This is a genomic window from Micromonospora sp. CNZ286 (genome assembly GCF_014207755.1).
Genome location: NZ_JACHIZ010000001.1, coordinates 5,881,681 through 5,939,351 on the forward strand (window position 1 = coordinate 5,881,681; position 57,671 = coordinate 5,939,351).

General features: G+C 73.3%; 51 protein-coding genes (2 of these 51 only partly in view). 26 read left to right on the forward strand and 25 right to left on the reverse strand.

Annotated elements, in window-relative coordinates; translation table 11 throughout:
* The 3 genes in view from FHX31_RS26060 to FHX31_RS26070 are tightly spaced (each overlapping or abutting the next) and all read left to right on the forward strand, a layout consistent with a single transcriptional unit that may run on beyond the window.
* A protein-coding gene (locus FHX31_RS26060; RefSeq protein ID WP_030270693.1) for a MarR family winged helix-turn-helix transcriptional regulator crosses the window boundary here: on the forward strand, positions 1-71 show its end. Its footprint begins 451 nt before the window's first position; only the last 71 of its 522 coding nucleotides appear in the window; the start codon falls outside the window, past its left edge; the stop codon is at positions 69-71.
* Positions 65-1,798, forward strand: coding sequence for an ABC transporter ATP-binding protein (locus FHX31_RS26065; RefSeq protein ID WP_013284026.1), 1,734 nt, complete (start codon positions 65-67; stop codon positions 1,796-1,798). Before FHX31_RS26060 ends, FHX31_RS26065 begins: the two co-directional genes overlap by 7 nt.
* The gene (locus FHX31_RS26070) at positions 1,795-3,873 is read left to right on the forward strand and encodes an ABC transporter ATP-binding protein (protein ID WP_184977359.1); all 2,079 of its coding nucleotides are present in this window, start codon (positions 1,795-1,797) and stop codon (positions 3,871-3,873) included. The genes FHX31_RS26065 and FHX31_RS26070 overlap by 4 nt, the downstream gene beginning before the upstream one ends.
* Positions 3,874-3,943: 70 nt before the next feature.
* On the opposite strand, the gene thrS is transcribed toward FHX31_RS26070, so the two are convergent.
* Positions 3,944-5,158 carry a threonine--tRNA ligase gene (gene thrS / locus FHX31_RS26075; RefSeq protein WP_091330214.1) on the reverse strand — a complete coding sequence of 405 codons (1,215 nt, stop codon included), beginning with the start codon at positions 5,156-5,158 and terminating at the stop codon, positions 3,944-3,946.
* A 502-nt stretch (positions 5,159-5,660) separates the two neighbouring features.
* Here thrS and FHX31_RS26080 point away from each other — a divergent pair.
* The 3 genes from FHX31_RS26080 (at position 5,661) to FHX31_RS26090 (ending at position 7,264) form a co-directional block, all read left to right on the forward strand.
* Positions 5,661-6,284, forward strand: coding sequence for a DedA family protein (locus FHX31_RS26080; RefSeq protein WP_013473989.1), 624 nt, complete (start codon positions 5,661-5,663; stop codon positions 6,282-6,284).
* Positions 6,285-6,322: 38 nt separating this feature from the next.
* Positions 6,323-6,505 (forward strand): hypothetical protein, encoded by a 183-nt coding sequence (locus tag FHX31_RS26085; protein WP_141722566.1) that lies wholly within the window; start codon positions 6,323-6,325, stop codon positions 6,503-6,505.
* Between the two features lie 96 nt (positions 6,506-6,601).
* Positions 6,602-7,264, forward strand: coding sequence for a DUF998 domain-containing protein (locus FHX31_RS26090; protein WP_013473988.1), 663 nt, complete (start codon positions 6,602-6,604; stop codon positions 7,262-7,264).
* A gap of 24 nt (positions 7,265-7,288) precedes the next feature.
* Here the strand turns inward: FHX31_RS26090 and FHX31_RS26095 are convergent, their stop codons facing one another.
* Positions 7,289-8,692: an NAD(P)H-quinone dehydrogenase gene (locus FHX31_RS26095; RefSeq protein ID WP_013284021.1), complete on the reverse strand. Its 1,404-nt coding sequence runs from the start codon at positions 8,690-8,692 to the stop codon at positions 7,289-7,291.
* Between the two features lie 106 nt (positions 8,693-8,798).
* On the opposite strand from FHX31_RS26095, the gene FHX31_RS26100 reads away from it, so the two are divergent.
* Positions 8,799-9,254, forward strand: a complete 456-nt coding sequence (locus FHX31_RS26100; protein WP_013284020.1) for a gamma-glutamylcyclotransferase — start codon at positions 8,799-8,801, stop codon at positions 9,252-9,254.
* Between the two features lie 74 nt (positions 9,255-9,328).
* On the opposite strand, the gene FHX31_RS26105 is transcribed toward FHX31_RS26100, so the two are convergent.
* Genes FHX31_RS26105 through FHX31_RS26120 form a run of 4 tightly spaced genes read right to left on the reverse strand, consistent with a single transcriptional unit; the run spans position 9,329 to position 12,676 of the window.
* Positions 9,329-10,291: a GNAT family N-acetyltransferase gene (locus FHX31_RS26105; protein ID WP_013473987.1), complete on the reverse strand. Its 963-nt coding sequence runs from the start codon at positions 10,289-10,291 to the stop codon at positions 9,329-9,331.
* A 42-nt stretch (positions 10,292-10,333) separates the two neighbouring features.
* A complete protein-coding gene (locus FHX31_RS26110) occupies positions 10,334-11,074 on the reverse strand; it encodes an SCO6745 family protein (protein WP_184977360.1) in 741 nt (246 codons plus the stop codon).
* Between the two features lie 43 nt (positions 11,075-11,117).
* Entirely contained in the window at positions 11,118-12,044 is a 927-nt protein-coding gene (locus FHX31_RS26115; RefSeq protein WP_013284017.1) for a hypothetical protein, read from the reverse strand.
* Between the two features lie 2 nt (positions 12,045-12,046).
* Positions 12,047-12,676 carry an MBL fold metallo-hydrolase gene (locus FHX31_RS26120; RefSeq protein ID WP_013473986.1) on the reverse strand — a complete coding sequence of 210 codons (630 nt, stop codon included), beginning with the start codon at positions 12,674-12,676 and terminating at the stop codon, positions 12,047-12,049.
* 124 nt (positions 12,677-12,800) lie between these two features.
* Between FHX31_RS26120 and FHX31_RS26125 the strand changes: the two genes are divergently transcribed.
* A complete protein-coding gene (locus FHX31_RS26125) occupies positions 12,801-13,796 on the forward strand; it encodes a DUF4349 domain-containing protein (protein WP_184977361.1) in 996 nt (331 codons plus the stop codon).
* Here FHX31_RS26125 and FHX31_RS26130 read toward each other — a convergent pair.
* Positions 13,753-15,012 (reverse strand): amidohydrolase, encoded by a 1,260-nt coding sequence (locus tag FHX31_RS26130; RefSeq protein WP_123109765.1) that lies wholly within the window; start codon positions 15,010-15,012, stop codon positions 13,753-13,755. The genes FHX31_RS26125 and FHX31_RS26130 overlap by 44 nt on opposite strands.
* Before the next feature lie 473 nt (positions 15,013-15,485).
* Positions 15,486-17,069 carry an acyl-CoA mutase large subunit family protein gene (locus tag FHX31_RS26135; protein WP_013473985.1) on the reverse strand — a complete coding sequence of 528 codons (1,584 nt, stop codon included), beginning with the start codon at positions 17,067-17,069 and terminating at the stop codon, positions 15,486-15,488.
* A gap of 203 nt (positions 17,070-17,272) precedes the next feature.
* Here FHX31_RS26135 and FHX31_RS26140 point away from each other — a divergent pair, with 203 nt between their 5' ends.
* Positions 17,273-19,291, forward strand: a complete 2,019-nt coding sequence (locus FHX31_RS26140) for a serine/threonine-protein kinase (protein ID WP_114919440.1) — start codon at positions 17,273-17,275, stop codon at positions 19,289-19,291.
* Between the two features lie 49 nt (positions 19,292-19,340).
* The gene (locus FHX31_RS26145) at positions 19,341-21,005 is read left to right on the forward strand and encodes a phospho-sugar mutase (RefSeq protein ID WP_091330216.1); all 1,665 of its coding nucleotides are present in this window, start codon (positions 19,341-19,343) and stop codon (positions 21,003-21,005) included.
* Between the two features lie 88 nt (positions 21,006-21,093).
* On the opposite strand, the gene FHX31_RS26150 is transcribed toward FHX31_RS26145, so the two are convergent.
* Positions 21,094-21,768 carry a GOLPH3/VPS74 family protein gene (locus FHX31_RS26150; RefSeq protein ID WP_013473982.1) on the reverse strand — a complete coding sequence of 225 codons (675 nt, stop codon included), beginning with the start codon at positions 21,766-21,768 and terminating at the stop codon, positions 21,094-21,096.
* 193 nt (positions 21,769-21,961) lie between these two features.
* Positions 21,962-22,594: a uracil phosphoribosyltransferase gene (gene upp / locus FHX31_RS26155; protein ID WP_013284009.1), complete on the reverse strand. Its 633-nt coding sequence runs from the start codon at positions 22,592-22,594 to the stop codon at positions 21,962-21,964.
* A gap of 136 nt (positions 22,595-22,730) precedes the next feature.
* Here upp and deoC point away from each other — a divergent pair, with 136 nt between their 5' ends.
* The 10 genes from deoC to FHX31_RS26205 all read left to right on the forward strand — a co-directional run bounded on the left by deoC (position 22,731) and on the right by FHX31_RS26205 (position 34,886).
* Positions 22,731-23,690 carry a deoxyribose-phosphate aldolase gene (deoC, locus tag FHX31_RS26160; RefSeq protein ID WP_047893661.1) on the forward strand — a complete coding sequence of 320 codons (960 nt, stop codon included), beginning with the start codon at positions 22,731-22,733 and terminating at the stop codon, positions 23,688-23,690.
* A 5-nt stretch (positions 23,691-23,695) separates the two neighbouring features.
* Positions 23,696-25,126, forward strand: a complete 1,431-nt coding sequence (locus tag FHX31_RS26165; RefSeq protein WP_145754411.1) for an aldehyde dehydrogenase family protein — start codon at positions 23,696-23,698, stop codon at positions 25,124-25,126.
* Positions 25,119-25,943 carry an aldehyde dehydrogenase family protein gene (locus tag FHX31_RS26170; RefSeq protein ID WP_184977362.1) on the forward strand — a complete coding sequence of 275 codons (825 nt, stop codon included), beginning with the start codon at positions 25,119-25,121 and terminating at the stop codon, positions 25,941-25,943. Before FHX31_RS26165 ends, FHX31_RS26170 begins: the two co-directional genes overlap by 8 nt.
* An 885-nt stretch (positions 25,944-26,828) precedes the next feature.
* Positions 26,829-27,305, forward strand: coding sequence for a BlaI/MecI/CopY family transcriptional regulator (locus tag FHX31_RS26175; RefSeq protein WP_071096839.1), 477 nt, complete (start codon positions 26,829-26,831; stop codon positions 27,303-27,305).
* Positions 27,306-27,315: 10 nt separating this feature from the next.
* Positions 27,316-28,221, forward strand: a complete 906-nt coding sequence (locus tag FHX31_RS26180; protein WP_030270547.1) for a M56 family metallopeptidase — start codon at positions 27,316-27,318, stop codon at positions 28,219-28,221.
* 103 nt (positions 28,222-28,324) lie between these two features.
* Positions 28,325-29,572, forward strand: a complete 1,248-nt coding sequence (locus tag FHX31_RS26185) for a cytochrome ubiquinol oxidase subunit I (RefSeq protein ID WP_151016262.1) — start codon at positions 28,325-28,327, stop codon at positions 29,570-29,572.
* Between the two features lie 11 nt (positions 29,573-29,583).
* Positions 29,584-30,591, forward strand: coding sequence for a cytochrome d ubiquinol oxidase subunit II (locus FHX31_RS26190; RefSeq protein WP_184977363.1), 1,008 nt, complete (start codon positions 29,584-29,586; stop codon positions 30,589-30,591).
* Positions 30,588-32,267, forward strand: coding sequence for a thiol reductant ABC exporter subunit CydD (gene cydD, locus FHX31_RS26195; RefSeq protein WP_184977364.1), 1,680 nt, complete (start codon positions 30,588-30,590; stop codon positions 32,265-32,267). The genes FHX31_RS26190 and cydD overlap by 4 nt, the downstream gene beginning before the upstream one ends.
* 34 nt (positions 32,268-32,301) lie before the next feature.
* Entirely contained in the window at positions 32,302-34,140 is a 1,839-nt protein-coding gene (gene cydC / locus FHX31_RS26200; protein ID WP_184977365.1) for a thiol reductant ABC exporter subunit CydC, read from the forward strand.
* A gap of 62 nt (positions 34,141-34,202) precedes the next feature.
* Complete coding sequence (locus FHX31_RS26205) at positions 34,203-34,886, forward strand: permease prefix domain 1-containing protein (protein ID WP_013283999.1); 684 nt, start codon at positions 34,203-34,205, stop codon at positions 34,884-34,886.
* Between the two features lie 69 nt (positions 34,887-34,955).
* Here the strand turns inward: FHX31_RS26205 and FHX31_RS26210 are convergent, their stop codons facing one another.
* A complete protein-coding gene (locus tag FHX31_RS26210) occupies positions 34,956-35,297 on the reverse strand; it encodes a PadR family transcriptional regulator (RefSeq protein WP_013473973.1) in 342 nt (113 codons plus the stop codon).
* Between the two features lie 145 nt (positions 35,298-35,442).
* Here FHX31_RS26210 and FHX31_RS26215 point away from each other — a divergent pair, with 145 nt between their 5' ends.
* From FHX31_RS26215 to FHX31_RS26225, 3 genes are all read left to right on the forward strand, one after another.
* The gene (locus tag FHX31_RS26215) at positions 35,443-36,393 is read left to right on the forward strand and encodes a DNA primase (RefSeq protein WP_184977366.1); all 951 of its coding nucleotides are present in this window, start codon (positions 35,443-35,445) and stop codon (positions 36,391-36,393) included.
* Positions 36,394-36,433: 40 nt separating this feature from the next.
* Positions 36,434-38,845 carry a hypothetical protein gene (locus FHX31_RS26220; RefSeq protein ID WP_013283996.1) on the forward strand — a complete coding sequence of 804 codons (2,412 nt, stop codon included), beginning with the start codon at positions 36,434-36,436 and terminating at the stop codon, positions 38,843-38,845.
* Between the two features lie 121 nt (positions 38,846-38,966).
* The gene (locus FHX31_RS26225) at positions 38,967-40,187 is read left to right on the forward strand and encodes an ABC transporter substrate-binding protein (RefSeq protein ID WP_047892648.1); all 1,221 of its coding nucleotides are present in this window, start codon (positions 38,967-38,969) and stop codon (positions 40,185-40,187) included.
* 124 nt (positions 40,188-40,311) lie between these two features.
* Here FHX31_RS26225 and FHX31_RS26230 read toward each other — a convergent pair whose 3' ends face one another.
* The 4 genes from FHX31_RS26230 to FHX31_RS26245 form a co-directional block, all read right to left on the reverse strand.
* Entirely contained in the window at positions 40,312-40,905 is a 594-nt protein-coding gene (locus FHX31_RS26230) for a GTP-binding protein (RefSeq protein WP_013283994.1), read from the reverse strand.
* 1 nt (position 40,906) lies between these two features.
* Complete coding sequence (locus FHX31_RS26235; protein ID WP_013473970.1) at positions 40,907-41,287, reverse strand: DUF742 domain-containing protein; 381 nt, start codon at positions 41,285-41,287, stop codon at positions 40,907-40,909.
* Between the two features lie 100 nt (positions 41,288-41,387).
* Entirely contained in the window at positions 41,388-41,792 is a 405-nt protein-coding gene (locus FHX31_RS26240; RefSeq protein ID WP_013283992.1) for a roadblock/LC7 domain-containing protein, read from the reverse strand.
* Positions 41,789-45,433 carry a sensor histidine kinase gene (locus FHX31_RS26245; RefSeq protein ID WP_013283991.1) on the reverse strand — a complete coding sequence of 1,215 codons (3,645 nt, stop codon included), beginning with the start codon at positions 45,431-45,433 and terminating at the stop codon, positions 41,789-41,791. The genes FHX31_RS26240 and FHX31_RS26245 overlap by 4 nt, the downstream gene beginning before the upstream one ends.
* 427 nt (positions 45,434-45,860) lie before the next feature.
* On the opposite strand from FHX31_RS26245, the gene FHX31_RS32870 reads away from it, so the two are divergent.
* Positions 45,861-46,232, forward strand: a complete 372-nt coding sequence (locus tag FHX31_RS32870) for a hypothetical protein (protein ID WP_232236649.1) — start codon at positions 45,861-45,863, stop codon at positions 46,230-46,232.
* Here FHX31_RS32870 and FHX31_RS26255 read toward each other — a convergent pair whose 3' ends face one another.
* The 4 genes from FHX31_RS26255 to yczE are packed head-to-tail and all read right to left on the reverse strand — an operon-like array spanning position 46,233 to position 48,962.
* Positions 46,233-47,309, reverse strand: a complete 1,077-nt coding sequence (locus FHX31_RS26255; protein WP_013473969.1) for an adenosine deaminase — start codon at positions 47,307-47,309, stop codon at positions 46,233-46,235.
* 50 nt (positions 47,310-47,359) lie between these two features.
* Entirely contained in the window at positions 47,360-47,782 is a 423-nt protein-coding gene (locus tag FHX31_RS26260) for a PPOX class F420-dependent oxidoreductase (protein ID WP_145754432.1), read from the reverse strand.
* On the reverse strand, positions 47,779-48,354 hold the full coding sequence (locus FHX31_RS26265; RefSeq protein WP_184977367.1) for an NADPH-dependent FMN reductase: 576 nt from the start codon (positions 48,352-48,354) through the stop codon (positions 47,779-47,781). Before FHX31_RS26265 ends, FHX31_RS26260 begins: the two co-directional genes overlap by 4 nt.
* Positions 48,342-48,962 (reverse strand): membrane protein YczE, encoded by a 621-nt coding sequence (yczE, locus tag FHX31_RS26270; RefSeq protein WP_184977368.1) that lies wholly within the window; start codon positions 48,960-48,962, stop codon positions 48,342-48,344. Before yczE ends, FHX31_RS26265 begins: the two co-directional genes overlap by 13 nt.
* A gap of 57 nt (positions 48,963-49,019) precedes the next feature.
* Between yczE and FHX31_RS26275 the strand changes: the two genes are divergently transcribed.
* Both FHX31_RS26275 and FHX31_RS26280 read left to right on the forward strand, forming a co-directional pair.
* A complete protein-coding gene (locus FHX31_RS26275; RefSeq protein ID WP_091330225.1) occupies positions 49,020-49,505 on the forward strand; it encodes a MarR family winged helix-turn-helix transcriptional regulator in 486 nt (161 codons plus the stop codon).
* A gap of 3 nt (positions 49,506-49,508) precedes the next feature.
* Entirely contained in the window at positions 49,509-50,360 is an 852-nt protein-coding gene (locus FHX31_RS26280) for a putative RNA methyltransferase (protein ID WP_184977369.1), read from the forward strand.
* Positions 50,361-50,366: 6 nt separating this feature from the next.
* Here the strand turns inward: FHX31_RS26280 and FHX31_RS26285 are convergent, their stop codons facing one another.
* The 6 genes from FHX31_RS26285 to FHX31_RS26310 form a co-directional block, all read right to left on the reverse strand.
* The gene (locus tag FHX31_RS26285) at positions 50,367-51,047 is read right to left on the reverse strand and encodes a DUF4272 domain-containing protein (RefSeq protein WP_013283983.1); all 681 of its coding nucleotides are present in this window, start codon (positions 51,045-51,047) and stop codon (positions 50,367-50,369) included.
* Positions 51,048-51,148: 101 nt separating this feature from the next.
* Positions 51,149-52,429 (reverse strand): thymidine phosphorylase, encoded by a 1,281-nt coding sequence (locus FHX31_RS26290; protein WP_013473963.1) that lies wholly within the window; start codon positions 52,427-52,429, stop codon positions 51,149-51,151.
* Positions 52,430-52,584: 155 nt separating this feature from the next.
* Positions 52,585-53,286 (reverse strand): cytidine deaminase, encoded by a 702-nt coding sequence (locus FHX31_RS26295; protein WP_013283981.1) that lies wholly within the window; start codon positions 53,284-53,286, stop codon positions 52,585-52,587.
* 104 nt (positions 53,287-53,390) lie between these two features.
* A complete protein-coding gene (locus FHX31_RS26300; RefSeq protein ID WP_013283980.1) occupies positions 53,391-54,671 on the reverse strand; it encodes an ABC transporter permease in 1,281 nt (426 codons plus the stop codon).
* Positions 54,672-54,673: 2 nt separating this feature from the next.
* Complete coding sequence (locus FHX31_RS26305; RefSeq protein WP_369752228.1) at positions 54,674-55,861, reverse strand: ABC transporter permease; 1,188 nt, start codon at positions 55,859-55,861, stop codon at positions 54,674-54,676.
* Positions 55,862-56,034: 173 nt separating this feature from the next.
* Positions 56,035-57,671 carry the 3' portion of an ABC transporter ATP-binding protein gene (locus tag FHX31_RS26310; RefSeq protein WP_013283978.1) on the reverse strand. Its footprint extends 19 nt past the window's final position, so 1,637 of the gene's 1,656 nt are visible here — the last part of the coding sequence; its start codon lies beyond the right edge, outside the window — the gene reads right to left on this strand; it ends in the stop codon at positions 56,035-56,037.

The window sequence follows — 57,671 nt, forward strand, 5'->3', positions numbered from 1 at the left end:
GGGACCTCCGTCGGTTGAACCGGGACAGCGAGTCCGACACCGAGCCGCCAACGGGGAGCCATCCGTGTTGATCCGCCTGCTCCGCTCACATCTGCACCCGTACCGACGATGGCTGGCCGCCGTGGTGGCCTTCCAGTTCGTCGGCACCATCGCCTCGCTCTACCTGCCCAGCCTGAACGCCGACATCATCGACCGGGGCGTCGCCGTCGGCGACACCGACCAGATCCTGCGTACGGGCGGGTGGATGCTGGTGGTCAGCCTGCTCCAGATCGCCTGTTCGATCGCCGCCGTCTACTTCGGCGCGAAGACCGCGATGGCGTTCGGCCGCGACGTACGCGGCTCGATCTTCCGCCGCGTCAACAGCTTCTCCGCCCGCGAGGTCGCCCGGTTCGGAGCGCCGTCCCTGATCACCCGCAACACCAACGACGTCCAGCAGGTGCAGATGCTGGTGCTGCTGAGCTGCACCATGCTGGTGGCCGCGCCGATCATGAGCGTCGGCGGCGTGGTGATGGCGCTGCGCGAGGACGTCGGGCTCTCCTGGCTGATGCTGGTCTGCGTACCGGTGCTCGCAGTCGCGCTGGGCCTGATCATCCGCCGGATGGTGCCGGGCTTCCGGCTCATGCAGACCCGGATCGACACCGTCAACCGGGTGCTCCGCGAGCAGATCACCGGCATCCGGGTGGTCCGGGCGTTCGTCCGTGAGCCGTACGAGACCGACCGGTTCCGGGTCGCGAACACCGACCTGACCACCACCGCGCTGCGGATCGGACGGCTCCAGGCGCTGATCTTCCCGATCGTGATGCTGGTGCTGAACGTCTCCAGCGTCGCGGTGCTCTGGTTCGGCGCAGCACGGGTCGACTCCGGTCAGATCCAGGTCGGCGCGCTCACCGCGTTCCTGCAATACCTGATGCAGATCCTGATGGCGGTCATGATGGCCACCTTCATGCTGATGATGGTGCCCCGGGCGGCGGTCTGCGCCGAGCGCATCGAGGAGGTGCTGGACACCGACTCGTCGGTGGTGCCGGCAACCGACCCGGTCACCGAGGTCACCGGCCGCGGCGAGCTGGAACTACGCGGCGCCGGATTCCAGTACCCGGGCGCCAGCGCGCCGGTGCTGCACGACATCTCGTTCCGCGCCGAACCTGGCCGGACCACAGCGATCATCGGTTCCACAGGCGCCGGCAAGACCACGCTGCTCACGCTCATCCCCCGGCTGGTCGACCCGACCGCCGGCGCGGTCCTGGTGGACGGCGTGGACGTACGGGACCTGGCCCCGGACGAGCTGTGGCGGCGGATCGGGCTGGTGCCCCAGCGGCCGTACCTGTTCACCGGCACCGTCGCCAGCAACCTGCGCTACGGCAACCCGGACGCCACCGACGCGGACCTGTGGGCCGCGCTGGAGATCGCCCAGGCGCGTGACTTCGTCACCGAGATGCCGGGCGGGCTGGAGGCGCCGATCGCGCAGGGCGGCACCAACGTCTCCGGCGGCCAGCGGCAACGCCTGGCCATCGCCCGCGCGCTCGTCCGCAAGCCGGAGATCTATCTCTTCGACGACTCCTTCTCCGCGCTCGACCTCGGCACGGACGCCCGGCTGCGGGCCGCCCTCAAGCCGGTCACCGCGGACGCGGCGGTGGTGATCGTGGCCCAGCGGGTCTCCACGATCATCGACGCCGACCAGATCATCGTGCTCGAGGACGGGGGTGTCGTCGGGATGGGACGACATGAGGAACTGCTGGAGAGCTGCCCCACGTACGCCGAGATCGTCGCGTCGCAGCAGACGGCGGAGGTGGCCGCGTGAGCGCGCCGACCGGGGGGAACAGCGGGACGCCACCGGTTCCGCAGCAGAAGAACGAGCCGACGCGGCTGCCGCCGGCCGGACGGCGCCCCGCTGGCGGCCCGCCGCACATGAGCATGGGCATGCCGGCCGAGAAGGCGATGAACTTCGGGCCGTCGGCACGCCGGCTGCTGGCACGGCTGCGGCCGTACCGGCTTCAGCTCACCGGCGTGCTCGCGCTGGCCCTGGCCAGCGTCGGGCTCAGCGTCATCGGGCCGAAGGTGCTCGGCCACGCCACCGACATCATCTTCAGCGGGGTGATCGGGCGGCAGCTTCCGCCCGGCACCACCACCGAGGCGGCGGCGGAGGCGGCCCGCGCCGAGGGCAACGGCAACTTCGCCGACATGCTGGCCCGGATGGACGTGATCCCGGGCACCGGCATCGACTTCGACGCGCTGGGCCGGGTACTGGCGTTCGCCGTCGTGCTCTACGTCGGCGCGAGCATGCTCCAGTGGGCGCAGGGCTGGGTGCTCAACGGCGTGGTGCAGCGCACCGTGCTGACGCTGCGCGCCGACGTGGAGGAGAAGCTCAACCGGCTGCCGCTGCCCTACTTCGACAAGCAGCCCCGCGGTGAGCTGCTGAGCCGCGTCACGAACGACATCGACAACGTGTCGCAGACGCTCCAGCAGACGCTGAGCCAGTTGCTCACGTCGCTGCTCACCGTCGTCGGCGTACTCGGGATGATGTTCTGGATCTCGCCGCTGCTGGCTGTCGTCGCGCTCGTCGCGGTGCCGATGTCGGTGGTGGTCACCAGCCTGATCGCCAAGCGGTCGCAGGGCAAGTTCATCGCCCAGTGGAAGCACACCGGCGAGCTGAACGGCCAGATCGAGGAGGCGTACACCGGGCACGAGCTGGTCAAGGTCTTCGGCCGGCAGAAGGAGGTCGAGGCCGCCTTCCACGCCAAGAACGAGGAGCTGTTCCGGGCCGGCTTCGGCGCGCAGTTCGTCTCCGGGCTGATCATGCCGGCGATGTTCTTCATCGGGAACCTCAGCTACGTCGCGATCGCCGTGGTCGGCGGCCTGCGGGTGGCGTCGGGCTCGATGAGCCTCGGTGACGTGCAGGCGTTCATCCAGTACTCGCGGCAGTTCACCCAGCCGCTCACCCAGGTCGCGTCGATGGCCAACCTGCTGCAGTCCGGGGTCGCCTCGGCCGAGCGGGTCTTCGCCGTGCTCGACGCCGACGAGCAGAGCCCCGACCCGGCCGAGCCGGCCCGGGTCGCCGACCCGCACGGGCGGGTCGAGTTCGAGCACGTCTCCTTCCGGTACGACCCGGAGAAGCCGCTCATCGACGACCTGTCGCTGGTCGCCGAGCCGGGTCACACGGTCGCCATCGTCGGTCCCACCGGCGCCGGCAAGACCACACTGGTCAACCTGGTCATGCGGTTCTACGAGCTGGACGCCGGGCGGATCACGCTGGACGGGGTGGACATCTCCACGATGCGCCGCGACGACCTGCGCGGCCGGATCGGCATGGTGCTCCAGGACACCTGGCTGTTCGGCGGGACCATCCGGGACAACATCGCCTACGGCCGGCCGGACGCCACCGAGGAGGAGATCCTCGCCGCCGCCCGGGCGACCTTCGTGGACCGGTTCGTCCGCAGCCTGCCGGACGGCTACGACACGGTGATCGACGAGGAGGGCAGCAACGTCAGCGCCGGGGAGAAGCAGCTCATCACCATCGCTCGGGCGTTCCTGGCCGAGCCGTCGCTGCTGATCCTGGACGAGGCGACCAGCTCGGTGGACACCCGGACCGAGGTGCTGCTCCAGCGCGCCATGGCGGCACTGCGCTCGGACCGGACGAGCTTCGTCATCGCGCACCGGCTCTCCACCATCCGCGACGCCGACCTGATCCTGATGATGGAGCAGGGCCGGATCGTCGAGCAGGGCACCCACGACCAGCTCGTCGCCGCCGGTGGCGCGTACGCCCGGCTCTACCGGGCGCAGTTCAGCGGCGCGGTCATCGAGGACGAGGTGCCCGCGCCCGCCCCGGCTAGCCCGCCCGGGATGCGTGCCGGCGCCGGCACGCCGGTCGGGAACTGACGTGGACCCGGCCACAGGTCCGGCACCGGTCCCCGTCCGGGTGCCTCACCGGCACCCGGACGGGCCGGGGTCAGGCCGGGAGCAGCGCCGCCGACCGGCTCGCGACCACCGCGCCGATCAGGCCCAGCGCCTCGGCGGCGGGCATCGGGTCGAGCACCCGGCCGTCGCGCAGGCGCAGCGAGACCGAACCGTCGGCCGCCTCCCGGGGGCCGAGGACCCCGGTGTACGGGACGCGGCGGCGGGACGCGTCCCGGATCCGGGCGCCGAGCGAACCGGCGTGGTCCACCTCGGCCCGCAGCCCGGCCGCCTCGGCCCGGCGGGCCAGCCCGACGGCCGCGTCGGCCTGCGCCGCGTCCACCGGGAGGAGCAGCAACTGCACCGGGGCGTACCAGGCGGGGAACGCGCCCTCGTGCACCTCGATCAGGTACGCGAACAGCCGCTCCATGCTGCCGACCAGGCTGCGGTGCACCATCACCGGCCGTTTCCGGCGGCCGTCCGAGTCGGTGTACGACAGGTCGAACCGCTCCGGCTTGTCGAAGTCGAGCTGGACGGTGGAGATGGTCGACTCCCGGCCGGCCGCGTCCACGATCTGAATGTCGATCTTCGGGCCGTAGAACGCGGCCTCCCCCGGCGCCTCGACGACGTCCACCCCGTCGAGCGCCGCGCGGAGCAGTTCCTCGGCCCGCGCCCAGCCGGCGTCGTCGCCCACGTACCGCTGACCCGGCCCGCGCAGCGACAACCGCAACCCGGCGGGACGGACGCCGAGCGCGGCGTGCGCCTCTCCGATCAGCCGCAGGATCTCGCGGACCTCGTCACCGACCTGCTCCAGGGCGCAGAAGTTGTGCGCGTCGTTGAGCGAGATGGCGCGCACCCGGGACAGCCCGCCGAGCACCCCGGAACGCTCCGCCCGGTACATGCCGCCCAGCTCGGCGACCCGCAGCGGCAGCTCCCGGTAGGAGCGGCCGCGGGCGCGGAACACCAGCGCGTGGTGCGGGCAGAGCGCCGGGCGCAGCACGAACTCGTCGTCGGCGCTCAGCCGCATCGGCGGGAACATGTCGTCGGCGAAGTAGCCCAGGTGCCCGGACAGCTCGAACAGCTCCCGCTTACCGAGCGGCGGCGAGTAGACGTGCCGGTAGCCGGCCCGGCGTTCCAGCTCCCGGACGTACTCCTCGACGGCGTGCCGGGCGGCGGCGCCGGCCGGCAGCCAGATCGGCAGCCCGGCGCCCGCGAGCGGGTCGGAGACGAACAGCTCCAGGTCCCGGCCGAGCCTGCGGTGGTCGATCATGTCGCTCTCCTTGATCGGGTACGACCCGGAGGCGAGCAGGCCCGGAACGCCGCGAGGCCCCGGAGCGGATCGCCCCGGGGCCTCGTCGACGGAAACGTCAGTGCGGCGCGCCGGGAACACCCGGCGTCGTGGTCACTACCGCGCTGCGCATGCCCGAACGATAGGCACGCGGGTATCGACGGCGCATCTGAGTTTCGGAGAGTGGGTGCGGGTCGCCGGCACGGGACCTGCCGGCGACCCGCGGCGGCCCGGGCATCGGGAACGGGGGACCCGACGGCTCCGGTGCCGCGTCCGACCAACGGTACGCCGGGAATCGACGACGCGCCGCCCCGCCCCGGCGCGTATGCCCCGGTGACCCGTCACTCGCGGGCGGGCCGCCTCGTTTCACATCTACGGCCTGCCGGTGTCGGCTGTCACCGTGCGGTGGGGCCGGTGGTGGTGACGCCGGGCACGGCGTCAGGCTCGATCCGGTCGAACGGAGAACTCCGGCGAGGTGGCGGTCGTGGCCGAACTCATCTCTGACGTCGCGTCGCCCATGTGGGCGTACGCGCTGCTGCTGATCCTGCTGATCGCCGACGCCTTCGTCCCGGTGGTGCCGACCCAGCTCGTCATGATCACCAGTGGGGCGCTGACGGTGTACGGCGGGCTCAGCCTGCCGCTCACCATCGCGGTCGGCGCTGCCGGTGTGTTCATCGGTGACCTGGCCTGCTACCTGATCGGCCGCAGCACGCCGACCCGCCGCGCGGCACGCGCCACGCCACCCGGACGGGCACGCCGCGCCGTCACCCGGGTCACCCGTGGGCTGCGCGAACCGGGGCCAATGGTGATCCTGCTCTGCCGTTTCGTACCCGGCGGCCGGATGGCGGCCTGCTTCTCGGCCGGGCGCAGCCGCTACCCGTACCGCCTGTTCCTGCCGTACGAGGCGGCGGCGGCGCTCGCCTGGTCCAGCTACGGCACGCTCGTCGGCCACCTGGGCGGTACGGCGCTGACCCACTCGGCGTGGCGGCTGCTGCTGATCGGTGGGGTGGCCGCTGCGGGGTTCGCGCTGGCCGGGTGGGCGATGACCTGGATCAGCAGCACCCGGCAGACCCGCGCCGAGGCCACCGCCGACTCCGCCGGCAGCTGACCCCCGAGCACCTGATCGACGTAAAGGAAGCACAGGCCATGAGCGACGCGGCGAGATGGCACGACGTCAAGGCCAGGGCCCGGCGAATCGATCCTTCGTGGGACGACGCCGAGCGCGCGGCTCGGCGCAGACATCTCAGGGAGCAGATGCTGGCATCGATCGCCGCCGCGCAACCGGCGGGAGACCGGGCGGACGATCCACCTCGACCCGACCTCACCTGACGCGGTTCTCGGGGGGCCGGTAGGGGACGACCCGGGGAGCGAACTGGGTGGTGGTCCCGGATCCGTCTGGGGCGGTTCCGGCGACAGGCTGGCCGTATGCCTGGAACGCGGAGCAGCGGCCTGCTGGCCCTCGGCGGGATCGTCCTGGCGGCGGTGCTCGCGATGGTCGGTCATCTCGAGGTGAGCGACGACCTGGATCCCTGGTCGCTGACCGTCAGCGACTTCGCCGTCTCCGACCGGGGCGGCGTCATCGACACCGCGATGGCGGTGCTCGCGGCGGCCAGCCTGGTCCTGCTGCCGTCGCTGCGCCGGGCCGGTGCGGGCCGCGTGCCGCTCGCGCTGCTGACCGCCTGGTCGGCCGGGCTGCTGGCCGCCGCCGTGGTGCCCACGAACGAGCCGGGCACGCCCATGGACACCGCTGCGTACGTGCACCGGTACGCCTCGGTGCTGTCGTTCCTGGCCCTGCCGGTGGCCGGCTGGCTGCTCGCCCGTCACCCGGTCGCCGGAGCCGCCGCCTGGCTGCGCGGACTGACCGTGGCCAGCCTGGTGCTGGCGGGCGCGATGATCTGGTCCGCCTACCCGGGCGACCGCGCGCTGCTCGGCCTGATCGAGCGCCTCCTCATCCTCACCGAGACAGCCGTCATAACCACCCTGGCCCTGCACGCCACCCTGAGCCCCAGGACCAGCGCCGTCGATCATGCAGTTGCGACCCCGCACGGACCGGGCATACCGGTCGGATCGGGGGCCACAACTCCATGATCGACGAATGCCTGCGAACGGCTGCTACTCCAGCTCGTGGAGCATGAGCTGGCGGGCGGCCTCGGTGATGGAGCCGGACAGGCTCGGGTAGATGGTGATGGTGTGCGCCAGCTCGTTGACGGTGAGGTTGTTCTCCACCGCCATCGTGATCGGCAGGATCAGCTCGCTGGCCTTCGGCGCCACCACCACGCCGCCGATCACCTGGCCGCTCGCCGGCCGGCAGAACAGCTTGACGAAGCCGTCGGCCAGGTCGTCCATCTTCGCCCGGGCGTTGCCGGACAGCGGCAGCATCACCTGGCGGGCCGGGGTCTTGCCGGCGTCCACCTCGTCCTGGGAGACGCCGACGGTGGCCAGCTCCGGGTCGGTGAAGACGTTCGCCGCGACGGTACGCAGCCGCAGCGGCCGGACCGCCTCGCCCAGCGCGTGCCACATGGCGATCCGGCCCTGCATGGCCGCGACGCTCGCGAGCGGCAGCACGCCGGTGCAGTCGCCCGCCGCGTAGATGCCCGGCACGTTGGTACGCGAGACCCGGTCGACAGTCACGTAACCGCCCCGGGCCAGCTCCACGCCGTACTCGGCCAGGCCCAGGTCAGCGGTGTTCGGGATCGAGCCGACAGCGATCAGCGCGTGCGATCCGGTGACCTGGCGGCCGTCGGAGAGCACCACCTCCACCCCGTCGCCGACACGGCGGACCGCCTCGGCGCGGGAGTTGTTCAGGATGCTCATGCCCCGGTTGCGGAACACCCGCTCGATCGCCGACGCGGCGTCGGCGTCCTCGTGCGGCATGACCCGGTCCCGGCTGGACACGAGCGTGACCTTGACGCCCATGGCGAGGTACGCGCTGGCGAACTCGGCACCGGTCACACCGGAACCGACCACGATCAGGTGCTCGGGCAGCTCGGGCAGGTCGTACACCTGGCGCCAGGTCAGGATGCGCTCGCCGTCCGGTACGGCGGTGGGCAACTGGCGGGGGGTCGCGCCGGTCGCGACGAGCACCGTCGACGCGGCGATGGAGTATTCGGCGCCACCGTCGGCCGGGGTGACGATCACCCGGTGGGTGTGGCCGAGCGTGTCCTCGCCGAGCCGGGCGGTGCCGGCGACGAACTCGACGCCGGCCTTGACGAGCTTGGTGTGGATGTCGGCGGACTGGGCCAGCGCGAGCCGCTTGACCCGCTCGTGCACCGCCCGCGCGTCGACGGTGACCGCCTCCAGGCCGTCGGAGTGCACCCCGAACTCCTCGGTGTCCCGGTAGCCGGTGACCACCTCGGAGCTGGCGATGAACGTCTTGGAGGGCACGCAGTCGGAGAGCACGCAGGCGCCGCCGGCGCCCTCCGCCTCGACCACTGTGACATCGGCGTCCAGCTGTGCGGCGACCAGAGCCGCCTCGTACCCGGCCGGCCCGCCGCCGATGATCACGATCTGGCTCACAGAGCCATCCCTTCGTCGAAGCTCACAGTGACTTTCTTCTCCCCGTCCCGTCCGACACGCACTGTCGTATTCTCCCCCACCCGTCGGCCGGGCTATCGTCGTCGCCGTGCGTCTCTACGCTGCTTACGGCTCGAACCTGGACCCCGCCCGCATGCGCGCCTACTGCCCGCATTCGCCGATGGTGGGCACCGGCTGGCTTGAGGGGTGGCGGCTCACCTTCGCCGGCGAGGACGTCATCGGGTGGGAGGGCTCGGTCAGCACCGTGGTCGAGTCCCCCGGTGACCGGGTGTTCGTGGCGCTCTACGACATCCACCCGTACGACGCCGCGCAGCTCGACGAGATCGAGGGCGTGACGGCCGAGACGTACCGCAGGCTGACCGTCCGCGTCTCGACGCTCGACGGCGACGTGACCGCATGGGTCTACGTGTTCGACGGGTACGAGGGCGGGCTGCCCACGGCGTGGTACCTCTCGGAGATCGCGAACGCCGCGGAGAAGGCGGGCGCGCCGGACGACTACGTCACCGAGCTGCGGTCCCGCCCCACCGGCACCGCGTCCGCGTAGCGCGTCTCCCACACCGACAGTCTGCGCCGCGCGGCCCTACGGGCGCTCGGCGACCCCGGTACGCGGGTGCCGGGTCACACCCGCGAGGCGGGCACACTCCGCTCGTACATGTCGGTCCAGCGCTCCTCCACCAGCCCGACGGAGCGGTAGAGCGTGACCGGCGCGGTCGGGTTGGCCAGGTCGACGCCCAGCCCGGCCCCGGCGCGGCCCTTCGCCGCGTAGACCGCGAAGGCCCGGCGCAGCAGCGCCGCACCCACCCCGCGACGCCGGTACGCGGGCAGCACCGACAGCGTCCGCACCCACCCGAGGTCCTGGTCGAGCGCCTGGTCGGAGGACTGGAGCGCACCGGCCGGCTCGCCGTCGACCTCGGCCAGGAACCACTCGTCCCAGACCTTGCCGTACGACGGCAGCAGCTCCCGCCACTGCTCGAAGTCGAGCGGGTCGTGGTCCGGGGTGTCCCGGAACGCGGTGTCGTAGATCCGGTGGAACAGCCGCAGGTCGCTCTCGTCGTCGGCGCGCAGCGGCCGCACCGTCACCCCGGGCGGGGGCGCCGGCTCGGCGGGCAGGTCGGCGAACGAGCGACTCATCCGGATGTAGCGCTTGATCCGGGTGAACCCGGCCTCGGTCAGCTCACCGGCCCAGCGGGTCTCCGGCGCGTACACCCCGGTGCGCGCGGTCAGCGCGGGCAGGCCGCGCTCGGCGGCCCGCTCGGCGACGCGTTCCAGCAGCCGGGCAAGCAGCGGCGCGCGCAGGTCGGCGCCGCGGTCGGGGTCGACGAGGACGTCCACCCACTCCCGGCCCACGCCGCTCGGGTTGGCCAGGATCGACCAGGCCACCGCCGTACCGTCCGGGTCGGTGACCAGCCAGGAGTCCCGGTCCGGGTCGACGAACGGCGCGGTCAGCGCGGACCGCACGTCCTCGTCGTCGAAGTCCGGGTAGCCCACGGCGAAGGTGTCGGAGGCGTGCACCACCGCGAGGATCGCGGGCACGTCGTCGAGGGTCGGGCGGCGGGCCGACCAGCCGGCGGGGAGCGTCACGGGCCAGATCCTGGCAGCCGGACCGGCCGGATCGCCTCCCATTTATCCGCCGCGGGCGCGTAGCCGCGCGGCGCCGAGCAGACCCAGCAGCTCAGCGCCCTCGGCCGCGTCCAGCGCGCGGAACGCCGCCGACGCCAGCCGGTCGGTCACCGCCTCGGCCCACAGCCGGCGCCGCACCAGCGGCCCGACCGGCGGGTACGGGGGCACCCAGCCGCACGCCGCAGCGCCCGCCTCGCCCTCCGGCCCGGCCAGCACCGCCTCCAGCGGCGTCAGCCCGGCCGCGCGCACCGCCAGCAGGTACGCCCCGGCGAAGTGCTCGCGCAGCAGCAGCATGCCGACAGCCGCCCGCGCACCCGGGGACGGATCGGGCACGGGCATGGCCCGCCAGGCGGCGAACAGTGGCATGCCGCTGCCGTCCGCCGCGTCGACCGCCCGGCCCAGCAGCGCGGCGAGCCGCGACGACTCGTCGCCGTCGCCCAGCCGGGCGGTGCCCCACCGGCAGCACTCGGCCAGGTTGGCGGCGGCCACCTCCAGCGGCGGGACGGTCCGCGCGGCGGCGTCCCAGCCGTCCGTGACCGCCTCCGGCGCGATGAAGCCGAGCGCCGCGGCCACCGTCTCGGCGCGGACGTCGCCGAGCGCACCGGCCCGCCCGGTGATGTAGAAGGCCCATCCGGAGATGCCCAGCAGCCGCGCCCGGCGCAGCGTGGACGGGCAGCGGGCGAACGCCTCCCCGAGTTCGAGCACCAGCGGTTTGCAGGCGGCGGCGAGCTGTTCCGGAGTCATCGGCCGCCCGTCACCGTCACTCCACCGAAGCCATTCATCACGCTCAGTCTGCCGCGTGGTCACCGGTGTCGGCATCCCCCTCTTCGGCGTCGAGCGCCTCCAACACGGCCTCCACCTCGCCGGCGCGGCGCCGGGCCGCTGTGACCGCCCGTTCCGCGCCCCGGCGGGCCAGCCGGGCCCGGCTCAGCTCCTGCTCGGCGACGGCCCGGCGACGCTCCAGCTCGGCCAGCTCGGTCTCGATCCGGTCCAGCGTCGCGGCGCCGTCCCGCTCGGCCGCGTCGGCCGTCGCCAGCTCCTTCTCGGCCCGGTCCAGGTCCGCGCGGGCCCGGGTCAGCTCCCGGGTCGCGGTCCGCCGCCGCCCGGCCCGTTCGGCCCGCGCCGCCCGCTCGTCGCGGGCCCGGCGCGCGTCGGCCCGCTCGGCCGCCCGATCCGGTACGACAGGCGCCTCCTCGCCCCCTGTCACGAGCCGGAGCTGGGGGCGGGGCACCTCGCCGAACCCGGCGTAGTGGCTGGCCCGCAGCAGGCGTCCGGCGCGTACCTGCTCGGCCACCTCGGTGTCCGACAGCGCGGCGTTGAGTGTCGCCTCCACCTCGCCCAGCGGCAGCTTCCCGGCCGGGGGCGCGGCGGGTTCGGCGGCGGCCAGCCGGCGTACCTCCGCCACCAGCGCGCCCACGACGGCGCGCCGCTGCGCGGAGAGTTCCCGCAGCGTGCCGCCGCGCAGGTCGCGTTGCGCGGCGCGCAGCGACTCGGCGAGCTGGGTGAGGTCGGCGACCAGCTCGGGACGGCGGATCGCCAGCAGGTTGACCAGCCACGCCGCCACTGTGGGCCGGCGAAGCTTGCCGATCTCCCGGGCGGTACGCGGGTCGCCGGACTGCCGCGCCTGCGCGACGGCGGCGTCCCGGGCCGCCACGAACCGGTCCGGCGGCGTGGCGTAGAGCTGCCGGACCACCTCCGCGGGCACCTCGGCCATGCTCAGGCGTCGATCCGGGTGCCCGGCTCCAGACGGCGGTAGTCGGTGTTGGACATCGCCGTGTACTGCCGGTCCAGCACACCGAAGCCGTTGTCGTTGAGCAGCCCGTCGTGCAGTGCGTACGCCCGGCGCGGCGCGACCGCGCGGATGAAGTCGAGCACCTCGGAGAACTTCGACCAGGGCGCGTGAATCGGGGCGAACAGCGTGTCGACCTGCACGTCGTCGGGCACGAACAACGCGTCGCCCGGGTGGTACACCACGTCGGCGAAGAGGTAGCCGATGTTCTGGATCACCGGGATGTCCGGGTGGATGACCGCGTGCTGCCCGCCGTACGTCCGCACCGGCGTCCCGGCGACTGTGAGCGACTGTCCGGGCTCGACCGTCACCAGCGCCTCGGCGGCGTCGCCGAGCACCCCGGCGAGCGAGGCGGGACCGTGCACCGGCACCGGCCGCCGCTCCAGCGCCCGGGTCAGCGCGGCGACGTCCACATGGTCCGGGTGCTCGTGGGTGATCAGCACCGCGTCGGCGCCGTCCAGCGCCGCCGGATCGCTGAAGACACCCGGGTCGACGACGAGCACCGCACCGTCGTGCTCCAGCCGGAGACAGGAGTGGGCGTATTTGGTCACCTGCATCGTGACTCCTCGATTATCGAATCGTGATGTCCTCAGCGCAGTCTGCCGGAACCGGCGCGACCACGCGTCACGTCCGAGGTATCGGTCCCGGCAGTCGGGGCCGTCGACGATCGGAGTACGGGGTATGGGCGGACGACGACTCCGGGGCGTGGCCCTGGTGGCTGTGGGTCTGATAGCGGCACTGGGTGTGGGCGCCTGCGGCGCGGGCGGGGACTCCGGCAGCGACTCGGCCGCGCCGGCGGCCGACGGGGGCGCGGGGCGCGAGCAGGCCGCCGAGGGCGGCGCGGACAGCGGTGGCGCGGATCGCGACCAGGCCGCTCCGGGCGGCACCGGTGGCGCTGACCTGCGGGTCGACCAGCGGTCCATCATCTACACCGGAACCATGCAGGTCCGGGTGGACGATGTGGAGGCCGCCGCACGGGAGGCGACCACAGCAGTGACGGCGGCCGGCGGATTCGTCGGCGCGGACCGGCGGTCGAGCCGGGCCGCCGAGGCGCGGGCGGCGCTGACGCTGCGCGTGCCCGCGGACCGGTTCGCCGCGGTGATCGACCGGCTCGCCGGTCTCGGCCGGCAGGAGCGCCGGGAGATCCGCACCGAGGACGTCACCGAGCAGGTGGTCGACCTGGACGCCCGGATCGCCACCCAGCGTGCGCGGGTGGAGAGTTCCCGCAAGCTGCTGGCCCGGGCCACGTCGGTGGACGAGCTGGTCCGGCTGGAGAACGAGGTGGGCACCCGGCAGGCGGACCTGGCCGCGCTGGAGGCCCGCAAGCGCCGGCTCGCGGACCTGACCTCGCTGTCCACCATCACCGTGACGTTCCTCGGTCAGGACGCCAGCACCGCCGAGGAGGAGGCCGACCTGGGCTTCCTGGCCGGGCTGGGCGGCGGCTGGACGGCGTTCCTGGCCTCGGCCCGGGTCCTGCTCACAGTGCTCGGCGCGGTGCTGCCGTTCGCGGTCGTGATCGGCGTACCGCTGTGGTTGCTGCTCCTGTGGCGGCGCCGGGTGCGGGCCCGGCGGACGCCGCCGCCCGGCCCGAACCCGGCGGCGCCGATGCCGCCGGGGCCGCTCGGCGGTCCGGTCAGCGCGACGCCGCCAGTGCCCGCAGCGCGGTCTGGACCATGAGGCGTACGCCGGCCTCGATGGCGCGCTCGTCCACGTCGAACGAGGCCCGGTGCAGGTCCACGTTGGGACCGCTGCGACCGACGCCGAGGCGGGCGAGCGCGCCCGGCACGTGCTCCAGATACCAGGAGAAGTCCTCGCCGCCCATGCTCTGCGGCGTCTCGGCGATGCCGTCGGGGCCGAGCGCCGCGGCGGTGGCCGCGGTGAGCACACCGATGGCGCGGGCGTCGTTCGTCACCGGGGGCCGGCCGCGCAGGTATTCCAGGTCGACTGTGGCGCCGGTGGGCGCGAGCACGTCCCGCACCACCTGAGCGACGATCTTGGGCGCCTGGTCCCAGGTGTCGCGGTCCATCACGCGCAGCGTGCCGGCCGCGCACGCCTCGGACGGGATGACGTTGTAACGGGTGCCGGCCGAGGCGTGGCCGAACACCAGCAGCAGCCCGCTGTTGGCCGGCACCCGGCGGCTGATCAGCGTCGGCACCTCGGTGACCAGCCGGCCGAGCGCGTCCACCAGGTCGACGGTCAGGTGCGGGCGGGCGGTGTGCCCGCCGGGCCCGGTGAGCCGGACGGTGACGTTGTCGGCGGCGGCGGTGATCGGCCCGACCCGCAGGCCGACCTTGCCCACCGGCAGGTTCGGGTCGCAGTGCAGCGCGAAGATCTGCACCACGTCGTCCAGGCCACCGGCCTCGATGACCTCCAGCGAGCCGCAGGGCAGGATCTCCTCGGCCGGCTGGAAGATCAGCCGGACCCGGCCGTCGAGGCGGCCCGTGTCGGCGAGCTGGGCCAGCAGCATGCCGACGCCGAGCATCACCGACGTGTGCACGTCGTGGCCGCAGGCGTGGCAGACGCCCTCCACGGTCGAGCGGTACGGCACGTCCTTCGGGTCGCTCAGCGGCAGCGCGTCGATGTCGGCGCGGAGCGCGATCACCGGGCCGTCCGGGCGTCCGTCGATGTCGCAGATGACGCCGTTGCCCTTTGGCAGCAGGCGCGGCTTGAGACCGGCGAGGGACAGCTCACGGTGCACCAGCGCGGCCGTCTCGAACTCCTCGCCGGACAACTCCGGGTGGGAGTGGATGTGACGGCGCGTTTCGATGAGGCCGGGTACGCGCAGCGCGAGCAGATGGTCGAGCTCGAAGGGCAGGGGCTGGTAACCGGTCGGCGCCTCGGGCCGGGACGACGACAGCAGGCCGCCGGAAGGCAGCGTCAACGCACTCGTCACGTCGAATTCTCGATCACTAGAAGTGGATGGATCTTCGGGTCGGACAGCAGACAGCCTAGACCTCCGGCGGTGACGCTGCGCAACATCTTTCGCGTAGCGGTCGGACCGCGCAGCGTCACGAATGCCCTGGTGAGAGGGCTCGAATATCTGCGGGACAGCAGGTAGATCGCGGTCGAACGCCGTCATCCGCCTCCCACCTCCTACAACGCGTAACCGTTTCATCGGTCACAAATAACGACCCGTCGTTCCGAATTGTCGCATTAGTCGCGGCAATTAACTGCCGCTCCGACAATTGCACGACAACTGTCGGCTGCCGGAAGACTCCCGACGGTGACACGAGCGTCCGACCGCCGACCGCACACGCTGTCCGTCCCGTTCACCCGATCCGGTTACCCGAATCGCCGAATCGCACACGCGAAGGCGGCCCGCGCCGCACACCGAGGGTGTACGACGGGGCCGCCTCCGGAACAGTTTCAGAACCGGTCGCTGGGCCGGTAGATCCCCCACACCTCGCGCAGCGTCCCGCAGACCTCGCCGACCGTGGCGCGGGCGCGCAGCGCCTCCTTCATCGGGTAGAGCACGTTGGTGTCCCCCTCGGCGGCGGCGCGCAGCTCCGCCAGGGCCCGCTCGACCGCGCCGGAGTCCCGCTCCGCGCGCAGCCGGGCCAGCCGCTCCCCCTGCGCCGCCTCGATCGACGGGTCGACCCGCAGCGGCTCGTACGGCTCCTCCTCGTCGATCCGGAACCGGTTGAGCCCGACCACCACCCGCTCACCCGAGTCGATCTCCTGGGCGATCCGGTACGCGGACTGCTCGATCTCCCGCTTCTGGAACCCGGCCTCGATCGCGTCCACCGCCGAACCGTGGTCGAAGACCCGGTCCATCAGCTCGGTGGCGGCCGCCTCCACCTCTGCGGTCATCGCCTCCACCACGTACGACCCGGCGAACGGGTCGACGGTGGCGGTCAGGTCCGTCTCGTACGCCAGCACCTGCTGGGTCCGCAGCGCCAGCCGGGCCGCCTTCTCGGTGGGCAGCGCGATGGCCTCGTCGAAGCTGTTGGTGTGCAGCGACTGGGTGCCGCCGAGCACGGCGCCGAGGCCCTGCACCGCCACCCGGACCAGGTTCACCTCCGGCTGCTGGGCGGTGAGCTGCACGCCGGCGGTCTGGGTGTGGAACCGCAGCATCATCGACTTCGGGTTCTTCGCGCCGAACTCGTCGCGCATCAGCCGGGCCCAGATGCGCCGGGCCGCGCGGAACTTCGCGACCTCCTCCAGCAGCGTGGTGCGGGCCACGAAGAAGAACGACAGCCGGGGCGCGAAGTCGTCGACGGCCAGCCCGGCGGCGAGCGCCGCGCGGACGTACTCCACGCCGTTGGCGAGCGTGAACGCGACCTCCTGCGCGGGCGACGCGCCGGCCTCGGCCATGTGGTAGCCGGAGATGGAGATGGTGTTCCACTTCGGCACCTCGGCCCGGCAGTAGGCGAAGGTGTCGGCGACCAGCCGCAACGAGGGCTTCGGCGGGAAGATGTACGTCCCCCGGGCGATGTACTCCTTGAGGATGTCGTTCTGGATCGTGCCGTTGAGCGCCGCGCCGGGCACGCCGTTCTCCTCGGCCACGAGCTGGTAGAGCAGCAGCAGCACCGAGCCGGGCGCGTTGATGGTCATCGAGGTGGAGACCTTGTCCAGCGGGATGCCGCCGAACAGCGTGCGCATGTCCTCGATGGAGTCGATGGCGACGCCGACCTTGCCCACCTCGCCGTGCGCGATCGGGTCGTCCGAGTCGTACCCCATCTGGGTGGGCAGGTCGAACGCGACGGACAGGCCCATGGTGCCGGCGCGAAGCAGCTGGTGGTAGCGCGCGTTGCTCTCGGTCGCGGTGCCGAACCCGGCGTACTGTCGCATGGTCCAGGGCCGGGACGTGTACATCGTCGGGTAGACCCCGCGGGTGTACGGGAACTCGCCCGGCTCGCCCAGCCGGGCGTCCAGGTCCGCCGGAAGGTCTGCCGCCGTGTAGACGCCCTGGATCGGGAAACCCGACTCGCTTGACCGCGCATCGCTCATTACCGGATGGTAGGACGCGCAGACCGCCTGGTGGGTGAGGGATACCGCACACCTCGCGGCGGCGACCCACCGGAGGTGAGCGACCGACCACATACCGTCGAGTAGGTAAACGCCCGCCGCGTCGGGTTTCGCATCGGGCGTCGGAACCAGCAAGATAGAGGGGTTGTGTCCCAGCCCCCTCGATATCCCCCGGTGGCTTTTCTGTGACTCAGATTCCGACGTGGAGCGGCGGACCGGCCAGTCCCCCCACTGGACGCGCGGCGCCCGGCACCACCATCGGTGGTCGCTACTCGCTGCGCTCCCCGGTGGGCAACGGAGGCATGGGCACGGTCTGGCGGGCCACAGACACGTTGCTGCGCCGTGATGTGGCGGTCAAGGAGGTCGTCCTCCCGCCGGGGCTCGCCCCGAGCGACCGCGACGCGCTCTACGAACGGACGCTGCGGGAGGCCCGTGCCGCCGCCGCGATCCAGCACCCGGCAGTGGTGCAGGTCTACGACGTGGTCACCGAGGGTGGCCGCCCGTGGATCGTGATGGAACTGCTGGACGCCCGCAGCCTGGCCGACATGGTGATCGAGGACGGGCCGGTCGCGCCGCGCGCCGTCGCCAAGATCGGGATCGCGCTGCTCGGCGCGCTGGAGGTGGCGCACGCGATCGGCGTGCTGCACCGCGACGTGAAGCCGGCCAACGTGCTGATCTGCACCGACGGCCGCTGCGTGCTCACCGACTTCGGCGTCGCCCGGATGCCCACCGACGTGCAGCTCACCACGCCCGGCATGGTGCTCGGCTCGCCGCACTTCATCTCGCCCGAGCGGGCGATGGGCCAGGAGTTCGGGCCGCCGAGCGACCTGTTCTCGCTCGGCGTGACGCTCTACACAGCGGTCGAGGGCCGGCCCCCGTTCGACAAGGGCGACCCGATCGAGACCATGCACGCCGTGGTCGAGGACCCGCCCGCCACGCCGCAGCGCAGCGGCCCGCTGACCGGCGTGCTGATGGGGCTGCTGGAGAAGGACCCGGCCCGCCGGATGGACGTGCACCGGGCCCGCGCCAACCTGCGCGAGCTGCTCGCCGGGCCGCTGACCAGCACCGCCACAGCCGTCAACTCGGTCACCGACCCGTACGCGGTGGTGCCGGTGCCGCGCCCGACCACGCCGCCGGCGATCGCGGCGGAGCCGAAGCCGAGCGGGCAGATCGGCGGCCGGGCGATGATCGGCCCGGACGAGTCGCTCACCGACCGGCTCGCCGCGCTGCGCCGCGGGGATCGGCCCGCCGGCGAGAAGCCCGCGGCGGGTGCCGCCGCGCTCGACGAGACCAGCGCCGACGCGCTGGCCGGCCCGCTGCACACCCCGACCGGCGCGATGTCCGGGCCGGGCACGCCGGAGGCCACCCAGCGCATCTCGCCGGACGCCACGGTGCGGCTCGGCCAGGGCGCCGGAGCGGACGCGACCCAGGCGGTGCCGACCGCCTACGGCCGCACCGTCGACGCCACCCAGCCGGTGTACGGCGGCAACCAGTGGTCGGTGCCCGGCACCGGCCAGCCCTGGACCACAGCGGCCACCTCGCCACCGGCCGCCGGTGGTGGCGGCGCGGTCGGCGGCGCCAAGGGCCTGCTCGGGCGCGTGAAGGCGTGGCCGCGCAAGATCCAGCTCGCCGCCGCCGGTGGTCTCGCCGTGGTGCTGCTGGTGAGCGTGATCGCGCTGACCAGCGGCGGCGACGACGCTCCCCCGCCGATCGTGGGCGCGCTGCCGTCGAACTCGGCCGCCGCCTCGCCGGTGGAGATGCAGGAGCAGACCGTCAAGGGCGTGACCATCCAGGTGCCGAAGGGCTGGCAGCGGCAGACCGGCGGCCTCTACGTCGACTACGTCGACCCGGAGGACGAGGGCCGCAAGGTGCGGGTCATCGCCGAGGCGTGGGGCGGCACCTCGATCAGCTGGGCCGAGTTCGCCTCGCGGAACCTGAAGAAGAACAGCACCAAGAGCAAGACCTGCCCCGCCCCCTACACCGAGGTGTCGGTCTCCGAGCAGCCGCTGGCCGGGCAGACCGCCGGCCAGCTCGAATACACCTGCGGCGAGGGTGAGTCCATGCGCCACGGCATCTGGCGGGGCGTGGTCAAGGACGGCAAGGTCTACTCGTTCTACCTCTCCTCGACCGACGCGCGGTTCGCCGAGAGCAAGCCGATCTTCGACGCGATGGCCGGCTCGTTCCAGCTCACGGCGGCCAACTGAGTCGAGGCCGACGGCCAGTGGTGATCCGCCGCCGTGCTTTCATGAGGCAATGGCGGCGGAAACCACTGACCTTGACGACCTTCGCGTACGCGCCGAGCGCTGGCTCGCCGACGACCCGGACCCGGACGACCGCGTCGAGCTGCGCACGGTCCTCGACGGGCTGCCCGGCACGGCGGCCGACCTGGCCGACCGGTTCGCCGGCCCGCTGACGTTCGGCACCGCCGGGCTGCGCGGCCCGCTGCGGGCCGGGCCGAACGGCATGAACCTCGCCGTGGTCACCCAGGCCGCCGCCGGGCTGGTCGGCTGGCTCGCCGCCCAGGGCGGCGAGGGCCCGCTGGTGATCGGGTACGACGCCCGGCGCGGCTCCCGTGCCTTCGCCGAGCGCACCGCACAGGTGGCCACCGGTGCTGGCCGCCCGGCGCTGCTGCTGCCCCGGCCGCTGCCCACGCCCGTGCTGGCGTTCGCGGTCCGGCAGCTCGGCGCGGTCGCCGGGGTGATGGTCACGGCCAGCCACAACCCGCCGCAGGACAACGGATACAAGGTCTACCTGGGCGCGCAGCTCGGCGGTGAGCTCGGCGCCGGCGCGCAGATCGTGCCGCCCGCCGACGCCGGCATCGAGGCGGCCATCCGGGCGGTCGGCCCGCTCGCGGCGGTGCCGCTCGGCCCGGCCGGTCAGGTGCTCGGCGACGACATGGTGACCGCGTACGTGGAGCAGGCCGCCGCGGTGGTGGACCCGGCCGGACCGCGGGACCTGAAGGTGGCGTACACGCCGCTGCACGGGGTTGGTGGCGTGGTGCTGACCGCCGCGTTCGCGCGCGCCGGTTTCGGCGTTCCAGGCGTGGTGCCCGAGCAGGCCGAGCCGGACCCGGCGTTCCCGACCGTGAGCTTCCCCAACCCGGAGGAGCCGGGCGCGGTGGACCTGCTCGTCGCGCTCGCCGACCGCACCGGCGCCGACCTCGCCGTCGCCAACGACCCGGACGCGGACCGCTGCGCGGTGGCCGTACGCGACGCCGGGTCCTGGCGGATGCTGCGCGGCGACGAGGTGGGCGCGCTGCTCGCCGACCACCTGATGCGGCGCGGCGTGACCGGCCTGTATGCCACCACGATCGTGTCGTCGGCGCTGCTGCGGGCCATGGCGGCGGCCCGGGGCCTGCCCTACGACGAGACGCTCACCGGGTTCAAGTGGATCGTGCGGGCCGGCGGGGGCCGGGAGCCGCTGGTGTACGGCTACGAGGAGGCGCTGGGCTACTGCGTCGCGCCGGGTCACGTCCGGGACAAGGACGGCATCACCGCCGCGCTGACGGTCGCCGAGCTGGCCGCCGGTCTCAAGGCCGAGGGCCGTACGCTCCTCGACCGGCTGGACGAGCTGGCAGCCGAGTTCGGCGTGCACCACACCGAGCAGCTCTCGGTCCGGGTGGAGGACCTGCGGGTGATCGCGGACTCGATGGCGCGGATCCGGGCGGCCACCCCGACCACGCTGCTCGGGCAGCCGGTGACCGAGGCGTCCGACCTGCTCCCCGACGCGGACGTGGTGATCCTGCGCACCGGCGCGGCCCGGGTGGTGATCCGGCCGTCCGGCACCGAGCCGAAGCTCAAGGCGTACCTGGAGGTGGTGGAGCCGGTGACCGGCGGCGACGTGCCCGCGGCCCGGCAGCGCGCGCGGGCCGCCGTCACCGAGCTGCGCAACGAGATCGCCGCCGCCCTGGGCCTCTGACCCCTGGTGCAAGGAAGGGCCCCTTGTTAACGCCTGGCGTTAACAAGGGGCCCTTCCTCTACCGGAGGCGTTAAGAGGGGGCCCTTCCTTACCGCTTGCCCAGGGCGGCGTCGACGGCCTGGCCCAGCGCGGCGATGACCAGGCTGATCGACGGGCGCACCACGCTGTCGTCCAGGCTCACCGTGCCGGAGAACCCGGCGCCGGCCGCGATCTCCTCGAGGCGCCGGCTGGCGTCCTCGGCGGCCGGGCCGGTCAGCCCCAGCGCGGGTTCCATCCGCAGCACCGCGACCAGCGTCGCGAGCGCGGCGGTCCGCTCGTCCGGGAGCTGCCCGCTGGTCAGCGCGTCGGCCAGCCGCTGCCGGATGTCCGCCTCGACCGAGGCGTCGGCCACCGGGTAGCGGTGCACGTGGATGAAGCCCAGCTCGGTCTCGTCCACGTCACGCACCACGCCCCGGCCGCAGAGGTCGGAGAGGATCCGATCGCGCAGCCCGTGCCGCAGTCGCTGCACCCACGACGACGGCGTGTGCGGGGTGTCCGCGGCGATCTTGGCGAGTACGGCGTCCGCGATCGGCTCGCCGGTCGGGGCCGGGTCGACCACCGCCAGGTTCCCGTCCGCGTACGCGACCCGTCCGGCCAGGGCCAGCTCGACCAGCACCGCGGCGGCCATGCCCAGGTCCAGGCTGATCCGTGGCATGGTGGCCTTGCCGGTTTCGTCGTCATACGCGAGGAGCAGCAGCTCCTCGGCGAGCGCAACACCAGTCATGGCCCGGAACGCTAGCGCCTCCCCGCACCCCCGCGCATCGACTCGCCGGGGCCGCCCGATTCACGGCGAGAGGGCCCTTCCCCGCGGGAAAGGACCCTCTCCACCGAATCGCCGAATTGCCGGATTGCCGGCGGCGCCGCGACGCCGGAACCCCGGCGTCGCCGGTGCCGGATCCGGAACCCGGACGGCCGGGTCAGAAGCGGGGCATGCCGCCGAACTGGCGGTCGCCGGCGTCACCCAGGCCGGGGACGATGAACTTCGAGTCGTTCAGCCCCTCGTCGATCGAGGCGGTGACCAGGCGCAGCGGCAGGCCGGAGCGCTCCAGCCGCTCGATGCCGACCGGCGCGGCCAGCACGCAGAGCACGGTGATGTCGGTGCAGCCCCGGTCGGCGAGCAGCCGGCAGCAGTGCTCCAGCGAGCCGCCGGTGGCGAGCATCGGGTCGAGCACCAGCACCGGCAGGCCGCTGAGGTCGCGCGGCAGCGACTCCATGTACGCGCGGGGCTCGTACGTCTCCTCGTCGCGGGCCAGGCCGACGAAGCCCATCGACGACTCGGGCAGCAGGCCGAGCGCGGCGTCGGCCATGCCGAGACCGGCCCGCAGCACCGGCACCAGCAGCGGCGGGTTCGCCAGCCGGCTGCCCTCGGTGGCGGTGACCGGGGTCTGGATCGAGTACTTCTCGACCGGGAAGGAGCGCGCGGCCTCGTACACCAGCATGGTGGTGAGTTCGCGCAGCGCCGCCCGGAACGACGACGAGTCGGTCCGGGCGTCCCGCATGGCGGTCAGCCGCGTCTGGGCGAGCGGATGGTCAATGACGTGTACGTCCACGATCGCTCAACCTACCGTTTGGCGGTCCGGCGCAGGGCGGGTGCGGTACGACCAGCGACACCGCTCACGTATGACGCTCACGACCGGTCGTCCGTGAGCAAGATCACTCGACTCGCGGGTGCGTACTATTCGGGGCATGACGGCGACAACGACGTCGGCCCGGTCGGACCTCACCGAGCTGGGACGATCCGAGACCGCTCTGCGGACCTTCCTGCACGGCCTGCCCGGCGTGGACCAGGTCGGCGCGGAGCAGCGGGCGGCGCAACTCGGCACCCGCTCCATCAAGACCACAGCCAAGGCCGAGGCGATCGACCTGGCGATCCGGATGGTCGACCTGACCACCCTCGAAGGGGCGGACACCCCGGGCAAGGTGCGGGCGCTGGCCGCGAAGGCGCTGCGCCCCGACCCGGCCGACCCGAGCTGCCCGCACGTCGGCGCCGTCTGCGTCTACCCGTCGATGGTCCCGTACGTGGCCGAGGTGCTGCGCGGCAGCGGCGTGCACCTGGCCAGCGTGGCGACCGCGTTCCCGTCCGGCCAGGCCCCGCTGGAGATCAAGCTCGCCGATGTGCGGGCGGCGGTCGAGGCGGGCGCGGACGAGATCGACATGGTGATCAACCGGGGCGCGTTCCTGGCCGGGCGCTACTCCGAGGTCTACGACGAGATCGTGGCCACCAAGGAGGCATGCGGGGACGCGCACCTCAAGGTGATCCTGGAGACCGGCGAGCTGGCCACGTACGACAACGTGCGCCGGGCGTCATGGCTCGCCATGCTCGCGGGCGGCGACTTCATCAAGACCTCCACCGGCAAGGTCCCGGTCGCGGCCACCCTGCCGGTGACGCTGGTGATGCTGGAGGCGGTCCGCGACTTCCGCGCCGCCACCGGGCGTCAGGTCGGCGTCAAGCCGGCCGGTGGCATCAAGACCACCAAGGACGCGATCAAGTACCTGGTCATGGTCAACGAGACAGTCGGCGCCGACTGGCTGAGCCCGGACTGGTTCCGGTTCGGCGCGTCGAGCCTGCTCAACGACCTGCTCATGCAGCGCACCAAGCTGACGACCGGCGTCTACGCCGGCCCCGACTACTTCACCCTGGACTGAACGCGATGTTCGAATACGCACCCGCCCCCGAGTCCCGCTCGGTGGTGGACATCAAGCCCTCGTACGGGCTCTTCGTCGACGGCGCGTTCGTCGACCCGGCCTCCGGCGGCAGCTTCAAGTCGGTGAACCCGGCCTCCGAGGAGGTGCTGGCTGAGATCGCCGAGGCGGGCGCCGACGACGTGGACCGCGCGGTCCGCGCCGCCCGGAGCGCGTACGAGAAGGTCTGGGGTCCGATGCCGGGCCGGGACCGGGCCAAGTACCTGTTCCGGATCGCTCGGCTCATTCAGGAGCGCTCGCGTGAGCTGGCGGTGCTGGAGTCGCTGGACAACGGCAAGCCGATCAAGGAGTCCCGCGACGTCGACCTGCCGCTCGTCGCCGCGCACTTCTTCTACTACGCGGGCTGGGCGGACAAGCTTCCGCACGCGGGTTTCGGTTCCGACCCGAAGCCGCTGGGCGTGGCGGCCCAGGTCATCCCGTGGAACTTCCCGCTGCTCATGCTGGCGTGGAAGATCGCCCCGGCGCTGGCCGCAGGCAACACGGTGGTGCTCAAGCCGGCCGAGACCACCCCGCTGACCGCGCTGCTGTTCGCCGAGATCTGCCAGCAGGCCGACCTGCCCGCCGGCGTGGTGAACATCGTCACCGGCGCCGGCGACACCGGCCGGGCGCTGGTCGAGCACCCGGGCGTGGACAAGGTGGCGTTCACCGGCTCCACCGAGGTCGGCCGCGCCATCGCCCGCTCGGTCGCGGGCACCCGCAAGAAGCTCACGCTGGAGCTGGGCGGCAAGGCCGCGAACATCGTCTTCGACGACGCCCCGATCGACCAGGCCGTCGAGGGCATCGTCAACGGCATCTTCTTCAACCAGGGGCACGTCTGCTGCGCCGGCTCCCGGCTGCTGGTCCAGGAGTCGGTGGCCGACCGGGTGCTGGAGTCGCTCAAGCGCCGGATGGCCCAGCTCCGGGTCGGTGACCCGCTGGACAAGAACACCGACATCGGCGCGATCAACTCGGCCGAGCAGCTGGCCCGCATCCGGGAGCTGTCCGACGCCGGGTCCGCCGAGGGCGCGGAGCGCTGGTCGCCGCCGTGCGAGCTGCCGGAGCGCGGCTTCTGGTTCGCGCCGACCATCTTCACCGGCGTCACCCAGGCCCATCGGATCGCCCGCGAGGAGATCTTCGGCCCGGTGCTGTCCGTGCTGACGTTCCGCACCCCGGCGGAGGCCGTCGAGAAGGCCAACAACACGCCGTACGGGCTGTCGGCCGGGATCTGGACCGACAAGGGTTCCCGGATCCTGTGGCTGGCCGACCGGCTGCGCGCGGGCGTGGTGTGGGCCAACACGTTCAACAAGTTCGACCCGACGTCGCCGTTCGGCGGCTACAAGGAGTCGGGCTACGGTCGCGAGGGCGGCCGGCACGGGCTGGAGGGGTACCTCAATGTCTGAGCGGGTCGCGGTACGCAAGACGTACAAGCTCTTCATCGGCGGGAAGTTCCCGCGCAGCGAGTCGGGACGGTCGTATCTCGTGCAATCCGCGAACGTGTCTCTTGCCTCCCGGAAGGACGCGCGGGACGCGGTAGTCGCCGCCCGCGCCGCGGTGAAGGGCTGGGCCGGGGCGACCGCGTACAACAGGGGTCAGATCCTCTACCGGGTCGCCGAGATGCTGGAGGGCCGGCGCGAGCAGTTCGTCGCCCTGGGCGTCCCGGCCGACGAGGTGGACGCGGCGATCGACCGCTGGGTCTGGTACGCCGGTTGGTCCGACAAGCTGGCCCAGGTGTACGGCGGGGCGAATCCGGTGGCCGGCCCGTACTTCAACCTGTCCGCGCCGGAGCCCACCGGCGTGGTGGCCGTGGTGGCACCCGAGGAGCCCGCGCTGCTCGGCCTGGTGAGCGTGATCGCCCCGGCCATCGTCACCGGCAACACGGTGGTGGTGGCCGCCTCCCCGGTGGCGCCGCTGGCGGCGGTGACGCTGGCCGAGGTGCTCGCCACCTCCGACCTGCCCGGCGGGGTGGTCAACATCCTCACCGGCCGGCTGACCGAGACCGTGCCGACGCTCGCCGCGCACATGGACGTCAACGCGATCGACCTGACCGGCGTCGCCGACGCCGAGCTGGCGGCCGACCTGGAGATCAAGGCCGCGGAGAACCTCAAGCGGGTGCTCCGGCCGTCCCCGGCCGACCACGACTGGTACGCCGATCCCGGCATCACCCGGATGACCACGTTGCTGGAGACCAAGACGGTCTGGCACCCGAAGGGCGTCTGACCGGCGCAGCCCAGTCCGGCCCGAAGTGGCGGCACACCCCCAGCCGGGTTGCCGCCACTTCCCCTTCCACCCATCTCCCCGAGCCGGTGTCGATCTCACCAGGCGCCCCCACCAAGATCGACGCCATTCCCCCGAAGTGGCCACATCAGCCACCCCCGGACAACACCACCTCCCCGAGCCGGTGCCGACCTTGCTCCAACCTGCCCCCTCGGCCAGCAAGATCAACACCAGCTCCGCGAAGTGGCCGCATCCACCCGCCTCGAATACCGCCACCTCCCCGAACCAGCGTGGATCTTGTCCACGCACCCTCACCCCGGACTTCAAGATCAGCACCAGCACGGCGAGGTGGCTGCATCAACCCGCCCGGGACAGCGCCACCTTCCCGAACTGGCGTGGATCTTGCCTGCGGTGCCCGCCCGGATCAGCAGGATCAACACCAGACCCCGGAGTGGCCTGGACAAGGCCCCGATGCCGCCCGAAGCCAGCAAGATCAACACCAGCTCCGCGAAGTGGCCACATCGACCAGCCCGAGACGGCGCCACCTCCCCGAGCCGCGTTGATCCCACCCGGAGCACCCATACAGAAAGACCAAGATCAACACCCGTACGCCGAAGTGGCTGCATCAACCGGCCCAGGACGGCACCACTTCCCCGAACTGGCGTGGATCTTGCCGACGGGCGCCCACACGACCGCGGCATGGTCGGCACCGGTTTGCCGGGAAGCGGCCCGGACTCCCCGTCAGCAAGATCGACACCAGTACGCCGAAGTGACTGCATGGACCGACGCAGGACGGCACCACTTCCCCGAGCTGGTGTTGATCTTCGGGAGCGGGGAGCGGGGAACGGGGCGACGGAAGGGATCTACTACCGGGAGTAGGATTGACGGGTGACTCGGCTGGGGGACCTTGAGCGTGCGGTGATGGACGTGCTGTGGGACGCGGCGCCCGCCTCGTCGGACGGGGTGACCGTGCGCGAGGTCGCCGACGCCCTGGACGGCCGGGAACTCGCCTACACCACTGTGATGACCGTGCTCGACCGGCTCGCCGGCAAGGGCATGGTGCAGCGCGAGCGGGAGGGCCGCGCCTGGCGTTACCGTCCGGCCGCCACCCGCGAGGCGCACATCGCCCAGCTCATGCTCGAAGCCCTCGACCTCGGCGGCAGCCGGGACGCCGCGCTCGTGCGCTTCGCCCGCTCGGTGACCGGCACGGAGGCGGACGTGCTCCGCGCCGCGCTCGGCGCCGAGGCCGGGGCCGGGGCCGCGCTCGGCGCCGAGGCCGGGGCGACTGTCGAGGACGGACCGGCCGGCCGGGTCGAGAACCCCCGGCCCGGCCGGCCGGCGCTCGACGAGGCGACGGACCGGTAGGGCGGCTGCCGTGGCGTACGCCCTGCACTTCGCCGCGATCATCCTGGCCTGCTGGCTGACCGCGCAGGTCCTCGCCGCCGCGCGCTGGACCTGGCGGGCACCCCGGGTGGCGATCATCTGCTGGCAGGCGGTCGGGCTGGCGCTCGGCCTGTCCGCCATGGGGCTGCCGATGGCGCTGGGGCTCGACGCGTACGACCGGGCGACCGGGCACGCGCTGGTGGCCCTGGCCGACGACCTGGCCCACGGCACTCTGCCGGCCGGTGTGGGCGCGGTGCACCTCAGCCTGGTCGGCGTCGGTCTCGGCATCGGCGCGGTGCTGCTCACCACGACGGTCCGCAGCCTGCACGGCGCGGTCCGCGCGCAGCGCCGGCACCGGGAGCTGCTGCACCTGGTGGCCCGGCGTGACCCGACGGTGCCCGGCGCGCTGGTGCTCGACCACCCGAGCGCGGCGGCGTACTGCCTGCCCGGGGTGCGTCCCCGGGTGGTGGTGAGCGCAGGCACGCTCGACCTGCTCGACCCGGCCGAACTGGCGGCGGTGCTCACCCACGAGCGGGCGCACGCGCAGGAGCGGCACGATCTGGTGCTGCTGCCGTTCACCGCGCTGTGCCGGGCGCTGCCCTGGTTCCGGTGGGTGCGGGACGCGCACGCGCGGGTGGCGCTGCTGGTCGAGATGCGTGCCGACGACAAGGCCCGGGAGCTGCACGCGGACGCGCCGCTGGCCGGTGCGCTGCGCCGGTTCGCCGCCGCCGAGCACCGGGTGCAGCCGGCCGGCACGCTCGGACTCGGCGACCGCGACCTCGACGTACGCGTGCAGCGGCTGCTCGTCGCGGACCGCCCGCCGCGGGTGCTCGGCGCGATGGCGCTGGCTGTCGCGGGCACGCTCGTCTCCCTGCCGTTCGCCCTGTTCCTGAGCTGACGTCGCCCCCTACGGGACTTCTCCGGGTTCGCGCGCCCCTATAGGTAGTGAGGCTACGTGTAGGTTGGCTACGACAAGAGAGCCAACCCATGGGAGGACGACAGTGGACCCACTGCTCCTCGCCCGCCTCCAGTTCGCCACCACCACCTCGATCCATTTCCTGTTCGTGGCGGTCACGCTCGGCCTGGTCACGCTCCTGGTCGGGTTGCAGACGGCCGGCTACCTGACCGGCAAGCCGGTGTACGAGCGGCTGACCCGGTTCTGGGGCCAGCTCTACGTGATCAACTACGTGCTCGGCATCGCCACCGGCATCGTCATGGAGTTTCAGTTCGGCCTGAACTGGAGCGGGCTGTCGCGCTACGTCGGGAACGTCTTCGGCGCGCCGCTGGCCATCGAGACGCTGGTGGCGTTCTTCCTGGAGTCCACGTTCCTCGGCATGTGGATCTTCGGGTGGCACCGGCTGCGGCGCGGCGTGCACCTGGCGCTGCTCTGGGGCGTGGCGATCACCGCGTACGCCTCGGCCTTCTGGATCATGGTGGCGAACGCCTGGCTGCAGAACCCGGTCGGGTACGAGGTCCGCGACGGCATCGCCCACCTCACCGACTTCGGCGCGCTGCTCACCAACCCCACGTTCGGCATGGCGTTCGGTCACGTGATCTCGGCGAGCCTGGTCACCGGCGGGCTGCTGATGGCCGCGGTGAGCGCGTGGCACCTGCTGCGGCGTACCCCCGACTACGCGCTGTTCCGCACTTCGCTGCGGCTCGGCCTGGTCACCGCGGCCCTGGCGGTCAGCATGCTCCAGGGCTTCGGCTTCGCCCAGTTCGGCCCGGTCGGGCAGCTCCAGCCGACCAAGTTCGGCGGCGGGCCGGAGCGGGACGCGCTCGTCGCCGACTGGACCGCGCGCTTCGGCCCGGGCGACTGGGAACCACCTGTGCTCTCCAACGTCGGCCTCGGCTTCATGATCCTGATCGGCTTCACGCTCGGCGCGCTCTGGCTCCTGCTGCCGCTGCTCTGGCGCGACTGGATCATCAGGTTGAAGGCGCCGCTCTGGCTGATCCTGCTCGGCCTGCCGCTGCCCTTCGTGGCGATGCTGCTCGGCTGGATCGCCCGCGAGGTCGGCCGCCAGCCCTGGGCCGCGTACGGGCTGCTGCCCACGGCGCAGGCCGTCTCGCCGGTCTCACCGGGGCTGATGCTCACCTCGCTGATCGGATTCAGCCTGCTGCTCGGCGCGCTCGCGGTGACCAACTGGGTGCTGCTGGCCCGGCACGCGGCCCGTGGAGCGCAGGACCCCGCGCTCGGCCGCCCGCCCGCGCCCGACAGCGACGCCCACCACCAGCCCGTGTTCGTCTGAGGGAGCCCGCCGTGGAACTCGCCTGGTACGCCCTGCTCGGCCTCTTCTTCGCCACCTACCTCGTGCTCGGCGGCTACGACTACGGCGTCGGCCTGCTGCTGGCCCGACGTGGCCCGGCGCCGGGCAACCGGGTTACGCTCACCGCGCTCGGGCCGTTCTTCCTCGGCAACGAGGTCTGGCTGGTCGCCGCCGTCGGCATCCTGTTCGGCGCGTTCCCCAGGCTGGAGGGCGAACTGCTCTCCGGCTTCTACCCGGCCGTGCTCGCCGCGCTGGCGGGTGTGGTGCTGGTGACCGCCGGGGTGCAGTTGCGCAGCCGCCCGGCCTCCGCCGCTGCCCGCGCCCGCTGGGACCGGGTGGTGGTGGTCGGCTGCCTGCTCGCCGCGCTGGGCTGGGGCGCGGTGCTCGCCGGGCTGCTCCAGGGCGTGCCGTTGAGCGCCGACGGCCACGTGGTCGGTGTCGGTCATCTCGCCACCCCGTTCGTCGCCGCCGCCGGGCTGGCGCTGCTCGCGCTGGTGGCGGTGCACGGTGCGACGTTCCTCACGCTCCGGCTACCCGCCGCCGAGGCCCCGGCGCTCGCCCGGCTGGCGAGCGGCCTGGTGCCCGCCGCACTCGTCGCGGTCGGCGCGGCCACCGTCCTGGGTGTGCTCTCCGATCGGGTACGCGCCGCTGTGGCGCGCCCGGCTGTCGCCGTACTCCTGCCGTTGGCGCTCGTGGCGGCGCTGCTGGCGGCCCGCGCGGCGCTGCGGCGGGGCCGGGCCGGGGTGGCCTTCGCGGCGACCGCGACGGCGCTGGCGCTTCCGGCGCCGCTGGTCGGGGCCGCGCTCTGGCCCCGGATCCTGGTCTCCACTGCCGACCCGGCGGCGTCGCTGACGGTGGCCGAGGCGGCCGCCGGCCGCTCGACGCTGGCGCTGTTGGGATGGCTCGCGTTACCGCTCCTGCCGGCCCTACTAGGCTTTCAGGCGATGTGCTGGTGGGTTTTCCGGGGACGGATCGACGGCAGGGCACCGGTGTACTGGTGAACCGCCGCCCGTTCGACCCGCGTCTGCTGCGTCGGGTCCCCGCGGCCCGGCGCGACCTCGCCGTGCTCGCGGTGCTGGGCGGGCTCACCGCGCTGCTGGTGATCGCCCAGGCCACCGCGCTGGCGACACTGCTGGCGACGGCGTTCGACGGGCGGCTGCACCGGCCGGCGCTCGCCGGGTTCGTGGCCGCTGTCGCCGGGCGGGCGCTGGTGAGCTGGGCGCAGGGCACTGTGGCGGCGCGGGCCGCCGCCACGGTGAAGGCGGCGCTGCGCGCCGACCTGCTCGGCGCGGTCGGCCGGCACGGCCCCACCTGGGTCGCCGGACAGCGGGCCGGGCAGCTCGCCACGCTGGCCGGGCGCGGCCTGGACGCGCTCGACCCTTACTTCACCGGCTACCTGCCGCAGCTCGTGCTGAGCGTCACGGTGCCGGTGGCGGTGCTGGCCCGCATCGTGTTCGCCGACTGGAGCTCGGCGCTGATCATCGCGCTCACCATCCCGCTCATCCCGATCTTCGGCGCGCTGCTCGGCTGGCAGGCGCAGGCCGCCACCGAACGGCAGTGGCGGCGGCTGTCGCTGCTCGGCGGGCACTTCCTCGACATGGTGGCCGGGCTGCCCACGCTGCGCGCGTTCGGCCGGTCCCGGGGGCAGGTCGACGTGGTACGCCGGATGGCCGACGGCCACCGCCAGGCCACCATGAAGACGCTGCGGATCGCGTTCCTGTCCGCGCTGGTGCTGGAACTGGTCGCCACGCTCTCCGTCGCGCTGGTCGCGGTGCCGGTCGGCATCCGGCTGCTCGGCGGCGGCCTCACGCTCTCCACCGCGCTGCTGGTGCTGCTGCTCACCCCGGAGGCGTACCTGCCGCTGCGGGCCGCGGGCAGCCGGTTCCACGCCAGCATGGAAGGACTCACCGCGCTGGACGAGGCGCTCACGCTCTCCGCCACCGCCGAGCCCGCCACCGCCGAGCCGCGCCGTCCGGCGCCGCGCGGCCGTGGTGAGATCCGCTTCGAGGGCGTAACGGTCGCGTACGACCGGACCACAGCGCTGCGCGACGTCACGCTGACCGTCCGGCCCGGCGACCGGGTGGCGATCATCGGGCCCAGCGGCGCGGGCAAGAGCACGCTGCTCAACCTGCTGCTCGGCTTCGTCGCACCGACCTCGGGCCGGGTCACGGTCGACGGGGTGGACCTGGCCGGCGTCGACCTCGACGCCTGGCGGCGCGAACTGGCCTGGGTGCCGCAGCGGGCGCACCTGTTCGCCGGGTCGCTCGCCGACAACATCCGCCTCGGCGCGCCGGACACCTCCGATGCCGCGCTCGCCGCGGCGGTCACCGACGCCGCGCTCGACGAGGTGGTAGGCGCCCTGCCCGACGGGCTGGACACCCGCCTCGGCGAGCGCGGCCACGGCCTGTCCAGCGGTCAGCGGCAGCGTGTCGCCCTGGCTCGTGCGTTCCTGCGGGACGCGCCGATCGTGCTGCTCGACGAGCCGACAGCGCGGCTGGACAGCGCCAGCGAGGCGGTCGTGCTGGACGCGACCCGGCGGCTGGTCGCCGGACGTACCGCGCTGCTCGTCGCGCACCGGCCCGCGCTGCTCGCCGACGCCGACCGGATCCTGCGCGTCGAGGACGGCCGGGTCACCGAACTGCACCCGACCGCCACCGGACCGGCGGTGCCGCGATGATCCCCGTCCACCCCACCCGCCCGGTGGTGACCCGGTGACCGCCGCCGACGGCGTGACGCCTGTGGGCCGCGAGCCGGCCGGGCCGACAGCGGTTCCGGTGCCGCCCTCCGGCTCGCCGGAACCGCCCGCGCCCGCCCGGCCCGGCGCGGAACGTGCGGTGCTGCGCCTGGCCCGGCCGTACCTGAGCCGGCTGCTCGGCGCCGGGCTGCTCGCCGCCGCCACCGAGTTCGCCGGCTTGGCGCTGATGGCCACCGCCACCTGGCTGCTGATGAGCGCCGCCGGCCGTCCGCCGCTGGACCGGCTGACGGTGGCGATCGTCGCGGTCCGGGCACTGGCGGTCAGCCGGGGCGTGTTCCGGTACACCGAACGGCTCGCCGGGCACGACGCCGTCCTCCGCATGATCACCGACGTGCGGGCGCGCGTCTTCGCCACGCTCGCCGCCCGCCGGGAGACCGGCCGCCGTACCGGGGACGCGCTGAGCCGACTGGTGTCGGACGTGGAGGCGGCCCAGGATCTGCTCCTGCGCGTCCTCGTACCGGGTGCGGCGGCGGCGCTGGTCAGCGTGCTCGCGGTCGGCGTCGCCGCGCTGATCTCGCCACCGGCCGCCGGTGTGCTCGCGCTCGGCCTGCTCGTGGCGGGCGTGGCGCTCCCCGCGCTCGCCGCCCGGATCACCCGCCGCGCCGCCGACGAGGTGGCCCCGCTGCGGGGCGCGCTCGCCGTGGACGCGGTCGACCTCACCCACGGCGCCGCCGACCTGGCCGCGTTCGGGGCGACAGGCGCCGCGCTCGCCGCCGCCGACGAGCGGGCCGGACGGCTGGCCCGGCTGGAACGCCGGCTCGCCGCGACCGGCTTCGCGGTGGACGCGCTCGGCGTCCTCGTGGCTGGTCTCACCGCCGCCGCCGTGGTGGTCGTGGCGCTGCGCGCCGAGGTCGGCGGCGTGCTCGTCGGCGTCCTCGCGGTCGGCTCGCTCGCCGCCGTGGAGGTGGCGCTCGCGCTCGTCGCTGCGGCCCGCCAGCGCACCCAGCTGCGGGCCGGGCTGGCCCGGGTCGCCGACCTGCTCACCGAGCCCGGCCCGGCGACCCCACCGGACGCGCCGGAGCCCACTGTCGACGGCCACGACGTGCGGTTCGCCGACGTGACGGTCCGCTACCGGGCCGGCGCCGCCCCCGCCCTGGCCGGGTTCGACCTCGACCTGCCGGCCGGCCGACGGGTGGCGGTGGTCGGGCCGAGCGGCGCCGGCAAGAGCACGCTCGCCGCGGTGCTCACCGGCGCGGTACGCCCCGACACCGGCCGCGTCACCGCCGGCGGCGTGCCGGTGTCCGAGATCCCGGCCGAGCACCTGCCCCGGGTGGTCGGCGGCCTGCTCGCCGAGGCGTACGTCTTCCACGCCACGGTCAAGGAGAACCTGCTCCTCGGCCGGCCGGACGCCACCGAGGCGGACCTGACCGCCGCGACCCGGGCGGCCGGACTGCTCGACTGGGTACGCGAACAGCCAGACGGCTGGGACACGGTGGTCGGCGAGCAGGGCGGGCAGCTCTCCGGCGGGCAGCGGCAGCGGCTCGCGCTGGCCCGCGCGCTGCTGGCCGCCCCACCGGTGCTGGTGCTCGACGAGCCGACCGAGGGGCTCGACCCGGCGGCCGCCGACGCGGTGCTGGACTCCACGCTCGCCGCCACCCCGGCCGGGCACTCGGTGCTGCTGATCAGCCACCGGCTCAGCGGCCTCGCCGGGTTCGACGAGATCGTGGTGCTCGAAGGCGGCCGGATGGTGCAGCGCGGCCGGCACGACGAGCTGGTGGCGCGCCCCGGCTGGTACCGGGAGCAGTGGCTGCGCCAGGAGGCGGCCGAGCGCGGCTACCTGGCGATCACGCCCTGACGCCCGGCCGATCGGGGTTTTCCCTGACGCGGGTGTCGCCCGCCGGTGGCAGGCTTACCCGCATGCGGGTGCATGAGGAGGCAGTGGTCGACCGCCGGCTGCACGAGTTGTCCACGCGGTTGCACGGACCGAACCGGCTCAAGGCCGACCTGCTGACCGAGGCGCGGCACGCGCTGGAGGACGCCGTCGAGGCGTACCGGGAAGGGGGCCTGCCGCGGGCGGAGGCGCAGCGGCGGGCGGTCGCCGAGTTCGGCAGCGACGCCCAGCTCGTGCCGGGTTTCCAGGCCGAGCTGGCGGTCGGCGCGCTGCGCGGGCTGGCGCTGCGCACGCTCGTGGTGGCGGTGGTGCTCATCGCCGCCGGTGACCTGACCTGGCAGGGGTCGAGCTGGAGCGACGGTCCGCCCCCGCCACAGAGCTACCTGCTGCTCTCCGCCGCGCTGAACGGCATCTGGGGTGTGGTCGCCGCGCTGGCGCTGGTCGCGCTGCTGGTCGGTCCGCTGGTCGCCCGGTGGGGTTCACCGCGGCTCGTCCGCCCGGCGCGGCTGATCGGTTTCGGTCTGACCGGCAGCCTGCTGCTCGGCGCGGTCGCCGGTGGCGCGCTGTTCGGCTGGTCGATCGGGCTGTGGGACGCCGCGCTCACCTGGCCGCCCCTGGTCATCGGGATGGTGGTGGTCTCGGCGGCATGGTTCGCGCTGGCCCGGGCGGCCCGCTGCTGGGTGCTCGCCGACCGCCGGCTGGCCGGCTGAGCGGCCGCCCCTCGGGCTCGCTGCTCGGGCGTCCGGCTGCCCGCTCGGCGGGCCGGGCTGCCGCCGCGGTCAGGCCGGTGCGGTGGGTGGCTCGTCCGCGCCGAGGAACCGTCCGACGGTGGCGCTGAACTCGCGCCAGCCGGCCCGCTCCCCCGCCAGCGCCCGGCCGCCGGCATCGGTCAGCTCGTAGGTGCGGCGCTCCCGGCCGTTCACAGTGCTCCAGGTGCTCGCCACCAGCCCGGCCCGCTCCAGCCGGCGCAGAGCCGGATAGATGGTGCCGGTGGGCAGATCCAGCGTGCCGCCGCTGCGGGCACGCAACGCCTCGATGATCGCGTAGCCGTGCAGCGCGCCCCGTTCCAGCACGGCGAGCAGCAGCGCGTCCAGGTGTCCGTGCAGCGCCTGCGCCTTCATGCGTAGCAACGCTACTTGTCGCGCCGCCGCGACGCCAAGGGGTGCGACTCCCGGTCGGAACCGTCGCCCACTAGGGTATGTGCGCAGAGTCACTCGGCGGCGCGACGCCGTCGGGTGGGCAACCCGAACGCACACGGAGGTCAGCGTGGCCCGCCAGTCGCCCCAACGGCCCGACGCCGACGAGCCCGAGCTCGACGACACCGACGCCGCCGCCGCGGCCGACGAGGTCGAGGAGGACCGCCCGCCGGCCAACCGCGCGCTCTGGGACGAGGTGCGGATCGACCCGGTGGAGATCGCCCTGCCCGCCGGCACCGGCTTCACGCTGCGGGCGTACCGGCAGGCGCGCGAGCTGACCCCGACCGACGTCGCCGAGCGCGACCAGGACGACCCGTTCCTGGCCCGCCGTCAGGTCGTCGAGACCGAGGAGGACGAGGAGGTGGTGATCCTCGACGAGGAGTTCGCCGCCCTCTCCGCCGAGGAGGACGACGAGGACGAGGAGAAGGACGCCAAGTCCCGCCGCAAGGGCAAGGCCGACGCCTCGGACGACGAGAAGGCCGAGGCCGACGAGGACGACGCCGAGGACGACGAGGACGAGGACGAGGCGGGCGACGAGGAGGTGCCGGTCTTCCTCACCCACAAGGGCCGGCTCCTGCTGTTCAAGACGCCGGAGTCATTGGTCACTTTCATCCGTTCCGGTGCGCCCAACGACCTGTCCCAGCTGGACAGTTGGAATGAACTGTCCGAACGGCTGGAGCCGGCCGACATCGCCCCGCTGGACGAGGACACGTACGAGCTCGACCTGGTGGTGGAGAACCTGCGCGGCGGCCACGACGCGTGGGACCACGAGCTGCTCATCGAAGCCGGTGAGATCGCCCGTGACCTGGCGTACGCCCTGCGGCTACCCGCCGTGCTGGACATGCTCTCGGCGGGCTCCAGCCTGGACGACCTGGACGAGGCGCTGCGCGCTTCCGTCAACGGTGGCGTCGGTGGTTTCCTGGGTCGTCGGCGGCTGAAGAAAATCGGGGCACAAACCGCAAGTTTGGGTTGGCGCACCATTGTCGGCAAGATCTCTGCGGTTGTGGACTGGCGCGACTGACCCGGAGCGGGGAGCATCAGTCTCTGGCAGAGCAAGACCTGTGTCCCGGGAGGAGGACGACGCCGTGGCGCTCGTGCGCGTGTACTGCGGTCTGGCCTCGGCAGATCCGGCCGACCGAACGGCTTCGGCCGGAACGACGCTGACGTCCGCTGTGGTCGACGACGCAGGCCGTCTGCTGCACGTCTGCGAGATCGGTGACGATCCCGCCGGTTACGCCCGGCTGGTCGCGCTGCTGGTGGAACGGTCCGGCGGTCCGAGCGGCGCGGCCATCGCCGCGGACAGCGACGACCACATCGTCACCTCGCTGCTGAGCGCCGCCGGCCGCCCGCTGGCGATCGCGGACGACGACTCGGTCGACGACTTCGCCGAGCGCTTCGCCGACGACGACTCCCTGGAGGAGATGCAGTCCCCGCCCGCCGAGCGCCGGGCGGTCGGGCTGGCCCGTGCGCTCCAGGCCGGCGCGCTCTCCGCGGTGACCCTCCCGGCGCCGCGCGAACTCGCCGGATACACGCAGGTCCTGGCCGCGCACGCGGCGCTGGCGAGTGGCCGTCACTCCGCCGCCGTGACACTGCGCGAGGTGCTCCGCGAGCTCTACCCGGCCGCGCTGCGGGCCTACCCGGATCCTGCCGACCGGGTCGCCCTGGCGGTCCTCGACGCGCTGCCCGAGCCGGGGATGCTCACCGGCCCCGCGGGCCGTGGTGGCCGGGACGGCGCGCTGGCCGCCGACGCGGTCGTCGCGCAGCTGGCCGGCGAGGGCGTGGCCGACGCCGACGCCGTCTCCGACGCGGTGACCGCGCTGCGTGTCGCCATCTCCGAGACGCCCCGGCGGGCCACCGTCAACCGCACGCTCACCGCGGCCGTCGCCGAGACCGTACGCCAGGCCGTCGCCTCCGTCCGCACCTGTGACGCCGGCTGCGACGCGCTCGTCGGCGCGCTCGCCGAACGCACCGCTCCCACTCCCGCGACCGGCCGCCGGGCCGCCGCCCGACGGGGCGAGCAGGTCGACGAGCTGGCCTCGACGCCCGCGGCCGACCTGCGTCCGGTGCGCTCCATCCAGCCGGACCCGATCGCCGAGCCCCACCGCGGTCGTCCCGAGCCGGCCGGGGCACCCGAGCCGGCCGGCCGTCGCGGTCGTCCCGAGCCGCTCCCCGGCGGGCGGCGCAGCCGTCCGGAGCCGGTGTCCGGTCCGGCCGCCACGACGACGCCCCGGCCGCTCGGCCCGCCACCCGTCGCGCCGGCGCCCGTCACGCCGCCGCCGGTCGCCCCGGCGCCGGTCACGCCCGTCGCTCCGGCAGCAGCACTGGGCCGGCCGTCCTCGGCTCCCCCGGCGCGGCCCGAGCCGACCGGCGCGCCGCTGCCGTCGCGGGTGGACGGCCCCACCAACCGGCCGGTCTCCGCGCCGCCTCCGCCGCCACCCGGGATCACGCCGATCGCCCCGTCCCCGCGCGGCGCCGTGCCGCCGGCCGAGGCCGGCGAGCCGTTCCGCCCGACGCTCACCACCGCGGCCATCAACAAGGCGCGGGCCGAGCGGCAGCGCACAGTCATCCCGCCCCGGCCGAAGACCAACCAGAACCCGCACCAGGAACCGCCCACCGGTGGATTCAGCGCCACCGACCTGAGCATCCCGGTGCCGGCCCCGCGCCCGCCCGCGCCGGAAGCGCCGCCGGGCTCCCGGGCGAACTGGCCGCTGGTGAACACCGAGGACGACACCGCCCGGGAGCGGGAGGGCACCACCTACCCGTACGGGCGGGGCGTGGACGCGCCGAGCGACCCGGGCCGGGTCACGCCGCCGTGGCTCGCCGACGACCTGCCGCAGGAGCCGCCGATGCTGCGGCTGGTGGAGCCGCCGCCGCTCGCCGACCGCGCGCTGCGCGACGAGATGGGCCGGCCGGCCGACCCCGGCCTGGAGACGCCCCCGCTGCGTCTCGTCGACCAGGGCGACCCGGGCCGCGTACCGCTGCCCGCCGCGCCCGAGCGGCGTCCCGCCCCGAAGGAGCACCGGCCGCCGCCGGTCTCCGACGAGGGTGACGGCGACCTGCTGATCTTCGCGCAGGCCAAGTCCGCCTGGTTCGTCGGCCACGGCGACGAGGCCGACCTGGAGTGGTCGACCACCGCCGACACCGGCTGGCAGGCGGCCGAGCAGGCGGCCCGCCCGGCCGTCGGCGCGGAGACCAAGGCCGGGCTGCCGAAGCGCGTGCCGCAGGCCAACCTGGTCCCGGGCTCCCCGCTGCGCGAGGAGCGTCCTCTGCGGATCGTCCGGAACGCGGCGAGCCTCGCCGAGAACACCACCGGATACTTCCGGGGCTGGCGGCGCGGCCAGGAGATCGGCGGCTTCGCCGTGGGCGGCCGTCCGGGCCGTGAGGCGGCCGGTGGCTGGGACTTCACCCGCGACACCGGCGACCGCGACGACGACCGGGAGTACGAGTACCGCTCGGCGGGCTACCGCTCCTGACCGGGCCCGCCGGGGTGTTCCATCCCACACCGGGACGATTTGACGCTGGGCTGGACCGGCCGGGAACATACCCGGCGGACCAGCGGCGGCGCCTGTTCGCCGGGGTGGGAAGGCGATTCCATTGGCGACACCGGCGTTCGACTCCACTGTGCTCACCCGGCGGGGCGTCCTCGCCGCCGCTGCCGGGAGCCTGCTGCTCGCCGGGTGCGCGCCGCAGGGCCAGCGGCCGGACGACGGCCCGTCCAGCAGCGCGCCGAGCGACCAGGACCTGATCGTCGGCGCGAGCCTGGAACTGACCGGCGCCGGGTCGCTGCTCGGCGTCGCCCAGCGGCAGGCCCTTCAGCTCACCGCCGACTCGCTCAACCGCACCGGCCTGCCGGTCGGGAACCTGGTCCGGTCGGTCCGGCTCCAGATCCTGGACAACGGCAGCAATCCCGAGGTCGCCGCCCGCCACGCCGCCGAGTTCACCCGGGCCGGCGCCCAGGCGCTGATCGGCGGCGTGCTCGGCGAGACCTCGGTGGCCCTCGCGGCGGCCGCCCAGCGGGTCAAGACGCCCTTCCTGTCCCTCGGCTACGGTGACCGCATCGCGCTGCCGCTGGACGAGCGCACGTTCACCTACAAGCTCACCCCGGACGCCGTCGACATGGCACGTCGCCTGGTGGAGCTGTTCGAGTCCAAGAAGATCCGGCGGGTGTCGGTGCTCGCCGCCGACGGGATGCACGGCGACTCGGGTGTGCGGGCGATGCGGGAGGCGCTCGCCGACAGCAGCACCGACCTGGCCCGCACGGTACGCCTTCCGGCGACCGGCCGGCGCTTCCGTACCGCCGCCGAGCGCGTCGCCGGCAGCCAGCGGGACGGCGTGGTGGTCTGGGCTACCGCACCCGACTCCGGTGTCGCGGCACGGGAACTGCGCGCCGCCGGCCACCGCGGCCCGATCTTCTTCGACGCCGGCGCGGTCGCCGACGACACCGTGCAGGGCGCGAACGCCGCCGCCGTGGAGGGCGCGTACGCGGTGCACCCGGCCTGCCTGGACGTCTCCGCCGCCACCGCCACCACGACGGCGCAGCTGGCCCGCCGGGACTTCGTCAACCGCTACACGCAGCGGCACGGCGTCAGCCCGGACTTCGCCCCGTACGCCTCGGACGCGCTCCAGCTCCTCGCCACGTCGGCGCGGATGGCGACGAGCCTGGACCGGGGCCGGCTGCGGGCGCTCCTCCAGGCGCAGACCGTCGAGGGCATCGCCGGCGGATACGCGTTCCGCGCCGACCGGCACGGCGGCATGGAGCCCGACTCGCTCGCCGTGTACCAGGTGTTCCGGGGCAACTGGACCCGGTACGCCTGACCTCACCCGTCGCCCGGTGACCGTCCCGCCTGGAGGGTCACCGGGTGATCGCGTACCGTGTCCGCCCCCAGACGGCAGGAAGCGCCCGGTGGCCCTGAGGCCGCCGGGCGCTTCCGCGCGTCGGTCAGGCGGGCGCGACGGCCCGCGAGCGCCGCATGGTGAGCACGTACTCGACCAGCGAGATCAGCACGTGCTTCGTGGACTCCCGGTTCCGGGCGTCGCACGGCACCACCGGCACGTCGCGGGAGATCGCCAGCGCGTCCCGGACGTCCTGCGGATCGTGGTACTGCATGCCGTCGAAGCAGTTGATGGCGATCAGGTACGGCAACCGCCGGTGCTCGAAGAAGTCGATCGCGGCGAAGCAGTCGGCGAGCCGGCGGGTGTCGACCAGCACCACCGCGCCGATCGCACCCCGGACCAACTCGTCCCACATGAACCAGAACCGCGTCTGACCCGGAGTACCGAACAGGTACAGGATCAGATCCCGGTCGATCGAGATACGACCGAAGTCCATCGCCACCGTGGTCGTCGTCTTACCCGGCACCTGCCGGGTGTCGTCGACGCCGACACCGGCGGAGGTCATGATCGCCTCGGTGGTCAGCGGCGTGATCTCGGAGACCGAGCCGACCAGCGTCGTCTTGCCGACGCCGAACCCACCGGCGATAACGATCTTCGCCGACGTCACTCGGCCGCTCGGGGCCGGCGGCCGGTGCGACATGTCAGAGCCTGCGAAGTCCACTCAGCACCCTCTCCAGCAGTTCAGTGCCCACCGCGTCGTCGGAGTCGTCCAAGATGGTCGGCTCGTGGACCGCGACCAGGCCGTCCGTCGCCATGTCGGCGATGAGCACCCGGGCCACGCCGAGCGGAAGCTGCATCCGCGCCGCGATCTCGGCGAGCGACTGCACACGTCCGTCACACAACGCGGCGATGTACTGGTGTTCACGACCGTGGCCGCCACCATTGCCAGTGGCAACCGCTCGGCCGCGCACCGTCGTCTCGACGAGTGCCTCCAGGGCGATGTCGAGCCGGGGACGGGTACGGCCGCGGGTAACGGCGTACGGCCGGACCAACGCTCCGGTCGGCTCGTCACGATCCGCCATTTCGCCGCTCACCTCCCTCGTACCCGGCACCGGCTCGCCCCGGTGGCATCCGTCGCTGTCGTAGTTGTTCCCGCACCTGACCCACCGGCCAGCGCGTCATTCAGCCCATCATCCCCACAGCCGTACGCGGCTGCGGCGTCAGGGCATCGCCCACCCGGTCCACGAGCAGGGCCATCTCGTACCCGACCTGACCCACGTCGCAGCTCCGCGCCGCCAGCACAGCGAACGACGAGCCGTCGGAGATGGACATCAGGAACAGGAAACCGTTGTCCATCTCGACGACTGTCTGCAACACCGCTCCGCCCTCGAAGCAGCGGGCCGCGCCCTGGGTCAGGCTGACCAGACCGGACGCGATCGCGGCGAGCTGGTCGGCGCGGTCCCGCGGAAGGTCACGGGACGAGGCGAGAAGCAGGCCGTCGGCCGAGACCGCGACCGCGTGCGCCACACCGGGCACCCGGTCGGCGAAGTTGGCGAGCAGCCATCCGAGATCCTGCGTAGTAGTCATCCTTGTTGCTCCTTCTGCCCGCTCCCGGCCACCGGGCCTGAGCCAGACTGCGAGGACTGCTGCCCGCCCGGAGTGCCCTCCGGGCCGGTCGTGTTGCTGTCGGTGTTACGCCCGCGCTGTACGCCCCGATGGTAGGCCGAGAGCAGGCCCCGAACACCCTCCGGAGTACGCCGCTGCACCGACGCGGAAGGCTTCTCGATGCTGCCGGGCACGAGCTGCGCCATCGGCGTCCGCTTCGGCAGGCCCTTCTGGGTGGTCTCCGCAACCGGGACCTCGGTGGCCGCCGACGCGGCACGCCAGCCGTCGTCGGCCGCCGTCTGCCACGGGGAGGAGGACTGCGGCGACGCGGTCGGCTGCCGGGTGGGCAACCCGCCGGTGTGCGCGGGACGGGCGTTCCCGTTCGCCGCGCCGTTGTCACGCGGTGCTCCGCCGGCCGTCGGAGTGTGTGCCATCGGCGTGTTACCTGTCGTTGCGGGTGTCTTCTGCGGCACGGGCCGGCCGGCCGTGTCCACCTTGGCGAACTGCTGGGTGGCGGCGCCGCCGTTCGTCGTCGCGGCCGGTGCTGCCGACTCCTCGTTGGGTCCGGGCCGGCGGGTGCGGAACCACGCCGACTCCAGCTCCCGGAAGATCGGCAGCTCCATCGTCTCGTCCGCGTACCGCTGACGGTTGCCCTGCTGCTGCGGCGCGGCCGGGCGTGCCACCGGTGCCGCCGGGCGGTTCGCCGCCGGGGCCTCGGCCGGCCGGCTCGCGGCCGGAGCGGCGGACGGCTGGCCGGCCGCCTGCTGCGGGGTGGCCGGAATCTCCGTGCGCGGCACCCGGGGTAGCTCGGTGGTCATGTCCATGCCACTGGTGGGCCGTTCCGGCGCCGCCGGAGCCGGGGTCGGCGCGACCGGCGGCCAGACCGGCGGGGCGCTGACACCCGGTGCGGGCATCGGACGTGCCTGCGGCTGGTTCGCCGGCGGCGCGGAGGCCGGGTACCCGGCGGCGGGCTGCCCGGACACCGGCGCGGGGTGCCCGGAGACCGGCGCGGCCGAGACCGGACGGTACGGCAGCGGGTCGCCGGAGACCGGCGCCGCGGAGACCGGGCGGCCCGAGAACGGGTCGCCGGAGACCGGCGCGGCCGAGACCGGGCGGTACGGCAGCGGGTTGCCGGAGACCGGCGCGCCGGAGACCGGGGGCAGCGGCGGGGCCGACACCGGCGGGACCGGCGGCGCGGAGACCGGCGGCGGGCTGTAGGGCCGCGCCTCCGGGCTGCTCGGCAGTTGGCGCGGGATCGCCGGCTGCTGGCCGGTGCTGCCCGGGTCGCCGTCGGCCGGGTTGCGCCGCTGCGGCAGCGGGTCCGTCGACTGGCCGTTGGGCCGGCCGCCGAATCCGCCGTCGCCGCCGGACGGGCTGGCGCCGGTCAGGTCGGACCAGGCCGGCATGGCACGGCCGCCACCGGCGTTCGCCGGGGTGCCCGAGCCGTTGCGCGGCGCCGGGTCGAAGGCGCGTCCGCCGAGCGTGACCTGGTTGCCCGAGGAGCCCGGGTGGGGCGCCGGCGGCAGGCTCGGCGGGTTGTTGTTGCCGAAGGCGGCCAGGGCGCCGAAGGCCGGTGCCGGGCCGTTCTGCTGCGGGCCCGCGGCCGGCAGGGCCGGTCCGGGCAGGCCACGGCCGGCCAGGGCGCGCGGCACCAGGACCGAGGTCGGCAGCGTCACGTCGGCGACGGTGCCCCGGTCGGCACCCGGCCGCAGCTCGACCCGGACGCCGTGCCGGGCGGCCAGCCGCGCGACCACGACCAGGCCCATCATCCGGGAGACCGCGACGTCCACCTGCGGCGGCGTGGCCAGCCGCTCGTTGAGGTCGCGGAGCTGGTCCGGGCTGATGCCGATGCCGCGGTCCTCCACGTAGAGGGAGGCGCGGTCGCCGACCCGCCGGGCCTCCACCATGACCTGCGAGTCCGGCGGGGAGAAGGCGGTGGCGTTGTCGAACAGCTCGGCGACCAGGTGCACCAGGTCGTTGACCGCGTGGGCGGCGACCTCGATGTCCCGGTCGATCACGCCGAACTCGATCCGGGTGTAGTGCTCGACCTCGGACTGGGCGGCGCGCAGCACGTCGATCAGTGCGGCGGGCTCGCGCTGCACACGGGTGGAGTCCGCACCGGCGAGGACCAGCAGGTTCTCGTCGTTGCGGCGCATCCGGGTGGCCAGGTGGTCGAGCTGGAACAGCTCGGCCAGCCGGTCCGGGTCCTCCTCGCCGCGCTCCAGGCGGTCGAGGTGGCCGATCAGCCGGTCGACCAGGATCTGCGAGCGGCGGGCCAGGTTGACGAACATGGTCGCAACCGAGGCCCGCAGGGCGGCCTGCTCGGCGGCGGTCCGGACGGCCTCCAGGTGGACGGCGTTGAACGCCTCGGTCACCTGGCCGAACTCGTCCTTGCTGCGCACCGGCAGCGGCTCGGCGATCTGGTTTGCCAGTTGCACAGGGGAGAGCTGGCCGGTGACCTGCGGGTCGCGCAGACGGGCGACCGCCTGTGGCAGCCCGTACTGGGCCACCGCCAGGGCGCCCTGGCGCAGGTCGCGCAGCGACCGGGCCATCGAGCGGGCCACCAGGTACGCGAACAGGATGGCCAGCAGCAGCATGGTGAGCAGCAGGCCGGTCTCCAGGAACACCTGGCGCTGGGTGTCCGAGCGCAGCGCGTCGGCCTGCCGGACCACGTTGCCGTCGAGCCGGGCCTCCACGGTCCGGATCAGCTTGGCGTTGGCGACCATGGTCTGGTCCCACTGGTCCGCCCCGAACGGGGCGTTCTCCATCGAGCCGTTGTTGTTGCCCGAGACGAAACTCGTGAAGCGGTCGGCCTTGCGCAGGTCGGGCCCGGAGACGGTCTGCTCGTAGAACAGCTTGTCGGGCTCGGTGGCGACCGACTGGAAGGTCGCCAGCGACTGCGACTGGCCGGTGCCGCTGGCGATGAACTGCTCGCGCAGCGCGGCGGTGTACTGGTTCTGGGTCAGCGCCTGGTGGACGACGACCCGGCGCTGGGTCAGGTATTCCTTCTGCCGGGCGACGGCGGCCGCCGCGCGCATCCGGTCGCTCAGGTCGTTGTTGCCGGCGAGCTGGGTGGCCGAGTCGCGGATGGCCAGCAGGTCCTCGATCAGCTGCCGGTACGCCTGGTCGGCGTCGTTGATCTTCAGCTTGCCGTTCAGCACCTGGCTGCGGGTCGCCGGAAGGTCCTTCAGCTGGGTGTCGATCGTGTCGAGCAGCCCGACGAAGTTGCGGGGCAGGTCGTCGATCTCGCCACGCTGCCGCAGGTACGGCGACTTCGCCTGGTCCACCCGCTGGTTGGCGCGGTTGTAACCCTCCTGGTACTGCGCCCGGGTCTGGAACTCCTTCGCGCCGAGGAAGAGCACGGCGCCGACCCGCTCGTCCTGCACGGTGTCGACCAGGTCACCCGAGTAGCCGATCAGGTTGGCCAGATCCCCCGCCCGGTTGGCATTGTTGAGCGTCTCCAGGTGGTCGACCAGACCACTGGTGCCCACCACGACCGTGGCGATGGTCGGCACGATCATGATCAGACCGAGCTTGGACCAGATCGGCATGTCGCGCAGCCGACTCATCGGCCGGCGCAGCCGCGACAGGAAGGAGCCCGCCGTCGTTGGCCGTTTGCTCACGTCACCGCCCTCGCATTACCGCACCCCGCGCCACCCTGAGGGCAACGCCGAGCGACCGACCCGGCGGGTCGGACCTCCGAGATTCCATCACGCCGCTCCGCAAAGAGAAAGCCCAGGTTGTCCCTCACCGGAGGTGTGATGAGATGTTGATGCAATTTGATAGCAATCCGTCTGGCCGGAGTCACTGAAGGTAATGGAACACCCGCACCGCGTCGTCCTGCTCGCCGGCCCCTCCGGGTCCGGAAAGTCATACATAGCCCAGCGAACCGGACTTCCGGTGCTCTGCCTGGACGACTTCTACAAGGACGGCGATGACCCTACGTGTCCGCGTCGAAACGGACAGGTGGACTGGGAGTCCCCCTTGTCCTGGGATTCGGACACGGCGGTGCAAACAATCGCCCGACTGGCTCGTGAGGGCAAGGCCGAAGTGCCGGTTTATGCGATCGGCGCAGACCGTCGAGTAGCCACCCGGCCATTCGATGTCGACGGATCGCCAATCTTCGTCGCCGAGGGGATCTTCGCGGCCGAGATCGTGGCCGAGTGCCGGCGACTGGGCCTGCTCGCCGGTGCGTACGCGCTGCGCCGCCCGCGCGGCGCGACGTTCCTGCGCCGCCTCGCCCGGGATCTCGCCGAGCAGCGCAAGGCGCCCCGGGTGCTGCTCCGGCGCGGGGTCGCGCTGCTGCGCGCCGAGCCGGCCGTGCTGCGCCGGCAGACCGGGCTGGGCGCCGAGGCGGCCCGGGCCGGGCAGGTGCTGCGCGGGGTGGCCGCACTGCTCTCCGGCCACCCCCGCCAGTCGTGATCAGCCGATCAGCTCGGCGTACGCCGGCTTGATCACCTCGTCGATGATCCGCAGCCGCTCGTCGAACGGGATGAACGCGCTCTTCATCGCGTTGATGGTGAACCACTGGAGTTCCTTCCAGCCGTAGCCGAAGGCCTCCACCAGCAGCGCCATCTCCCGCGACATCGAGGTGCCGCTCATCAGCCGGTTGTCGGTGTTCACAGTCACCCGGAACCGCAGGTCACGCAGCAGCCCGATCGGGTGGTCGGCGATCGAGGCCGCGGCGCCGGTCTGCACGTTCGACGACGGGCACAGCTCCAGCGGGATGCGCTTGTCCCGCACGTACGCGGCCAGCCGGCCCAGCACCGGCGGGTTGCCCGGGGTGATGTCGTCGACGATGCGGACGCCGTGGCCGAGCCGGTCGGCGCCGCACCACTGGATCGCCTGCCAGATGGACGGCAGGCCGAACGCCTCACCCGCGTGGATGGTGAAGTGGAAGTTCTCCCGCTGGAGGTACTCGAACGCGTCCAGGTGCCGGGTGGGCGGGAAGCCCGCCTCGGCGCCGGCGATGTCGAACCCGACCACCCCGGTGTCGCGGTGCCGCACGGCCAGCTCGGCGATCTCCTGCGAGCGGGCCGCGTGCCGCATCGCGGTGAGCAGCGTGCCGATCCGGATCGGGGTGCCCGCCTCGGCGGCCAGCGCGCTGCCCTCCCGGAACCCGGTGACCACCGCGTCGACCACCTCGTCCAGGGTCAGGTTCTGCTCCAGGTGCTGCTCCGGCGCGAACCGCACCTCGGCGTAGACCACGCCGTCGGCGGCCAGGTCCAGCGCGCACTCGCGGGCCACCCGGCGCAGCGCGGCAGGGGTCTGCATGACCGCCACCGTGTGCGCGAACGTCTCCAGGTAGCGCTCCAGCGATCCGGAGTTCGCCGCCTCGGTGAACCAGACGCCGAGCGCCGCCGGGTCCGTGGTGGGCAGTTCGTGGCCGACCTCGGCGGCCAGCTCGACGATCGTCGCGGGCCGCAGGCCGCCGTCGAGGTGATCGTGCAGCAGCGCCTTCGGGACCTTGACGATGTCCTCGTACGAGATTGCGACCATGCTCAGACCCTAGTCACCCCCGGTACGGGCGCGGCGGTGGACCGGCCCGGTCAGGGCCGCCAGCCGTACACCCGCTCCACCGCGAGCCGCAGGACCACCCGCCCGTCGGCCACCATGGCGGCCCGGTAGTCGGTCCAGTCCGGGTGCTCGCCGCGGATCCGCCGGTACACCTCGACCAGCTCGTCGACGGTCGCGTCGTCGGTGGCCGCAGCGGGCGGGGTGAGCGTCACGGTGCCCTCGGCGACCGCGTACGCCCCGCCGTCGGCGGTGGTCACGTGGAAGCTCGCCCGGGGGTCGCGGCGCAGGTTGCGCACCTTGGCCCGGTCGCCGGTGGTGGAGCAGCGGATCAGGCCCGGCTCGGCCAGGTAGTCGAGGTTGGACAGCTGGGGGCGGCCGTCCCGGCGCAGCGTGACGAGCACTCCGCGCCCGCGCTCACCGAACAGTTCCCAGAGCCGGGCGCTCACCGCGCTCACCGCGCCACCTCGGTTCGCAGCGGCGCGAGCGCGGCGGCCAGCCGGGCGAGCTGATCCAGCATGAGCGCGGCGGCCTCCTCCCGGCCGGGGTCGGGTTGCAGCTCGCCCGCCTCGTCCAGCGCCTGCCGCAGGAAGACGACCACCTGGTCGTTGACCGGGGTCATGTTCAGCGTGGTCACCACCTGCTTGATCATCTGCACCGCGCGCAGGCCCCCGGAGGTCATGCCGTAGCTGACGAAGCCCACGGGCTTGTGCTGCCACTCGTAATAGAGGTAGTCGATCGCGTTCTTCAGCGGCGCGCTGAAGCCGTAGTTGTACTCCGGCATGACCAGGACGAAGGCGTCCGCGGCGTCGATCTCGGCGCTCCAGGCGCGGGTGTGCTCGTGCAGGTAGACCCGCTCGGACGGGTGGTGCGGCTCGTCGTGGAAGGGCAGGTCGACCTCGGCCAGGTCGAGGAGGCGTACCTCGTCGAAGCCGGCGTGGCGGACGGCGGCGGCGGTGAACCAGTCACCGATGCGGCGGCCGACCCGGCCGGGGCGGGTGCTGGCGACGACGACGGTCAGGCGGGGCATGGCGAGGTCACTCCTGTCGGGACGGGGGCCGGGGCGGTGAGCCGGGGAACGAACCAGGCGACGATCGGCCCGATGCCGATCGCGTAGAGCAGGGTGCCGGGGCCGACGGCGCCGCCGAGCAGCCAGCCGACGGCCAGCACCGTCACCTCGATCGCGGTGCGGGCCGGGCCGAGCGGCAGGCCGCGGGCGGCCAGGCCGGTCATCAGCCCGTCCCGCGGGCCGGGGCCGAGACGGGCGCCGAGGTAGAGCGCGGTGGCGAGGCCGTTGAGCAGGACGCCCGCGACCAGCAGGCCGATCCGGCCGGCGAGCGGGGCGACCGGCGGCAGGAGCGCCAGCGTGGCGTCGAGGGCCAGGCCGACGAGCGCGACGTTCGCCACGGTGCCGACGCCCGGCCGCTGCCGCAGCGGGATCCACAGCAGCAGCACCAGCAGCGCCACGCCGTTGACCAGCAGGCCCATCGGCAGGCCGGTGCGGTCGGCGAGGCCCTGGTGCAGCACGTCCCAGGACGCGAGCCCGAGGTCGGCGCGGACCATCAGCGCGACGCTGACGCCGAACAGGGCCAGGCCGGCGAACAGCCGTACCAGCCGGGACCGCAGTTTGGTTGACATGTCATCAACCTAGGCCGCAACTTGGTGACATGTCAACAACACCGGTACGATCGGCGCATGGACGAACCGCGCTGGCTGGACGAGCAGGAGGACCGCGCCTGGCGCGGCTACCGCCGCATGCGCCGCCTGCTCGACCTGGAACTGGCCCGGGAGCTGATGCAGGACGCCGGCCTCTCCGAGCCCGACTACGACGTCCTGAGCGACCTGTCCGAGACCCCGGAGCAGCGGCTGCGGCTCAGCGAACTCGCCGACCGGATGCTCTGGTCCCGCAGCCGCCTGTCCCACCACATCTCCCGCATGCAGCAACGCGGCCTGGTCACCCGGGAGGAGTGCGCCACCGACGGCCGCGGCTCGGTCGTCGTGCTCACCCCGGCCGGACGCCGGGCCGTCGAGGCCGCCGCACCCGGGCACGTGGCGGCCGTCCGCCGGCACCTGATCGACCGGCTCACCCCGGCCGAGGTGGCCGCGCTCGGCACGCTCAGCCAGCGGGTGATCGACCACCTCACCGGCCGCCTCACCGGCCGACCCGAGACGGAGCACTGAGCCGTGGACGATCGCATCCTCGCCCGGCTGCGCTGCCCGGTCTGTGCCGAGCCGCTCACCGAGACCACCGCCGGCACCGCACGCGCGCTGCGCTGCCCGCGCGGGCACAGCTTCGACATCGCTCGGCAGGGATACGTGAACCTGCTCGCCGGCCGCGCCCCGCACAGCGGGGACAGCGCCGAGATGGTCGCCGCCCGCGCCGGCTTCCTCGCCGCCGGCCACTACGACGCCGTCGCCGCCGCGCTGGCGACCACAGCGGTACGCGTCGCGGGCTCCGACGCGTACCCCCTGGTCGTGGATGCCGGCGCCGGGACCGGGCACTACCTCGCGGCGGTGCTGGCGGCGCTGCCTGAGGCCGCCGGCCTGGCCCTGGACGTCTCCAAGCCGGCGCTGCGCCGCGCGGCCCGGGCGCATTCGCGGGCCGCCGCCGCGCTCGCCGACACCTGGCAGCGGCTGCCCCTGGCCGACCGGTCCACCTCAGTGCTGCTGAACGTGTTCGCGCCGCGCAACGGCCCGGAGTTCCACCGGGTGCTCGACCCGGGCGGCGCGCTGCTGGTGGTCACCCCGGCCGCCGACCACCTGACCGAACTCGTCGACGCGCTGGACCTGCTGCGGGTCGACCCGGACAAGGCCGACCGGGTCGCCGGCAGCCTCGGCGCCCACTTCGCCGAGGAGTCCGCGACCGGGCACCGGGCCCGGCTCGCGCTGACCCGCGCCGAGGTCAGCACACTCGTCGGGATGGGACCGAGCGCCTGGCACGCCGACCCGCGACGGCTCGCCGCGCGCATCGCCGCGCTGCCCGAGCCGGTGCCGGTCACGCTCTCCGTCCGGCTCGGCGTGCACCGCCCGCGCTGACCCGGCTCAGGTGGAGAGGTCGACCTCTTCCCAGCCCGGCGGCTCGTCGTGGTACGGCCCGCGCAGCACCACCGCCCACTCCAGCGCCCACCGGCGCTGCCCGATCGCGTTGGCGTCCACCAGCCCCGGCAGCGCGCCACCCGCCTTCTCGGTCTCCAGGTACGCCCAGTCGAGGCAGTAGTGCAGGTCCAACAGCGCCGCGGCGTCACCGGGATGCTGCGGCGCGGCCAGGATCCGGGCCCGCCACTGGCCGAACGTCTCCCCCGCCACCAGGTTCGGCATCCGCTCGACCAGCCGCTCGTCCACCGGCACCGTCGGGTCCAGTTCCTTGGCCAGCCCGAGCACCCAGGCCAGCGAGAACAAGGCGTCGTGGTGCAGCACGAACGACCTGTGGTCGCCCCGGCCGCCCATCACGAACTGCCACTCCGGCGGCGTCACCGAGTCGACCAGGTGCGACTCCAGCAGCCAGCCCATCGCCGCCCGGGCGGGCATCCCGAAGCAACGGGCCAGGATCACGTGCAGCACCGCGATCCGGGCCTCGATCTCCGGGGTCGGACGCAGCTCGATCTCGTCGCCCGGCTCCCACACCAGCGGGAACTGCGGCGGCGGCAGCGGAAGACCCAGCCGGGACAACTCGTCCAGGCTCGCCTCCCGGACGGCCCGGGGATCGGGAGCGGGTACGCGCACGGTCAAGCCCCTGTCTGCTCACCTCGGCTCGTCGCCGGCCGATCCCCCCTGGCCTGGGAGGATAGCGGCTCCGGCCGGGCCGGCACCATGGCCGGTCCCGGTCAGCCGATCCGCTCGACGACCAGAGGCGTCGCGTCCGGCGCGTCCGGTGCCACCCGCACCGCGCGGCGCGCCTCGTCCAGCGCGGCGGGCATCCGCTCGGCGTGCTCGGCCCGCAGCTCGAACAGCGGGTCGCCGACACGCACCCGGTCACCGCGGCGCTTGTGCAGCACCACGCCGGCCGGGATGCTCACCGGGTCCTCCTTGCGGGCCCGGCCCGCGCCGAGACGCCACGCGGCCACCCCGATCGCGTACGCGTCGATGTCGGCGACCCAGCCGTCCTCGGTCGCGGTGACCAGCTCGACCTCGTTCGCGGTGGGCATCGGGGCGTCCGGGTCACCGCCCTGCGCCCGGATCATCGTGCGCCAGGAGTCCATCGCCCGGCCGTCCCGCAGTGCCGCCTCCGGGTCGGCGTCCGGCAGCCCGGCCGCGTCGAGCATCTCCCGGGCCAGTGCCAGCGTCAGCTCCACCACGTCGGCCGGACCGCCACCGGCGAGCACCTCCACCGACTCGGTCACCTCGACCGCGTTGCCCACTGCGAGGCCGAGCGGAGTGGACATGTCGGTGAGCAGGGCGACCGTCCGTACGCCGTGCGCGCCGCCCAGCTCGACCATGGTGCGGGCCAGCTCGCGGGCGTCGTCGACGTTCTTCATGAACGCGCCGGAGCCGACCTTCACGTCGAGCACCAGCGCGCCGGTCCCCTCGGCGATCTTCTTGCTCATGATCGAGCTGGCGATCAGCGGGATCGCCTCGACGGTGCCGGTGACGTCGCGCAACGCGTACAGCTTGCGGTCGGCCGGGGCGAGCCCGTCGCCGGCCGCGCAGATAACCGCGCCCACGTCGCGGAGCTGGGCGATGAACTCGTCGTTGGTCAGCGCCGCCCGCCAGCCCGGGATCGACTCCAGCTTGTCCAGCGTGCCGCCGGTGTGGCCCAGGCCCCGGCCGGACAGCTGCGGCACCGCCGCGCCGCACGCGGCCACCAGCGGGGTCAGCGGCAGGGTGATCTTGTCGCCGACGCCGCCGGTGGAGTGCTTGTCCACCGTCGGCCGGGACACCGGCGACAGGTCGAGCCGCTCGCCGCTGGCGATCATGGCGGCGGTCCACCGGGCGATCTCCGGGGCGGTCATGCCGCGCAGCAGGATCGCCATGGCCAGCGCCGACATCTGCTCGTCGGCGACCAGACCCTTGGTGTACGCGTCGACCACCCAGTCGATCTGCCCGTCGCTCAGCACACCCCCGTCCCGCTTCGCCCGGATGACGTCAACCGCCGTAAAAGCACTCACCTTTGAGTTCCCATCAATAGATCAACAATCGCCACGGCCACGCCCCCGCGAACGGTGACCAGGTCCGGCCGGGGCCGACCGTGCCCGGCGGAGGGATCAAGCCTGGCCGCCCGGAGCCGGGCACGGTCGGCCCAGGCCCCAACCGCAACCCCGACTCAACCCCAGCGGACCGGAATCTCCGTAGGAGGCTCACCCTCACCAGCCCAGAAGATCGTCCCCGACGCGTCCACCACGACCACGCGCGGCGTCCGCGCCAGCCCCCACGCGATCGCCTCGGCCGGGTCGTCCCAGGTCGACCCCTCCTCCAGCACGCCGGTCTCGGCGTCCTCGGTCTCACCGGACGACCGCTCCCAGTACGTCGTCCAGACCTGCTGCCCGGCCGACAGGTCGGGGTGCACGAACACGGTGCCCCGGCCCCGCCAGGCGGCCAGCCGGTCCGGCACCACGGGCACCGGGTGCTCGCCGGTCACCGCCTCGATGTCGGCCACGTCGAAGGCGTGCGGCAGCAGCTCCGCCATCCGCAGCGGTCCGCCCTTCGCCTCGACCAGGCACTCCGGCCCGCCCTGCTCCCAGAGCAGCTGCCGGCACCTGCCGCACGGCATCAGCGGCTCACCGGTGGCGTCGACGCAGGACAGCGCCACGATCCGGCCTCCGCCGGTCGCGTGCAGTTGCGAGACCACGCCGCACTCGGCGCAGAGCGTGACGCCGTAGCCGGCGTTCTCCACGTTGCAGCCGACCACGACCCGGCCGTCGTCGACGAGCGCGGCGGCACCCACCGGGAACTTCGAGTACGGCACGTAGGCGTGCCGCATGACCTCGGTGGCGGCGGTACGCAGCCGCTCCCAGTCGATCTCCATCACAACCCCCATTCTGCCCAATCAACGCCGATCGGTCGCGGGTGCGGCCGGAGACGACGATGCCCGGCGGGTCCCCCCGCCGGGCACGGTGTCGCGGCGGGCGGTCAGCCCTTGATGTACGGCTTGCCGTCGGCGGCCGGCGCCCGGACCTTGCCGACCAGCCCGGCCACGGCCAGGATCGTCGCCAGGTACGGCAGCATCGCCAGGAACTGGCTCGGGATGCTGCTGCCGATCGCGCCCAGGTAGGTGGCGAGCTGGTCGGCGAAGCCGAAGAACAGCGCCGCCAGCAGCGCGCCGGTCGGGCTCCACCGGCCGAAGATCAGCGCGGCCAGGGCGATGAAGCCCTTACCGCCGATCATGTTCTTGGTGAACGAGTAGAGCGCCAGCGTGTACGAGGCGCCGCCGACGCCTGCCACCAGACCGGCCAGGATCACGTTGCGGTAGCGCAGCCGCAGCACCTTCACGCCCAGCGTGTCCGCGGCGGTCGGGTGCTCGCCGACCGAGCGGGTCCGCAGGCCCCACCGGGTACGGAACAGCGCCAGGTGGATGACGAGCACCAGCAGCAGGCCGACGTAGAGGAAGATGTTGCCCCGGAACAGCGCCGGACCGAGCAGCGGGATGTCGGACAGCAGCGGGATCTCCCAGTTGCCGAACCGGGGCGCGCTGTTGTACTTCGCCGCGTCGGTCTGCATCAGCCGCTCGTACAGGAAGCCGGTGATGCCGACCGCGAGCAGGTTGAGCACGATGCCCATGACCACCTGGTCGACCAGATAGCGGATGGAGAACACGGCCAGCAGGAACGAGATGAACGCGCCACCGATGGCGGCGGCCACCAGGCCCACCCAGACGCTGCCGGACATGCTGCCGAACAGCGCGCCGGAGAAGGCGCCCATCAGGAGCTGGCCCTCGATCGCCACGTTCACCACGCCGGAACGCTCGCAGAGCACACCGGCGAGCGCGCCGAAGATCAGCGGCAGGGCCAGGATGAACGTGCCGCGGACGACGTTCACCAGCGGCATGAAGTTGCGGCCCTCGGGCGCGGCCGAGACCTGCCAGCACAGGAAGCTCAGCACGAAGGCGACCAGCCCGGCGCCGAGCAGCAGCGTGAACCAGCGCTTCGGCACACCGGCCAGCAGGGCGCCTCCGGCCGCGGCGGTGATCAGCCCGAACAGGATCGCGCCGACCGTACCGTTGATCTCCAGGGCGGCCCCGCCCTCGGTCTCGCTGAGCGTGAACCGCGCGTGCTGGTCGGTCGCGAGCGCGCCGAACAGCACCGCCGCGAGCACACCGAGCGCCAGCAGGACCGCGCCGATCTTCCGGTTGCGGGTCCAGAAACCCTCGTCGACCGCGGTAACGGCGACCTCGGGGACAGCGGTGGTGGACATGCTCACCAGCCCTTCGCGAGGCTCGTCTGCAACCGGGCGGCGCGGGCCGCCCGGAGCTGGAAGATCGTCTTCACCAGGGCAGGCGCGGCGATGAAGATGACGATGAGCGCCTGGAGCACGGTGACCAGTTCCAGCGAGATGCCGGAGTACGACTGCATCCGGTTGCCGCCGGCCTGGAGCGCGCCGAACAGCAGCGCGGCCAGCAGCACGCCCCACGGCTTCACGCGGCCGAGCAGCGCGACCAGGATGCCGTCGAAGCCGATCTGCGCGATCACCAGCGGGGTCAGCGCGGTGGCGGTGGTGCCGAGCACCATGGTCGAGCCGCCGAGACCGGCCAGCATGCCCGCGAACACCATCACCAGCACGTACGTCTTCGTGACGCTGATGCCGGCGGTCCGGGCCGCGTCCGGGTTCGCGCCCACGGCCCGCAGCTCGAAGCCGAGCGTGGAGCGGTTGAGCAGCCAGGCGATGAACCAGGTGGCCGCCACCGCGAGCAGGATGCCGGCGTGCACCCGCAGGTCTTCGCCGAGCAGCCGGGGCAGCTGCGCGGTGGAGTCGACCGGCTTGCTGATCGCGTCCGCCCGGTTCGGGTTCTGCACCCCGTTCTGAACGATGATCCAGGACAGGAAGTAGACCGCCACGTAGTTGAGCATGATCGTGTTGATCACCTCGTGCGCGCCGGCCCGTGCCTTGAGGATGCCGGGGATGAAGCCCCAGAGCGCGCCGCCGAGCGCGCCCGCGATCAGCGCCACCAGCAGGTGCACGACGGGCGGCAGCGGCAGCGCGAAGCCGGCCACGGCGGCCAGGATGACGGCGATCGTCGCCTGGCCCTGGGCGCCGATGTTGAACAGGCCGCCGCGGAAGGCGAGCGCCACCGACAGGCCGGTGAAGACGAGCGGCGCGGCGTAGGTGAGCGTCTCCGAGATCGGGCTCATGGCGGCGGTGAAGCCGACCGCGTCCGGGTCGAAGATCGCGCCCTTGAACAGGTTCGCGTACGCCTCGCTGACCACAGTCCAGCTGGCGTTCAGCGCGTCGGTGGGACGGGCGGTGATGTAGCTGTAGGTGGCGAGCACCTCGGGGTCGGACACGATGATCAGCACCGCACCGACCACCATCGCCAGCAGCACCGCGAGCACTGTCACGGTGAGCGTGTTGGCCGCCCAGAGGTTGTCCAGGAACATCCGGCCCATGCTGGGACGGGACTCCCCGGCCGGGTCCGGCTTCTTCGCGGTCGCGGTGGCGGGGACCGTCTGCTCGGTGTCACCGGCCGGCTGCGTCGGCGTCGCCCGGGCCTCGCTCAGCGACTCCTGCGCCTCGGTCGCCGGTTCCTTGTCCGGCGAGCCCGAGACGGGGTTCGGGTTGGTCATGCCTCGTCCTCGTTGCCAGGGCCGTCCTCGGTCGCGGTGGCGGCGTCCGGGGTGGCGGCGTCCGGGGTGATGCCGGCCATCAGCAGGCCGATCTCCTCACGCGGGGTGTCCGGGCCGACGATGCCGATGATCCGCCCGCGGTACATGACCGCGATCCGGTCGGCCAGGCCGATCACCTCGTCCAGTTCGCTGGAGACCACCATGACCGCGGTGCCGATGTCCCGTTCGCGGATGACCCGGCTGTGGATGAACTCGATCGAGCCGACGTCCACGCCCCGGGTGGGCTGGGCGGCGATGAAGAGCTTCAGCGGCCGGGACAGCTCCCGGGCCACGATCACCTTCTGCTGGTTGCCGCCGGAGAGCGTGCCGACCGCCGCGTCGGCCGAGGAGGTACGGACGTCGAACTGCTCGATCCGCTCCCGCGCCGACTTCGCGATGGCCTCGGGCTTGAGCGACAGGCCCTTGCCGAACGGCGGCCGGTCGTAGATGTCCAGCACCAGGTTCTCCGCCACGGAGAACTCCTTGACCAGGCCGTCCACGCTGCGGTCCTCCGGCACGTAGCCGACGCCGGCGCGGAGCACCTTCTTGGTCGACCAGCCGTGCGTCGGCTCGCCGTCGAGGCTGATCGTGCCGGCGAGCACCGGGCGCAGGCCCATGATCGCCTCGATCAGCTCGGTCTGGCCGTTGCCCTGCACGCCCGCCACGCCGAGCACCTCGCCGGCGTGCACCGTGAGGTCGACGCCGTCGACCGCGCGTACCTGCCGGTCGTCGTCCACGACCAGGCCGGCGACCTCCAGGATCGGCTTGCCGGGGGTGCCCGGCTTCTTGTCCACCGTCAGCCGGACGCTGCGTCCCACCATCAGCGCGGCCAGCTCGTCCCGGCTGGCGCTCGGCTCGGCGGTGCCGACGGTCTTCCCGCGCCGGATCACCGTGATCCGGTCGGCGATCGCCTTCACCTCGCCCAGCTTGTGGGTGATGAACACGATCGACTTGCCGGCGGCCTTGAGCGACCGCATGACGGTGAGCAGTTCCTCGGTCTCCTGCGGCGTGAGCACGGCCGTGGGCTCGTCGAGGATCAGCAGGTCGACGTCGCGGGTGAGGGCCTTGACGATCTCCACCCGCTGCTGGATGCCGACCGGCAGGTCCTCGATCACCGCGTCCGGGTCGACGCGCAGGTTGTACCGCTCGGAGACCTCGGCGACCTCGCGCCGGGCACGCCGGCGGTCGAGGATGCCGGCGAAGGGCCCCCTGACCTGCTCGGCGCCGAGCATCACGTTCTCGGCCACGGTGAAGACCGGTACCAGCATGAAGTGCTGGTGCACCATCCCGATCCCGGCGGCGATCGCGTCCGACGGGCCCTTGAGCTTCAGCGGCTTGCCGTCGACCAGGATCTCGCCCTCGTCCGGCTGGTAGAGGCCGTAGAGCACGTTCATCAGGGTCGACTTGCCGGCGCCGTTCTCGCCGAGCAGGGCGTGGATCTCTCCAGGCTCCACCGTCAGGTCGATGTGGTCGTTGGCGACCAGATCACCGAACCGTTTGGTGATGCCGCGCAGTTCGAGTCTCAGCGCAACCTCCTGGAGTGCGAGCGATGGTGCAGCGTAGCGACCTGCCGCGCCGCCACCACGCCGGGTGG

Bases quoted from the DNA above. Each gene is read 5' to 3' on its own strand.
- FHX31_RS26210 (WP_013473973.1), bottom strand. From the start codon at position 35,297: ATGAAGGCGCAGGCGCTGCACGGACACCTGGACGCGCTGCTGCTCGCC.
- FHX31_RS26255 (WP_013473969.1), bottom strand. From the start codon at position 47,309: ATGGTCGCAATCTCGTACGAGGACATCGTCAAGGTCCCGAAGGCGCTG.
- FHX31_RS26135 (WP_013473985.1), bottom strand. From the start codon at position 17,069: ATGAGCGATGCGCGGTCAAGCGAGTCGGGTTTCCCGATCCAGGGCGTC.
- FHX31_RS26235 (WP_013473970.1), bottom strand. From the start codon at position 41,287: ATGGCGGATCGTGACGAGCCGACCGGAGCGTTGGTCCGGCCGTACGCC.
- FHX31_RS26295 (WP_013283981.1), bottom strand. From the start codon at position 53,286: ATGGAGATCGACTGGGAGCGGCTGCGTACCGCCGCCACCGAGGTCATG.
- thrS (WP_091330214.1), bottom strand. From the start codon at position 5,158: ATGATCGACCACCGCAGGCTCGGCCGGGACCTGGAGCTGTTCGTCTCC.
- FHX31_RS26265 (WP_184977367.1), bottom strand. From the start codon at position 48,354: ATGCCCCGCCTGACCGTCGTCGTCGCCAGCACCCGCCCCGGCCGGGTC.
- FHX31_RS26125 (WP_184977361.1), top strand. From the start codon at position 12,801: ATGGGCGGACGACGACTCCGGGGCGTGGCCCTGGTGGCTGTGGGTCTG.
- FHX31_RS26230 (WP_013283994.1), bottom strand. From the start codon at position 40,905: ATGTCGCACCGGCCGCCGGCCCCGAGCGGCCGAGTGACGTCGGCGAAG.
- FHX31_RS26300 (WP_013283980.1), bottom strand. From the start codon at position 54,671: ATGTCCACCACCGCTGTCCCCGAGGTCGCCGTTACCGCGGTCGACGAG.
- FHX31_RS26145 (WP_091330216.1), top strand. From the start codon at position 19,341: ATGGCGGCGGAAACCACTGACCTTGACGACCTTCGCGTACGCGCCGAG.
- FHX31_RS26205 (WP_013283999.1), top strand. From the start codon at position 34,203: ATGCGGGTGCATGAGGAGGCAGTGGTCGACCGCCGGCTGCACGAGTTG.
- FHX31_RS26115 (WP_013284017.1), bottom strand. From the start codon at position 12,044: ATGGCCGAGGTGCCCGCGGAGGTGGTCCGGCAGCTCTACGCCACGCCG.
- FHX31_RS26240 (WP_013283992.1), bottom strand. From the start codon at position 41,792: ATGACTACTACGCAGGATCTCGGATGGCTGCTCGCCAACTTCGCCGAC.
- FHX31_RS26275 (WP_091330225.1), top strand. From the start codon at position 49,020: ATGGACGAACCGCGCTGGCTGGACGAGCAGGAGGACCGCGCCTGGCGC.
- yczE (WP_184977368.1), bottom strand. From the start codon at position 48,962: ATGTCAACCAAACTGCGGTCCCGGCTGGTACGGCTGTTCGCCGGCCTG.
- FHX31_RS26090 (WP_013473988.1), top strand. From the start codon at position 6,602: ATGCCTGGAACGCGGAGCAGCGGCCTGCTGGCCCTCGGCGGGATCGTC.
- FHX31_RS26085 (WP_141722566.1), top strand. From the start codon at position 6,323: ATGAGCGACGCGGCGAGATGGCACGACGTCAAGGCCAGGGCCCGGCGA.
- FHX31_RS26120 (WP_013473986.1), bottom strand. From the start codon at position 12,676: ATGCAGGTGACCAAATACGCCCACTCCTGTCTCCGGCTGGAGCACGAC.
- FHX31_RS26305 (WP_369752228.1), bottom strand. From the start codon at position 55,861: ATGGGCCGGATGTTCCTGGACAACCTCTGGGCGGCCAACACGCTCACC.
- FHX31_RS26150 (WP_013473982.1), bottom strand. From the start codon at position 21,768: ATGACTGGTGTTGCGCTCGCCGAGGAGCTGCTGCTCCTCGCGTATGAC.
- FHX31_RS26110 (WP_184977360.1), bottom strand. From the start codon at position 11,074: ATGACTCCGGAACAGCTCGCCGCCGCCTGCAAACCGCTGGTGCTCGAA.
- deoC (WP_047893661.1), top strand. From the start codon at position 22,731: ATGACGGCGACAACGACGTCGGCCCGGTCGGACCTCACCGAGCTGGGA.
- FHX31_RS26170 (WP_184977362.1), top strand. From the start codon at position 25,119: ATGTCTGAGCGGGTCGCGGTACGCAAGACGTACAAGCTCTTCATCGGC.
- FHX31_RS26165 (WP_145754411.1), top strand. From the start codon at position 23,696: ATGTTCGAATACGCACCCGCCCCCGAGTCCCGCTCGGTGGTGGACATC.